Raw genomic sequence first — 56,512 nt, 5'->3', positions numbered from 1 at the left:
GATGTGTTCTGGGGACATCTCGTGCCCAACCTGCGGTGAGGGCTGATGTTCAGCAAAGGCTTTGGCATAAACCTCGGCGAATACAGCGGCCTGCGCCATCAGGCTTCTCTCGGTTTCCCGCGCGAATTGATTGCTGGACAACCGGGCCCCTAGCACGCCGACAATTGGCAAAGCCACGAGGCACAGGCAAACCATCGAAATCACCAAGGCCAGTGATGGGCGCCATTTTCGCGCGACCTTCAGCACTGACAGTTGCCTAGCTTTACCCCAACCCCATGAACGGTCTGGATTAGTTCCGGATAGCCAAGAATGCGTGCTTTTTGACGGATGTTGCGGATGTGGCTGTCTACCGTGCGACCGGAGAGATATGTGTTTCGTCCATAAACCAGCTCAATCAGCTGCGACCGCGAAAAGACCCGGTCAGGGGCTTTTGTCAGGATCGACAACACCGCGAATTCGATACCGGTCAGTTGAACCTCGGCATCTGCAAGGGTGCAACGATGGGCGGTCTCGTCCAGACGCAAATCCTGATAGACCGTTGATGTGTCTTTCGGGGTTGGCAAAACCGCCCGCGCCAGAATGGCTTTGATCCGCAGCACCAGCTCGCGCGGACTGAACGGTTTGGTGACATAGTCATCCCCACCGGTTTGAAAGCCCAGAATGCGGTCAATCTCCTCATCGCGGGCCGTTAGAAACAGGACGGGCACCGACGATGTCCGACGTAATTCCTGACACGTGTCCAGCCCGTCCATATCCGGCATACCGATATCCAGCACAATCAGATCGGCGGGGTGATCTGAAAAACGCTCCAGCGCGTCCAACCCGGTTGCGGCTTCTGTCGTTTGAAACCCCGAGTCCTCCAACGCAAAGCGTACGACATCGCGAATGCGGGCATCGTCATCTACGATAAGGATGTGGTTCGCCATGGGTGTCTGCCGTTGAATTTGCGCTGTTGTGTCGATCACAGATCACACTGCCGTCGGCCCGGTCAAGTGAGACGACGGGCTGATGTTGCTGCCGTGGCACGCGCCAGTTGATGTCACCATCGAGCCACCACGCGTCAGTTTGCAGTTTGTACGGAACCCCTCTCATGCCGGTTTCCTCCGCAGACCGGTCAGGCGCAGGGTCGCAAGGGCCAGAAGGGTCAATATGCCAAACAGTGTTTGCGGCTCGGGGGTCGAGGACCCGCTGAACCCGGTCTTGGGGTAGGCTGCAGCACTAACACCCGCGACCTGAGGCAAAGGCACGGCAGTTTTCTGGGCTGGCAAGCCGCGTTCGTTAACGATGGTTTTCGAGACGGCGACAAAGGATGTGTACCGCGTTTGCAGGTTGAACCGCATCCCCAGATCGGCAATTTGCGTCTTCAATGTGTCCTTGTCACCAGCTTGCACCGCGATAGCGCGCTCCAGATCCGCAATGCGTGACCGGGCCCAGGTTAGCGGGATAGAGGCACCTTTCGACTGATCGTCTTCAGAGTCGGATTCCGCCGGTAACTTCAGCGACAAGGGCATCGCAGCCTTGCGCCCTTGTACCAGACCGTTGATCTGCAAATTTGCCGGTCCGCCGCCGTTGTAACGGGCCAACACACGTACCGATCCGCCATCAAATAGGTCGGGGACGCGCTGCGGGACCACGTCGGTGACTTGCAGTTCTCCCCAGTCGATCGAGATATCCGTCAGAACCGGCGATTTAAGATCGCGGGCCAGGGTTTCGGCCACATCGTCAGCGCGATCTGTCGGATCGACATAGCGCGAATAGCCGCGTCCTTCGTCGGCCATGGCATCAAGCAGATAGCGGTTGACCGCTGTTCCCACACCAAAGGCATAGACGCGGGCGTCGCCGATCTGCCTGCGGATCGTGCGCAACACTGTCGCTTCGTCGCCGATATAGCCGTCGCTCAGGAATACAACGACACGCAAGGTGTTGTCCGGTCGCCGTGTTGCGAATGCGGTGCGGATGGCATTGTCAATCTCGGTCCCACCCGAGGCGCGAAGATTTCGCACAAACCGAAGCCCCGCCTTTGTATTGCGCTCAGTTGCAGGAACCGCATCGGTGGAGAACTCAGATGCGTCCGAGGAAAACCGGATCACGCGGAAGTAGTCCTCGGGCCGAAGCCCCTTGAGGGCGGCTTGCATGAACCGTTTGCTGGCGTCCAGCGGCGCACCGCCCATGGACCCGGATGTATCCAGAACAAAAACAAGCTCGCGCGCGGTGATCTGGTCAGGGTCGGGGATGTTCGGCGGCTCAATCATCAAGGATACAAAGCCGCCACGTGCATCATGATGGGACAGGACGCCGGCGGTCACATCTTCACCACCCAGTTTATAGCGGAGGATCACATCGCGGTTGTCGATGACACGTCCGGACAGAAAGCTTGCCTGAATCGAGTTCTCTGCCTGCTCGGTTTTAAGATCATGGGTGGGGCTGGTCAGGCTAGATACCGGAATGGCGGCTTCAAGGGTTACGTCTAGCGACACGCGGTCCATGTCGATCTCATCCGGGATCGTCAGACCCACAACTGGCGGATAGTCCGGCACTTTGGCGACCTGCCAACCACCATTCGAGACATTTGCATCAATCACCAGGTCGTCGGACCCATAGAACTCTTCGGCGGATGGGGATCCCGGGGTGCTGCCTTCGTAGCGGGGCCCGACGATCAGCGGCAGAACAAGTTCATAAGCGCCATCGATTTTAGGAACCGCCTGAACGTAGCTCAGGGTTACGGTGATGGGCTGTCCGGGCATCAGATTGGCGATGTTCTGCGTGAACATGTTGGGACGGTGCTGGGTCAAAAGCGCTGCGGCCTTACCAGATTCTTCTGCATTTTTGAACGTCTCTTCCGCCTCCGCCTTGTGTTGGATCTGGGCCTCAACCATCTCCTCGCCCACCTGCATCTGCATGGCATAGATCGCGGCTTTTTGGTTCAGTGGAAACAGGTATTCCGCCGACATCGGCGCATCTGACGGGTTGGCAAAAACCTGACGAACCTGAACAGTTGCCAGATCCCCCTGAATGTCCACACTCAGGTCCGATTTCAGCAGGGGCATGTCCATTTGCCCGGAAGCGCTCGTCCCGATGACACGACCAGCAATCTCATCCGGGGTCTGAGCGAGAAGGTGTGATGCCCAAATCCCGGGCAATATGAGAAACGAGAGCGACACAATCTGACGTATCATAAGTCGGTTCCTTTGATGTTTTGAATGTCGAGCGCAGCAAGCGCCGCTGCGTCCAGATCGCGGCGTAGTTTGGCGTCCAAAGCCCATGGCGTGATCCGTTGAATGCTGCTCCAGGTTCCGTTGGATCCGTTCATCCAGCGCCAGATCGCTTCGCCAACGCTGGGTGTGACGTGCCCGGACTGCGCCACATAGCTGACGGCGACCAACCACTGGTCGCCCTCAGGTCCGGTGGCCTGGTAATAGGCGCTGGGAACGCCCTCGTAGCGGGTGCCGAGGAAACGAACCGCGTAGCCCAGACCGCGCAGGCAAAGTTCCGGGGCATGCAGATGCCGCAGCGGTGCGCGGGTGCTGACCACGTTCAGGCCCAAGGGACCGAACTGAACTTTCCGCGCCTGTCCACCATAGGTTTGGAAGTAAGACGTCTCGATACTTGTCAGCGGGACGTCTTCGGCCATAAACCCCCGAACCTGACTGGGAAGGATCGGCGGCGTGACCGATGCCGAAACGTCCACCGGATCAGCTTTTGTCGATATGATACCCAGGCTGCCCGCAAGACAGGCCAGGCAGGCTGACGCTCGGATCCATTTCGGTACAGCCGGTGTTTTGGGCCGTTGCGGTTTGGGGCGGACAGGATTGAAGCTGTAGGGGCGGTAGAACAGGGCAAAAGGCAGAACCGTTAGCCCAAGCGTCAGCAACCCGATGGCCGAATGCATCGGCTCGGACATGACATCCAGATCATGTGCAAGACCAACAGCCAAAAGCGAAATCCGCAAACTGTTGCCAATCGTTGCGCTTACAAGCACGGCAAAAAGGCTGAGGATGCCTACATGCCAACGCGGACGCATCACTGCGTTCTGGGCCACCACAAAGGCCAGCGACAGCAACAAACCTGACGCGCCGGAACATGGAAGGTCCACCAGAATGTCGCGCTGTTCCAACGTGATCCGAACACCATCACAGATCACTTCGGCGAACAGAGGTTTAAGTATTTTGCAGGATAGGTCCGCCGACACCATTTGCAGCGGAAATCCCATCGTGCGCTGCAAAACCATCTCGGTGGGCAAGGAAAACAGAAACAGCGCCGCCATCCAGAAGGGTGACAGTGCAAAGGGTCTCTGGTTTAGCCGCAAAAGGCCAACCAGCGCAAACACATCAACTGCAAGGGCCAGTGCGCTTAGGATGTTGATGGCCAGAACCTGCCCAAGCAACCGGACCAACGCCGCCAGAAACAGAAGCAGTAAAACGGGCGCTTTTGCACCAGCTGCGACGGGCTTGCCACTCAGTAAACTGGCGACGCCAAGACCAAGGATCAAAACGACGTAAACATAGCCGTAAGATCCGTAGGCCGGGCTGACCCAGCTTTGGAAAAGCCATTGCAACGGTTGTGCCGCCAGAATGAGTGATGCTGCGGCTAACGCGGACCAGGCAAGGGTATCAACGCTCAAATATCTCATGTCGTCTGGTGTGACGACCAGATGCGCACTTCCCCGGTCCGAGTTGTGCAGATTTTGATGAGAAACGCGTCGTCGCGCGTGTTTTGAGTTTGCTCACCGACCCCGTGAAATCGGTCGGGCCGCGCGGAAGATGGTGCGTTTGGAGGAGTAAAAGAATACGCCCGCCAAAATGGCGGGCGTACAGATTCTACAAAGCGGGGCTCAGATCTTGTACAATTCGTACAAAACGCGCTTAGCGGCGGATGCCCAGCTTTTTAATCAGGTCCTGATAGCGTGCTTCTTCTTTGCCCTTCAGGTAGTCCAGCAGCTTACGACGCTGGGCAACCATCTTCAGCAGACCGCGACGACCGTGGTTGTCTTTCTTGTGGGTCTTGAAGTGCTCGGTCAGGGTGGTGATGCGCGAGGTCAGGATGGCAACCTGGACTTCTGGCGAACCGGTGTCGCCGTCCTTGGTGCCGAATTCTTTCATAACGCGTGCTTTTTCGTCAGCAGTAATCGACATCGGGGTCTCCTTTAAAGGTTAGCGTGAATGGCGCAGGCCGGGATGTCGTCCAGCACAGGCCCATGGAGAAAACCGCACCGATTCCGATGCGGATGGGCGCGTATAGGCGCTTTTACAGGGAATAGCAAAAGGATTCTGCGGGCTCAGCCGGTCTGTCCGTATTGCGTTAGTTCAGCCTCTGATATCAACTGAATATCAGTGCTTGTTATGCCTTCCGCGCCGTACAGATGCGCCACTTCCTGACCGTTGACTAGGACACGTGTCAAATTGGCATTCTCGTTATCGGTTTCAATCTCGATATCCGGGTCAATCGGATCGTCCCATGTGATCAAAAGCTTGTCCTGACCCGGTTGGAACCCCATGACCGTTACCTCTTCGTCATCCTCATCAGTGTCCAATATGATATTGTCACTGCCCTCGCCACCGGTTGCGACATCGCCGCCTTGGGCCAGAATCGTATCATCGCCAGCGCCACCATTCAGGAAATCGACCTGCGGCGCGCCGTCCGCATCATCGCCGTACAAAACGTCGTTTCCATCACCGCCAAAAACTACATCTGCGCCCGCGCCACCGGCCAAGGTGTCATCGCCGAAACCTCCATGCAGCGCGTCATCCCCCTCAGCGCCAGCCAAACTGTCGTTGCCCTGTCCGCCATAAAGCGCATCTGCGCCTTCGCCGCCGTCCAACTCATCTTCGCCAAGGTGACCATACAGACTGTCATCACCGTCATTGCCGACCAACAGATCATCACCCGCGTCGCCATGCAGGACATCGTCGCCGTGCCCGCCTGACATCAGGTCAGCGCCCTCGCCGCCATGCAATACGTCGTCAGCACAGCCGCCGGAAATGTCGTCATCGCCACCATATCCATTGATCTGATCGTCGCCATCCTGCCCGGTCAGGACATCCACACCATCCGTCCCGGCAATGACAAGAGCGCCTTCAAATTCTGAGATCACGGTGCCAGTTGACGGGTCTTCTGGTTCGGATGTTTCGGGCTCCTCAACGTTCTCACCGGCCTCTAGCAGGTTCCCTTCGGAAAGGTCTGCCGATAAATCATCTTCGGGTGAATCGGCTGCCTCATCCTCGTCGGCGAGAAACATATCGCTCATCGCGTAAGCCGCGCCACCTACAGCGGCCAATCCAAGCAATCCGGCCAGAAACATTTGAACCCTCCGAAAGCGTGCTGCCCCGAGGGTGAAATATCCCATGTCTTCAGGCCTTTGGTCAAAGACTGGCTGCGGTTGTGGTTAACCCTTTGTCACTACCCCCAGGGCTCGGGTTGCTGCGTGTACGCTATATATAAAGGGTGTTTAGGGTGCCCGTCCTTGGTCAGGCCCAGATGAAACAAGGGCTGTTTGGTGCCGCGAAGCAGCTGTTCAACTGATGGGCCGCGCTCAAGATGTGCGCCATGGGTGCCCCAAGCGGCAATGACCTGATCGGCCCAGCGCACACCGTCCAGAATAGCCGTATCATTTTCCGGTCCCACTGGATCGGCTGCGGCGCGCATTTTGCGCGGATCGGTATCGCGCCAAGCAAAGATATTGGTGACCTGAAACGCCCCGAAGCCAAGCGCCCGCGCCCGCCGTTCGCAGCGTTCCACTGTCGGGTCATTCTGCACCTCGGTTGCCGTGGAGGGGTTCAGCATCACGAACAGCGCTTTGCGACCTTGCGGGTCCCAAATTCGGGTCAGGCTATAGCGATATTTCTCGCAATCGGAATAGACAGCGGTTGAGGGCGCATCGCCCTTGGTATGGGTGCGGGTAATCATGAAATTCGCGTAGCACGGCTGTCAGCTGACGAACACCCGGCTGGGATGCAATTCGCCTGATTTGTAGATACCCACCGCCACGGCCTGACCGTCCAGCGAGGCCCAGGCTTCGTCGCCATACTCCACGTCCGATGCCAGAACCCTGCCTGGGTTGCCATTGCGCAGACGGGTGGCGCCCTCGGGCGTGCACTTCAATTCGGGTAGGTCGGTCAGGCCTGTTTCCAGCGGATGAAGATACTCGTCCAGCGCGGTGGTTTTGGCCATCTCGTCGACCTGCTCGATGTTCAGACCATCTTTGGCCTCGAACGGGCCGGACCAGATACGGCGGAGCTCGCGGACGTGGCCGTGGCATCCCAGCGCAGCGCCCAGATCACGGGCGATGGACCGGACGTAACCGCCTTTGCCGCAGGTCATTTCCAGAACGACGTGATCGTCATCAAGGCGGTCGACCAGCACCAGTTCCTCGACCCACAAGGGGCGGGCGGTCAGTTCTACGTCTTCTCCGTCACGGGCCAGTTTATAAGCGCGCTGGCCGTCGATCTTTACGGCGGAGAATTTTGGAGGAACCTGCATGATTTCACCTATGAAAGGCGACAGGGCTTGCTTGATGTCATCATCGGAAGGCCGTGCCGCGCTTTCGGCAATCACCTCGCCCTCGGCATCGTCGGTATTGGTCGCCTGACCCAGACGAACAGTGAATGTGTAGGCTTTCAGGGCATCGGTGATGTAGGGAACGGTTTTTGTGGCCTCGCCCAATGCCACGGCCAGAACGCCAGTTGCTTCAGGATCCAGCGTACCGGCGTGTCCAGCCTTCTTGGCGTCCATCGCCCAACGCACTTTATTGACCACGGCGGTCGAGGTCATGCCCGCAGGCTTGTCCACCACCAGCCAACCGGAAATGTCGCGACCCTTGCGTTTACGTCCCATCTTGTACCTTGAATCTTGCTGAGGCGCGCGACCTATCGGATCACATGGGCCCTGTCAATTTCAGGGCGCGTCTTCGACAACGCCAACAATCGGACCCAGCGAAAACCCAACATCGGAACGGTTCGCAGCGCGGTCGTAAACGCGTGAGATATTGCCGTCAAAGAACAGCGCATTTGGTGTTTCCAGCACGTCTCGAAACAGGCTGCCAAACTCGTGGAAGGTCACGTAGTCTTCTGAAATGGCAAAAACCGCGCGCGTTCCGTCTTTGCTGGTCCCAACGCCATTGCGGATGTAACGAGAGGTCGAATCGAGCAGGAACCGTGGGTGAAGCTCTCCATCGATCACCAGCATCGGGCCGGATTGGCTGGCGAAGCGGCATTCCGGTGCTTGATCGATGAAATCCAGCGTCTCGAACACATCGGCACGGCCCTCTCGGATGCAGAAGACACCGTTGGGCAGCAGGCCGAAATTACCCGGACCGGGATTTGAGATCACGCGCATGACCTCCTGCCCGTCTTCGACATAGTGGCCGACGGGCGAGCGGTCGTCGTGATACATGCCCGCATTCATTGCAAAGGCCAAGCGCTTACCTGTTGGCTCCAGCGTTTCATTCACGGATGAGAAATGCCCTAACAGTTCGTCGTTTTCGTCCTTCAGGAACAGGCGCAAGTCTTCAGTCGCGGCATCCACCTCGCAGATGGTGTACCGCTTATCCTCGTGAGTCAGTTTTTCGCAGGTGACTGCCGAGGCTTGCGCGGCCCAGAGAACAGCGCCCAGAACTACAAGCGTGCGGATCACTCGTCCAGATCGCGGCGCACCGCGTCCTGATCAAACATCCGGCGAGTGTCATCCAGACGGTCGAACGTGTCATCCAACCGGAACCGCAGATCGGGCGAGAATTTCAAACCAACCTTTTTGCCGACCATGCGCCGCAATTCGTGTTTGTTACGGGCCAGCAGCTCGATCACGTCCTCCTGCCCTTTGCCACCCAACGGCAGCACATAGGCGGTTGCAATCTTCAGATCCGGCGAGGTGCGCACTTCACCTACGGTGATCGACATGCGGTTCAGGTCGGGGTCGTGGACATCTCCGCGTGCCAACACTTCGGACAGGGTGCGGCGGATCAGTTCGCCGACACGGAGCTGTCGTTGGGACGGGCCGGGGCCATCGTGGAATTTGTTCTTAGCCATAAACCCCGATCTAAGCGCAAAGCGGGGCTTTGCCAAGCGGCCCCGAACCGGGTAGGAGGCTTTGAGCCGAATTTGACAAGAAGGACCAGCGCAATGACCCATATTCCGGGGATCGTCATCACAGGGGCTTCGGGCCGTATGGGGCAGATGCTGATCAAGACCGTGACTGACAGCGACCGGGCGCGACTGGCCGGAGTGGTCGAGCGCGAGGGTCATGACTGGGTCGGTCAGGATGTGGGCGAAGCCATGGGCGGTCAGGCACTGGGCGTCACTGTGACCGACGATCCGCTTGAGGCTTTCGCACAGGCACAGGCGGTGATCGATTTCACCGCCCCTCAGGCGACACTCGAGTTTGCGGCGCTGGCGGCGCAAGCGCGCTGCGTGCATGTCATCGGCACCACCGGCATGACGGACGAACAGATCGCCGCGCTGGAACCAGCCTCGCGCCATGCTGTGATTGTACGGGCCGGGAATATGAGTCTTGGGGTCAACTTGCTGGTCCAACTGACCAAAAAGGTCGCAGCTGCATTGGATGAAGATTTTGATATCGAAGTGATCGAAGGTCACCACCACCACAAGGTTGATGCACCGTCAGGCACGGCACTGATGCTGGGCGAAGCGGCTGCCGAGGGGCGGGGCGTTAATCTGGCCGATGTGTCGGACCGGGGCCGCGATGGGATGACCGGAGCCCGCAAGCGCGGCGACATCGGGTTTCACGCCATCCGCGGTGGCGACATTGTCGGAGAGCATGATGTTCTGTTTGCCGCACCGGGCGAACGGATCGTGCTGCGCCATCTGGCCACCGACCGCGCCATCTTTGCCCGCGGCGCGCTGAAGGCGGCGCTGTGGGGGCAAGGCAAGGCTCCGGGTCAGTATGACATGGTGGATGTGTTAGGATTGTAGGCTCCGCCTTTAGATGTAGGCTGCGACAAAAGCGTAGGCAATAAACATCGAGACCCAAAACAGCCCCGCAATTACGAGTGAGGCAAACTGCAACAAGAAAAAGCGAAAACTGTTTGCGTTGGGAACGAGACGTATTGCATTTGGCATATGCTGGTCATTGCATTTCTCAACCATGAAAAAGTTGTTCGCCGCCCCATATGCATTCAGCAGAAACCTTCTGTGTGACGGAGGGGCGCCGTGTGCTTTTGTCCAAAACTCGATAAATTCATCTTTGAAATTGAAGATCGAAATAGTCGAAGTAAGCAGAAGCATCGCGATCCATGACGAGGCAATCATGACAACCACGAAGCCAAACATAAACAGAAACAGAGCCAGCAGTTCTATTTGCCTTCTGCCTCGCAAAGGAGTGGTTTTAGCTAGCGAAACGCAGTCAGGCCGGACGGCGCCACGCCGGTCTGCTCGACTTGTATCAACAGCGTGCCCAACCGTTCTTCCCATGTCGGGAACTGACCTGTCATGGCGTAAGTCAGGCGCTCAGCCCCGATGGAGATGCCAAGGGGTGCGACCTCGCCCCCAATGATTATCTCTCCGATCTCGGTCCAGTTGGGTGGTGGCGGATAGGTGGCAGGCGCGGGCTCATCTGTCTCGCCGACGCGATAGTAGACACCCATGGTCACGAGGTAGTCCTCGCCAAAGGGGTCCGGAAAGAAGTATCCCGAAGCATCGCGCGCGGCCAATGCTTCGACATCGTCCCGCAGCAGAACTTTTTCCGGGAAGGGCAGGCCCATTTCGTCCAGAACAGGTCGCATATCGGTGGATTGCGGGACACTGACAAAGGCAATGCGCGCGGGGTCCAGACCAAGGTTATCGGTCAATATGTGCACCATTAGCCGTGTGGCGACCTTACCGTCCGTGCCGCGGGCTGGATGACAGCCGACTTCGTGAAACAGGGGCAGAATGTCTGGGCGATCCTTTTCCGCAACATCCCCGACGCGGGCCAGCGGTTGAACAACAAAGGCCTCGTTTGGCAGGGCAGATTGGTCAAAATCATGCCTCAAGCCGCCATTGTAAGCATCATCCCCGGTGACAATGGACAAAGGCTGGGTTTCAGCAAAACCCAGATCTGAAAACACGTCTTTGAGCCTGGCGAGTGTTCTTTCAAACGCCGCCTCAAAGTCCGGGTTCGGATCGATATTTGCATTAGTAACGCCTGGAAGGACTGCACCAAGCGTGGCTGCGGTGCCCAATTGCACAGCTCTGCGTCTGTTCAATTCCATGTCGCGGCCCTTCTTTTAGTGCATCTACGGTTCCATCTCAGACTATCGCAGAAGATTGGAGCAGATGTTAAGAAATTCTGAAAACCCGTTGGCAGGCCTATGACGCGGTTTTCAGATCAGGTTCTGACCGGGCGCGTTTAGGCCGCACCCAAATGCCGATCGACCATCCGCTGCACTATAGGGGCAAAATGGGGAAAATCGGGGGTCTCCATGTCGGCGCGTTTTCCAGCTTCGTCCAGATACCGCACCTGAATGATCTCTTTCAGGTTCGGATTTGCCTCGAACTCGGTCACCTCCTCGGCACTCATCGGTCCGCCCTGTAACTCCAATGTGTGGACCGATGCCTCGGACAAACGGCTGAAATACTCAGGCTTGGTGGCGCACAGGTAGCGTTTGGCCGCGACATGATAGCGGCAGCAATCGGTGATGACGGTTGGAAAGAACTGCTCTAGCACATCTGCGCCTGCGTCTTCGTGATGGCGGTCTTCGGTATCGTCCGGGTGATAGGTGCCGAACTCGGACGTGAAATGCCCGATGTCGTGCAGCAGGGCACCAACAATGATCTCTTCGGGCATCCCATTCTGCTCGGCAATAGTTGCACCTTGCAGCATGTGTTCGGCCATGGTCACCGGTTCGCCCAGATATTCCTCGCCGCCGCGACGGTCGAAGATATCTGCGATGAAGGCCACGATGTTGGCGCGGGTCAGGGTCGAAAAGTCGGGTTTCATTCCGCCGCCTCCTGCTGCGCCGTTTCCATTGCCGCCAGAGTGGACAGCAACCCGTCCTTATCGGCATAGCATCCCTGCAACCAACGCGTTCCCGAGCCGGAATAGCCCAATCGCGCGTGCAAGACACGGGTGTTGTCAACGATGAAGCTTTCGCCCGGTTCAAGCTTGAACGACACGCCCATGTTTGGGTCGTCGATAATCTCTCCCAACTGGCGATAGGCGGCATAATAAGCCTGCATCTGATCGAAGGGCACATCTACAAACGGTGCGGATGAACGGTTGTTGAACCGGATGCCGATCAGCTCACCGTCGGGCGAAAGCTCGATCATAGGGCGCCGCGAGCGCAGGCAGACACCGCCCGAACCCTTGTATTCGAAACGAGCGGGATAACCTGCGAGCAGGTCAAACCCTTGGGGATTCAGCTCATGCAGGCGCTGGGCGGCGCGAAAGCCATCGACGACAATAGAATCGCCACCTTCCGCCGAGTTTTCAAGGCAGTATAGGATCTGCAGAGTTGGCACCGGATCGCGATAGGGGTTGTCGGTGTGGGCCTGCAACCCAAGGCCGGTATAGGCTAGGTTGGTTGGGTTCACTTCGGTCCGGACTTCGAAATAGGGCCCATAGTTGGTTTCGCGCACATAACCGAACAGATCGGTCATCTGCAGCAGAGACTCCGGATCGGTGGGGCCGCCGGTCAGCTTGGCAAATCCAAACTCTGCAACAGCGGTCAGCCAGTCGCGTTTGGCGGTCGGGTTGGTGTGTACGTCGGACCAGTCGCCGCTGGGCGCCTCAAAACCACGTTGCCACGTGGTCAGATCGGGCGTGAGCCAGCCGTTTTTTTGCACCCTGTACCAGTCATAATTATGCGCGGCCAGCCAATCGGCAGGGAAGGTGACCGTTTTGCCTTCGGGTTGAAACGTGACGCTCAGATCGCCATTGCTGATCGTGGCGGCGCTGACGGAAATGTCGGTTGGGATATCGCCGATTGTGATCAGGCGTTGACCATTTCCGGGTGCGCGGGTTTCAGGGTCAAGCGCGTTGTCGCGCAGCCAGATGGCGTGGAAACGAGCCTGGGTATCGGTGTCGAACTCAACAGTCACGACCGAGGCATCGAAAGTAGCGGAGCGCAGCATTGGGAATCTCCTGTTCAGCGCGGGCTTTGCTTGAGCACATACGCCCCTTGTGGCATTACGGCAATTAATCCTTCTTTCTGCTGAGGCATGGAAAATCTAATGGCTGGGAAAAAGATCGGACTGCCTCCGCTGGACTGGCTGCGCGTGTTCGAGGCGGCCGGTCGGCTAGGTGGATTCTCCGCAGCGGCGCGAGAGTTCGGTCTGACGCAAGCGGCAGTCAGCCAGCGGATCGGCAATCTTGAGGCATGGTTGGGTCGGTCCCTATTCGTGCGCGAGGCACGCGGCGTGTCGCTGACCGTTGAAGGCGAAAGCTATCTGCCGTTGGTGCAAGACAGCCTGCAGGCCTTGGAGCGCAATACTGAAGAGTTGTTCGGAAAATCGCCTCGCGCGTTACGGGTGGCGGCGCTGTCGTCACATATTCACGCTCTGGTATTGCCCTGTCTCGCGCGATTTCAGGAAACGCGCCCCAACGTGCGGGTGATGACCGACTCGGTGGCGCGACGGTCGTCGCTGGACGAAGAACGCACGTGGCTTCAAATCCGCTACGGGCGCGGTGCTTGGCCCGGCCGGGATGCAGTATTGATCGCGGATGAAGTGTTGGTGCCGATTGCCGCCGAGGGGGTGTGCTGGGGTGCCCCGCTGATTGACGTACGGGGGGAAAGGCCGGGGTGGCAGGACTGGTCCGTTAAGGCCGATCAGCCGGAGCTGCCGCAATCAAGCGTCAGTTTCGATTCGATGGAACATGCATTGACGGCGGCGCGGCTGGGGATGGGTGTGGCTCTGGGGTCCGTCCCGTTGGCCTCGGATGGCTTACAGGCTGGGCGCTTGCATAGGCTGGACTTGCCGGACTTAGAAACCAAGGATGGCTATTGGCTGACCTGGCCTGAGGAACGGGCAAAATCCAAAAAGCAGCGCGCACTGATTGATGATTTTCTGCAAGCCTTGCGCGGTTGACCGATCAGAAGTCGATCGCCAGCCCTTTTTTCTCCCAGTCGCCATAGCGGGCAGGGTCCGGGCCATCACGTCCGCCCAGTTCATTGGGCAGTTCCTTGGCCTGGGCTTTGGCTTTGCGGCGACGCTCTTCAGCCTCGGCCAAGGCGCGCTGAGCGGCGGCGGGCAAGTCTTTGGGGTCGTCACTCATGACATCGGGTTCCTTTCCGTCCACCGCCTTGATATACGCCCCCGTCCGCCAAAGGCAATGCGGATCCAGGTCACATGAAGGCGGTACCATGTCTAACAGCGCAACAGCAGCGCGGCGCAGCGCAATCCACCTGCTGGATCAGATTCTGGGTGAGGGTCGGTTGCTGTCTGAATGTCTGGCAGCGGGTACGCTCGATCGTTTGCCCCCGGAAGACCGCGCCCGGGCGCAGCGGCTGGCGCTCGAGACCCTGCGGGGTATAGAGCGTGCCGACCGTCTGCTGGAAAATCACCTGAACCGTGCTCCCGCTTTGACTGTGCACAACGCCTTGCGACTTGGTGCGGTTGAGCTTTGCAACGGTGAGGCAGCGCATGGCGTGGTGAATTCGATGGTCGAGATCATCGGGCGGTCGCGCAAGCACGGGCGGTTGAAGGGGCTGGTGAACGCGGTATTGCGTAAAGTTGCCGCTGAAGGGCCGGAAGCCTGGCCAAAAATGCGGGTGCCGCGCCTACCAGAGTGGCTGCGCGACCCACTGGTTGCAGCTTGGGGGCCTGAGGCTGTTGGAGGCATGGAGCAAGCGCACTTCGCGGGTGCGCCACTGGATCTGACCTTGAAACCGGGCCGTGATGCTCCGGCTGGTGAGACGCTGCCAACCGGATCGGTGCGATTAATCAATGCAGGGCAAGTCTCGGCCCTGCCGGGATACACTGCCGGAGATTGGTGGGTTCAGGATGCGGCGGCGGCTTTGCCGGTTCAGATCCTGGCCCCGAAGGTTGGCGAAAGGGTGCTGGACTTATGTGCCGCGCCGGGAGGCAAGACACTGCAGCTGGCGGCTGCTGGCGCCGAGGTCACGGCGCTGGATATCTCAGAGGCGCGGATTGAGCGCGTGCGAGAAAACCTTGCTCGGACCGGGTTGAGCGCTCAGGTGGTTGCAGGCGATGCGCTGGGTCATGCTGGACAGTATGATGCGATTTTGCTGGATGCGCCCTGTTCTGCCACGGGTACGATCCGGCGTCATCCCGATTTGCCGTTCGCCAAGGATGGTTCGGAATTCGGCGATTTGATCGATCTACAATCCCGGATGTTGGCACATGCCTGGACGTTGCTCAAACCCGGCGGGCGGCTGGTCTATTGCACATGCTCCCTGCTGCCTGACGAAGGCGAAGTTCAAATCGAAGAGGCGCTGCCGCAGTATTCGGACATGAGCGTGGATCGCACGACGCTGAACATACCCGGTATCGAAAAAGACTGGATCACCGAAGAAGGCGGTCTGCGGTTGCGACCGGACTATTGGCTGGATCGCGGCGGGATGGATGGGTTCTACATCGCCTGCCTGAACAAATCCGCCTGAGCGCACGCTTTTCGATGACTTGACGACCGGCGCGGTCTATCGTTGGTTCAAGCGCCAGCAGAGCGCAAGGGGCAGAGTAACAAGCGTCATGTCAAATTCGGATACCATGACCAGTCGATGGATGCGGTTTCAGAACCGTTTCTATGCACGCCTGAGCCAACGGCAAAAGGCTGTGACGGGCTTTGTGGCACAGCCGGAACCGCGCAGTGTTGGCGCCTTTGCGCGGGGACGGCAGCTTGTTGCCGGTAACCTTCTGTTCGCCGGATATCTGGTCGAAGCGCAAGACACAGGGTTGTGGGACGTCGCAGCCCCAAGCGCTGGATTTGATGAAGAACGCCACGGTTTTGCATGGCTGGATGATCTGGCCGCTGTTGGAGACATGCGGGCAAGGGAAAAGGCGCAACGCTGGGTCTGGGGCTGGATCGAGGCGCATGGTCGCGGTCACGGGCCCGGCTGGGAGCCTGATCTGACCGGACGGCGAGTGATGCGTTGGATCAACCACGCAATCTTCCTGCTGCGCGGTGTTGACGAAAAACAAAGCAATCAATTCTTCGGAGCGCTTGCACAACAAACCTGGTTTTTGTCGAAACGCTGGCATGCCGCGACACCGGGGCTGCCCCGGTTCGAAGCCTTGGCGGGTCTGGTACAGGCAGGTCTTGCGTTGGAAGGGCTTGAGCAGATGGCGGATCCGGCCCTGCGTGCGCTGGCGCGTGAATGCGACAGGCAGGTAGACAAGCACGGCGGCATTCCAACGCGCAACCCGGAAGAACTGCTCGAAGTGTTCACGCTGCTCAGCTGGACTTCGTCCGCGTTGAATGAGTTGGGACGCGGTACGCCCGCAGCGCAAGCCAATGCCATCAAGCGGATCGCGCCGACCTTGCGCAGTTTGCGTCATGCAGACGGGGCGCTTGCACGATTCCACGGTGGCGGGCGCGGGGTTGAAGGCCGGTTGGAACAGGCTCTGGCCGAAAGCGGTGTGAAGTTCAAGGCCGCGACCGAACTGCCGCTGGGCTACGCCCGCCTCGCTGCTGCGCGAACAACAGTCATCGTCGATGCCAGCACACCACCTTCCGGCGCAGCGTCGCTGAATGCCCACGCCTCGACACTGGCATTCGAACTGACATCCGGACGTCGTCCATTGATCGTGAACTGCGGATCAGGTGCGAGTTTTGGTGTGGAGTGGCGTCGTGCCGGGCGGGCGACCCCCTCGCATTCCACGCTATGCCTGGATGGCTATTCCAGTGCCCGGCTGGCCAATCCCGTTGCAAGCAGCGAGCATCAGGCGCTGATGGATGCGCCGGAGGACGTTCCGGTCGAATTCGCCGACGCGTTCGAAGGGATCGGGTTCATGGCCGGGCATGATGGGTATGCAAAGGTTTTTGGCCTTACACATGCCAGAACATTCGAGCTACGATTTGACGGGCGCAAACTGGTCGGCGAAGATATCTTGGTGACGGCGACAGACAAAGCAAAGCGGCAGTTCGACAAAGCCATAGACGCGTCTGGCCTGTCAGGCCTTGCCTTTGATATTCGGTTTCATCTGCATCCTGACGTGGATGCGGCGGTCGATCTGGGCGGGGCGGCGGTGTCAATGGCACTGAAAAGTGGCGAGATCTGGGTATTTCGCCATGATGGCGTTGGAAAGTTGTCTGTTGAACCAAGCGTTTATCTTGAAAAAGGACGTTTAAAGCCACGCGCGACAAAACAGATCGTTCTATCCGGGCGCGCGATGGAGTATGCGACGCGCATCGGGTGGACGCTGAGCAAGGCACAGGATACAGCCTATGCCGTGCGCGATCTGCACCGGGACGAGCCCGAATTCGACTGACGCCAAAAGGACCCTTGGACCCATGACCGACTTTCACCCCGTGCGCCGCGCGTTGCTTTCCGTTTCCGACAAGACCGGATTGATCGAGCTGGGAAAGGCGCTGGCCGAGCGCGGGATCGAGCTGCTGTCGACTGGCGGGACCGCTAAGGCGCTGCGCGATGCAGGGCTAGAGGTTAAGGATGTCAGCGAAATCACCGGCTTCCCCGAGATGATGGATGGCCGGGTCAAGACGCTGCATCCCATGGTACATGGCGGCCTGCTGGCGCTGCGGGACAATGATACGCATGTCGCTGCGATGAATGAATACGGTATCGGTGCAATCGACCTTCTGGTGGTGAACCTCTACCCGTTCGAGGCGACCGTCGCCAAAGGTGCAGACTACGATGAATGCATCGAAAACATCGACATTGGCGGCCCGGCAATGATCCGCGCAGCGTCCAAGAACCATGCATTTGTGAACGTGGTGGTGGATGTCGAAGATTATTCCTCTCTGCTGGATCAGTTGGAAGAGAATTACGGCAAGACCTCGCTGGGGTTCCGTCAGTGGCTTGCCCAAAAGGCCTATGCCCGCACTGCAGCTTATGACAGTTCTGTATCGAACTGGATGGCCGACGCTCTGCGGCTTGAGGCACCCAAACGCCGCGCTTTTGCGGGTGAGTTGAAACAGACCCTTCGTTATGGCGAGAACAGCCATCAGCAGGCTGCGTTCTACACCGATGGGACCAATCGCCCCGGCGTGGCCACTGCCGTGCAACACCAGGGCAAGGAACTGAGTTATAATAACATCAACGACACCGATGCGGCTTTTGAACTGGTTGCCGAGTTCGACCCCGCTCAGGGTGCGGCTTGTGCAATCATCAAACACGCCAACCCATGTGGTGTGGCCAAGGGCGCGACGCTGATTGAGGCTTACAAGGCTGCGTTCGACTGTGACCGCACCTCGGCCTTTGGTGGGATTGTGGCGCTGAACCAGCCACTAGACGCCGAAACTGCACAGGAAATCACAGGCATTTTCACCGAGGTTGTGATCGCCCCGGGCGCATCGGATGAGGCAAAAGCGATCTTTGCGGCTAAGAAGAACTTACGACTGCTGACGACCGAAGCACTGCCGGATGTAACTGCGGCCGGCAAGACGGTGCGTCAGGTGGCTGGTGGCCTTTTGGTGCAAGACAAGGACAATGGCTTTGTTGGCCTGGACGACCTGAAGGTTGTCACCAAGAAAGCCCCGTCAGATGAGCAGATGAGCGACCTGTTGTTTGCCTGGAAAGTGGCCAAACACGTCAAGTCCAATGCCATTGTCTATGTCAAAGACGGCGCAACTGTGGGCGTCGGCGCGGGTCAAATGAGCCGCGTCGATTCGGCCCTGATTGCTGCTAAAAAAGCCGAACGTATGGCCGACGTACTTAACTTGCCGCAGCCGTTGACAATCGGGTCCGCCGTGGCTTCGGATGCGTTTTTCCCTTTCCCCGACGGGTTGATGGAGGCCGCCGAGGCCGGCGCGACCTGTGTGATTCAGCCGGGCGGCTCGATGCGGGATGACGAAGTGATCGCCGCCGCTGACGAGGCCGGATTAGCGATGGTCTTCACCGGCATGAGGCATTTCCGGCACTGATGGGTTATCGGCTGTTGATCTGGGCCGGATTGGCCGCGTTTGTGATCGACCAGGTCAGTAAGTATCTGGTCGTTCATGTGATGCGCGTGGCTGATCAACTGGGAGGCATCGATGTGCTGCCGCCCCTTCTGGTGTTCAAGTACGGCGAGAATCGCGGGATCAATTTCGGCTTGTTTCAGGGCGACAGTGACGCGTCCCGCTGGGTATTGATTGGTGTTTCCATCGCCATCTGCTTCGCTGTCGTGATCTGGTTGCGGCGTTCGACAGCGACAAACTTCATGCTGATATGTGGCGGTCTGTTGATTGGCGGCGCGTTGGGGAATGTGATTGATCGCATCTTATACGGCTTTGTTCTGGATTTTCTGAACATGTCCTGCTGTGGAATCAACAATCCGTTTGTGTTCAATCTGGCCGATGTGTTCATATTTGCCGGAGCAATTGGTCTGGTTTTGTTCGATGGCAAAAAGCCCTCGTGACGCGCCGGTTGATATGCGATAAAAGCTGACAAAACAGGCTGGAGACGATAATGCGGATGCCGCGTGCGATACTTGCTTTGACTGTTGCAGCCGCCGTTGTGGGATGCTCCAACCCTGGCTTGCGCGATCTCGAGCCTCCGGGTCAGGGACCGGATGAGTTTTCGGTGCTGCCGGTCAAACCGCTGACGGAACCTCAGGATTATGCTTTCCTGCCCGCGCCGACGCCGGGTGGCGGGAACCTGACGGATCCCAACCCCAATGCCGATGCAGTTGCCGCATTGGGTGGAAACCCTGCAGCGTTGAACCCGAACACCTCTGTTCCATCTTCTGATGCAGCGCTGGTTACGGCGTCCAGCCGCTATGGTGTGCCCGCCAACACGCGGCAGGTTGTTCAGGAAGAGGATGATGCGTTCCGCAAGCGACGTGGTCGCTGGACCGGCCTGCGCTTGTTCCCGGTTGATCGCTATGCCCAGGTTTATGAACGTCAATCCATTGATCCATTTCAGGAAACCGAGGCAGCCCGCGGCGTTGGCCTAGAAACACCATCGTCGCCCCCTGCGAATGAATAATTCTTAACTTTCCGTCATCTCCCTTGAACCTGCGCCGCACCACCGTAGTTTGAAACCCAGAAACGAAACGGAGGATGCCCCATGGTTCGGGCCCTGACACTGTCGGCCGCCCTGATTGCCGCCACCCCGGTTTTTGCCGAGGATGGACAAGAGGCGGTCACAACATTTACGCTGGACAACGGCATGGACGTTGTGGTGGTCGAAGATCACCGCGCGCCAGTCGTTCAGCATATGGTCTGGTATCGGGCTGGTTCGGCTGATGAACCTGTCGGATCATCCGGCGTGGCACATTTTCTGGAACATTTGTTGTTCAAAGGCACCGATACGCTGGCGCCCGGTGAATTTTCGGCCACCGTTGCGGCAAACGGTGGCAATGACAACGCATTTACCTCATACGATTACACCGCCTATTTTCAGCGCGTCGCTGCAGATCGTCTGGAACTGATGATGCGGATGGAGGCGGACCGGATGCGTAACATCCGCCTGTCCGAAAACGACATCCTCACCGAACGCGATGTGATTTTAGAAGAACGCAACCAGCGCACTGAAAACAATCCGCGCGCCTTGTTTGGTGAGCAGATGAGCGCGGCGCAATATCTTAACCATCGGTATGGCGTGCCAATCATCGGCTGGAAGCACGAGATGGAAACGCTGGATATGGATGATGCCCTGTCCTTCTACCAAACCCATTACGCGCCTAATAACGCCATTCTGGTCGTGACCGGAGACGTCGACCCGGACGAGGTTCGCGCCTTGGCCGACCAGTATTACGGTGTGATCCCTGCCAACGCGGATTTGCCTGAACGCGTGCGCTCTCAGGAACCGCCGCAAACCACCGAACGTCGGTTGACTTACAAGGACCCGCGCGTTTCGCAACCTTATGTGCAGCGCAGCTATCTTGCGCCTGAACGCGACCCGGGTGCGCAGGAAAAAGCCGCTGCTTTGTATCTGCTGGCTGAGCTTTTGGGGGGCGGAACGACCTCTTACCTGAATGAGAAACTTCAGTTCGGAGATCAGAAGGTTGTTTATGCTGGCGCGTTTTATCGCGGCGTATCTCTGGATGACACGACGTTTGATCTTTTGGTCGTACCTGCCGAAGGCGTTTCACTGCAAGAGGCTGAAGATGCCATGGATCAGACCGTTGCCGATTTCATTGCCGAAGGTGTGAACGAAGAGGATCTGGAGCGTATCAAAATGCAATTGCGTGCTGCTCAGACCTATGCGCGCGACAATGTGGATGGGATTGGCAACCGCTATGGCCGGGCATTGACCAGTGGTCTGACCGTCGAAGATGTTCAGGCTTGGCCGGACATCCTGCAGGCCGTCACCGGTGATGAGATCATCGCGGCTGCCCGCGACGTGCTGCAACCCGAGGCATCCGTCACCGGTTGGCTGATGCGCGACGACGAGGTGACGCAATGAAGGCCTTTGTCACAACTCTGATTGTCCTTGTTTTTGCGCTGCCCGCCTGGGCCGAGATCGAGATCAAAGAGGTCACCTCGCCCGGCGGCATCACCGCTTGGCTGGTCGAAGACCATTCGATCCCGTTCACCGCTCTGGAATTGCGGTTCCGGGGCGGAACATCGCTGGATGATCCGGACAAACGCGGCGCGGTTTACCTCATGAGCGGGTTGATCGAAGAAGGGGCTGGCGACATGGATGCCCGTTCTTATGCTCGGGAGCTTGAGTCTCTGGCCGCTTCATTCGGCTACAATGCCAGCGACGATACGGTGTCCATTTCCGCGCAGTTTCTGACCGAAAACCGGGACGAGGTTGTGGGATTGTTGCAAACCACCCTTCACCAGCCTCGGTTTGATCAGGATGCGGTGGATCGGGTGCGGGCGCAGATCCTGTCGGGCCTCAGATCGGATCAGACTGACCCGAACGACATTGCCGGGCGCAGTTTCGCCAAAATGGCGTACGGAGAGCACCCTTACGGGTCCGAAGGCAAAGGAAATCTGGACAGCGTTGCGGGCCTGACACGCGAAGACGTGGTGGCAGCTTATGACAATGTGTTTGCCAAGGACCGCCTGTTTGTCGGTGCCGTAGGCGATATCACGGCAGAAGAATTGGGCGTATTGCTCGACCAGCTTCTTGCGGATTTGCCGGAGACGGGCAAGCCGATCCCGGGTAAGGCCGAGGTTTCAATCTCAGGCGGTGTCAGCGTTATCGACTTTGATACGCCGCAATCGGTCGCCCTGTTCGGCCAGAAAGGGATCGACCGTGATGATCCGGATTTCTTCGCCGCCTACATCCTGAACCATATCCTGGGCGGTGGCGGTTTCGAAAGTCGCCTGATGCAGGAGGTTCGGGAAAAACGCGGCCTGACTTACGGTGTGGGGACGTATCTGGTGCCCAAGGATTTGGCTTCGGTTTATCTAGGCTCGGTATCTTCGGCCAATGACCGGATCGCTGAGGCAGTCGAAGTTATCCGGGCCGAATGGGCCCGCGCTGCTGAAGACGGCGTCACGCAGAAAGAGCTGGATGATGCCAAGACCTATCTGACTGGCGCCTATCCGCTGCGGTTCGATGGCAACGCGCAGATCGCGGGGATAATGGTTGGCATGCAGATGGAAGGTCTGCCGATCGACTATATCGCCACACGTAACGACAAGGTGAACGCGGTAACGCTGGAAGAAGTGAACCGTGTCGCGTCTGAATTGCTCGACCCAGACGGGCTGCATTTCACTGTTGTTGGCAAGCCGGTTGGTTTGGAAACCACCAATTGAATGATGGGGGTTGAGCGATGCTCAACCCTTTTTCATGCCACGCAGCATCTGACCCATCATTTGGCCGAACTTACCTGAGCCTCGCTGATACAACGCACCATCAACGGCGAGAACTGTGCCGCTGATATAGCTGGCCATGTCCGAGCTGAGGAACAGGCAGGCATTGGCAACGTCTTGCGGTTGCCCCCAACGGCCCAATGGGACGTCCTTGCGCAATGCTTCTCCGGCATCGGGTGTCGGTGCCAGACGTTTGGCGCCTTCAGTGCCTTCGATGAAACCGGGCACAACCGAGTTCACGCGGATGCCCTCGACGCCCCATTCCATCGACAAAGTACGCGTGATCTGGTCCACGCCCGCTTTGGCGGCGCAGACATGGGCCTGGCCTTCATAAGGCAGATAAGACTGCGGGGCCGAGATGTTGATGATGCTGGCACCGGGGCGTTTCAGATAAGGATAGGCCCCTTTCAACACATGGATAGTACCCATCAGATCAATGTCTATCACCGTCTTGAACGCGTTGACCGACATCTCGGCAGCGAGTGCCGGGAAGTTGCCGGCCGCGCCGGACACCAGCACGTCAAAGTCGCCCAAAGCCTCATGGAATTGTCTAAGACCTGCAGCCACCGCGTCAGAGTCGCGAACATCAAAGGCGGTACCGATCGCCTCAGCCGCGCCGGCCGCTTTCAGGGCCGCGACCGTATCGTCCACTTTCTCCTGCGATCGACTGGCGACGGCCAGTTTGGCACCGGAGGCTGCAAAAGCCTCAGCAATGCCACGGTTGATACCACTTGTGCCGCCGATCACGATGACGGTTTTTCCTGCAAAGTCCATGTAGACCTCCCAAACTGCGAGAGCCTTACTCGCCGTAGGGCACCCAGATGTTCTTGATTTCAGTGGCAGCCTGAAGGAAGCGACGCGAATGGTCCATGCTCCAGTCAATTGCCGTCGCGTTATTGACCCAGGTCCGCTTGAGGTTCCCGGCGGATACGACCTCGATTTCCTTCGACAGGTCGGTGGACGAGAATGACCAGACCGCATCCACGTTCAGATGCGAGGCCAGCGGTTTCGCCAGTTCTGCGTGGCTGCCCGTCAGGATGTTGACCACACCTGCAGGGACGTCGGAGGTTTCGAGAATCTGATAGAAATCGGTGGCCGCCAACGGATGGGGCTCGGACGCAGCCAGAACCACGCGGTTGCCCATCGCAATCGCTGGGGCCATAGCCGAGACAAGACCCAGCAGCGGAGCTTCGTCGGCACAAAGGGCACCTATGACACCGACCGGTTCTTTCATGGCAATGGCGACGCCCCGGATTGGAACGCCATGCACCTGACCGTCATACTTGTCGGCCCAGGCGGCGGCGGTGAACAGGCGCTGGATCGAGGCTTCGACCTCTTTCGTACCGTCCTTCTTGCCGGTCATGGTGTCAATGCGGGCAGCGAATTCATCGGCTCGGGCCGAGAGGTTCTCGCCGATATAATACAGGATCTGTGCCCGCAGATGGCCGGTGGTTTTGGACCAGCCTTTGGCGCCTGCTGCGGCCTCAACCGCGTTGCGAATGTCTTTGCGGTTGGCAAGGCCCACATGACCCAATAGGCCGGACTTGCCCCAGATCGGCTTCGAATAACCAGAATCGGGTCGCGCTTGTTTGCCGCCAACATACATTTTGGCGGTACGGTCAATCGGATCGATGGGAGCGCCTTCGCCGGTCGCCGTTTCAACCTTTATCAGCGACTTGGTCTTGCCTTTGGGTTTGGTGTAAGCCGCCAGACCCTCCCAGCCGCCTTCACGGCCGAAGCCGCTTTCACGCACACCGCCGAACCCGGCAGCCGCATCGAACAGGTTGGTGGCATTCACCCAGACCACCCCCGCTACCAGCTTTGGCGCGATGTCCAGCGCAAGGTTCACATTCTCGGTCCAGACAGTCGCGGCCAGCCCGTAGCGGGTGTTGTTGGCAAGCTCTACGGCTTCTTCCGGCGTGCGGAAGGTTGAAGATACCAGAACTGGACCAAAGATTTCTTCCTGCATCAGCGGGTCGGACGTTTCGAGTCCCGAGATCAGCGTCGGCGGATAATAGCAGCCATTCGCGGGCAGCTCGCAGGCTGCCTGATGCACGTGACCAGCGGTGTTGCTTTCGACCAGACCCTTGATGGTCTGCAGCTGGACCGGGTCCACAACCGCGCCCACGTCGATGCATTTATCCAGCGGATCACCAATTCGCAGCGTGTCCATCCGCGCGCGCAGCTTGTCGTGGAAGCGGTCCGCGATACCTTCCTGCACCAGCAGGCGAGACCCTGCACAGCAGACCTGGCCCTGATTGAACCAGATCGCGTCGACCAACCCTTCGATTGCTGAATCGATATCGGCGTCGTCAAAGACGACATAGGCGGACTTGCCGCCTAGCTCTAACGTCAGTTCCTTGCCCGAGCCACCAGTCGCTTCCCGAATGCGGCGGCCCACAACGGTCGAGCCGGTAAAGGCGATCTTGTCCACGTCCGAGGCCACGATCATCTCACCCACCGCGCCGTCACCGGTGACAATGTTGACCACGCCCTTGGGCAGCCCGGCCTGTGTGCAGATATCGGCAAACAGAAGCGCGGTTAGCGAAGTATATTCGGCAGGTTTCAGAACCACCGTGTTGCCCATTGCCAGAGCGGGGGCGATCTTCCACGCCAGCATCAGCAGCGGGAAGTTCCAGGGGATGATCTGACCACAAACCCCCAGCGCTTCTGCATCGGACAGTTCGCTTTCCATCAACTGCGCCATGCCCGCGTGGTAGTAGAAATGACGCTGCGCCAGTGGGATATCGATGTCACGCGATTCACGGATCGGTTTGCCGTTGTCCAGACTCTCCAGCACCGCAAACAGACGGGAATGCTTCTGCAACAGGCGCGCAATGGCATAAAGGTACCGTGCACGACCCGCACCGCCCAGCTTCTCCCATTTCGGTTGCGCCTTGCGGGCGGCGGCTACGGCTGCGTCCACATCGGCCTGCTTGGCTTGGCTCAATTTGGCCAAAACTTCTCCGGTCGCTGGGTTGCGGCTTTCGAACCCTTTGCCCGGTTTGGTGAACGCACCATCAATATAGTGACCGAACTTGTCGCCCTGATCGACCAGCCAGGCCAGCGCCTCGGCAGCGCTTTCGGGGGCAGGGCCGTAATCCATGGTTTCGAAAATCTCTTTGACTGTCATCGCTTCATCTTTTCCCAAATACTCATCGCCCAGACGTCACCAACGGGCTCACCCCATCGAATGCCTGTATCCGGCCGAGTAGGCTCCAGTCACATAGTGTTCCAACTGCCGCTCAATATCGCCCAATAAGGAAGACGCGCCAAAACGGAACAGGTCGGGTTCCAACCAGCGAACGCCCAATTCGTCCTTGATCAGAGACAGGTAGACCAATGCGTCCTTGGCTTTCGAGATACCGCCTGCAGGTTTGTAACCCACGCGATACCCGGTGCGGTCATAGTAATCTCGGATCGCGCGGATCATCACCAGCGACACGGGCAGCGTGGCATTGACGCTTTCTTTGCCGGTCGAGGTTTTGATGAAGTCCGCCCCGGCCATCATGCAGACCAGCGAGGCGCGCGCCACGTTACGCAAGGATCCAAGTTCGCCCGTTGCAAGGATGGCTTTGACATGTGCGTCGCCGCAGGCCAAGCGAAAGGCCTTCATCTCTTCATACAAGGCTTGCCAGTCACCCGACAGGACGTGGCGGCGTGAGATCACGATGTCGATCTCCTCTGCTCCGGCCTTCACGCTTTCCTCGATTTCGGCTACGCGCAGATGGAAGGGCGACAGACCTGCGGGGAAGCCGGTCGAGACGGCTGCAACAGGAATCCCGGTTCCTTCTAATGCGCTTACCGCGGTTTCAATCATGTCGTGATAGACGCAGACCGCCCCGGTTGTGATTGGTGGCATGTCCAATGCTTGCAGTGTCGAAGGAGCCACCGGCTGCCGCGCCTTGGCACATAGCCGCCGGACACGACCCACGGTGTCATCGCCGGACAGGGTGGTCAGATCGATCATCGTGATCGCCTTAAGCAACCATGCTGCCTGATACTCTTTCTTGACCGACCGTCGACCGGGCAGGGTGGCGGCGCGGCGCTCAATGGCCGAGGTATTGGCCTGCACGGCGCGCACCCAATCCAGATCGAGATCCATGCCCGGATTGCGGGGTTCAGTCACTTGCGGCAGATGCGCGGTGCGCACGGGGCTTTCTGAGCTCTGCGTTTCCATCTTCACGTCCTTTGGGAGGTTTGCGTCAAAATCGCACGGCATGCGACCAAATGGAAGGCATACAAGCCGATTGGCAGGAGATTATTTGACCATTTGGACAAAATATGGGGATTTAGTTGCGAATAATTCGCATTAGCGTTGACTTAGTTGCGAATGGTTCTCATATTCAGTCGCAAGAGAGCACCTTGAAAGGCACGCACATGATTCGTCGCAGTTTTCTTGCAGCTTTGGCACTTGCCGCTGCTTTGCCCATCGCAACCTGGGCTGACGCGCCACTGAAAGTGGTTGCGACGACAGGCATGATTGCAGATGCGGCGCGTCAGGTCGGTGGCGATCAGGTCGAGGTTAAGGGCTTGATGGGACCAGGCGTTGACCCGCATGCCTATCGCCAGACCCGCAGTGACATTGTGGCGATGACTCGTGCAGATCTGGTGCTTTGGCATGGTCTGTATCTTGAAGCGCAGATGGAAGGCTTCTTTCAGGATCTCGCGCGTAAACGGACGGTTATCGCGGTTGCGGATGGAATTGATAAGTCCAAACTGCGCGCCCATGACGACTATGCCGACAAATACGACCCACATGTGTGGATGACGCCCGAGCTGTGGCGTGATGTTGTCATCGAAGTGCAGGCCGCGTTGACGGAAGTACGCCCCGAAGCGGCCGAGATCTTTGCGACCAACGCGCAGGCCCATCTGGCTGATGTCGACCGTCTGACCGCCTATGCACAGGACACGCTTGGGACTGTGCCGGACAACAACAAGGTTTTGGTCACGGCGCATGACGCCTTTGGCTATTTCGGTGAAAGCTTCGGGTTCGAGGTGCTGGGAATTCAGGGCATCTCGACCCAGTCTGAAGCCGGGTTGAACCGGATTGGCGAGTTGGTTGATTTGCTGGTTGATCGTCAGATTACGGCCGTTTTTGTCGAAAGCTCAGTCTCGGATCGTTCGATGCGGGCGCTGATCGAAGGTGCTGCCGCGAAAGGGCACAAGGTTAAGGTTGGTGGTGAGCTGTTCTCGGACGCCATGGGCGATGACGGGACCTACGAAGGCACTTATGTTGGCATGCTGGATCACAACATAACGGTGATTGCCGGGGCATTGGACGGTGACGTGCCCGGTTGCGGCATGGACGGAAGACTGTCGGCGGGGTTCTGAGAAATGCTGGATCTGGTAGCGGATCAAGGTGTCAAAGTGGCGGACCAAGGGTTGGTGGCAAGCCCCCTGGCCATCCGGGGTCTGACCGTGTCCTACGGCCAAAAACCGGCCGTGTTTTCGGTAGACATGACCGTGCAGCCCGGCGCCATGACAGCGATCATTGGTCCGAACGGGGCCGGGAAATCGACCTTGCTGAAAGCGGCGCTAGGGATTGTCTCACCTTTATCTGGTCAGGTGAGCGTGTTTGGCAGGCCGTTGGAAAAACAGCGCGCACGTATCGCGTATGTCCCGCAACGTGCCAGTGTAGATTGGGACTTTCCCACCCGTGTGATCGATGTGATTCTGATGGGGCTGTCGCGCGAATTGGGCTTGCTGAGGCGTGTTCGTGCCCGCCATGTGTCTTACGCCAAGGAATGCTTGAAACGAGTTGGCATGCAGGATTTTGCAGACCGACAGATCGGACAATTGTCTGGCGGTCAGCAGCAGCGGGTCTTTCTGGCACGCGCCCTTGCTCAGGATGCAGATCTGTATCTACTGGATGAACCCTTTGCCGGGGTCGATGCGGCCACCGAAAAAGCGATTATTGAGGTGCTGAAATCGCTTAAAGAGGCCGGCAAGACCGTAGTGGTCGTGCATCACGACCTGGCGACGGTCACGGACTACTTTGACCATGTCTTCCTGATCAACACACGCAAAGTGGCTGAGGGAACAGTGGCAGAAGCCTTTACCGCTGAGACCCTGCAATCTGCGTATGGCGGTCGGTTGGCAACTGCGCAGATCGACCAGATCTCACGCGCACTGGGATAAATCATGCTTTGGGATGCTCTGAGTTTGCAGCTTGGCTACAACGCCACGCTTGTCGCCATTGGTGCAACCTTGCTGGGTGTGTCTGCTGGGGTGACAGGTACATTCCTGTTCCTGCGCAAGCGCGCGCTGGTCAGTGACGCCATCAGCCACGCGACCCTGCCGGGCGTGTGTCTGGCCTTTATGGTTCTGGTCGCGCTGGGTGGGGATGGACGCAACCTGCCGGGACTGCTCGCAGGCTCTGCTATCTCGGCTTGGGTGGGCCTGCTTTGCATGAACTGGCTGACCCGTCACACACGATTGGCCGAAGACGCCGCGATTGGCGCGGTACTGTCTGTATTCTTCGGGTTCGGAATTGTCTTGCTGACGGTCATCCAGACCATGGGTGTTGGCCGTCAGGCCGGGTTGGAAGGATTCCTGTTAGGCTCGACCGCCAGAATGCTTTGGGCTGATGCGCTGATCATCGCCATAGGAGGAGCTGCAACGTTACTTTTGGTCGTGTTGATCCGGCGGCCAATGACAATGGTTGCGTTTGACCCGGACTATGCCGCGGCACGCGGGCTACCGGTGCACCGGATTGACCTTGCCATGATGGGGCTGGTGATGGCTGTGACCGTGGTCGGCCTGAAAATCGTCGGCCTTATCCTGATTGTTGCCTTGCTGATCATCCCGCCGGTGACAGCCCGGTTTTGGTCCGAACGTTCGGATCGGGTGGTTCTGCTGGCGGGTCTTGCGGGTGGATTGGCGGGCTATGTCGGGGCGGCCTTCTCGGCATCAGCCCCAAACTTGCCGACTGGCCCAATCATCGTTCTGGTCAGTTTTGTGTTTTTCGCCCTGTCATTGTTTTTTGCCCCGGTCCGAGGTGTTCTGGCCGCCGTATTGCGGCATCTTCAATTCCAGCGACGCGTGCATATTCGGCAGGGCCTGTTGGCACTGGCGCAGGATCAGAAGATTTACGAACCTCTGACGCTGCGCCTTTTGCGGCGCGCCGGTTTGGTTCGCGCGGATGGTGTCGCGACGGACCCCGGCAAAGCCCGCGCGGCCAAAGCATTGCGCGACGAAAAACGATGGGAGGTTGTGCGCTCGGATCAAGCGCACGAGGCGACGGCGGCGCTTTACGATGGTCTGCGCGACATAGACACGGTTCTGACCCAGGACCAGATCGCCGAGATTGATCGCCGCATTGGCGGCCCACAGGAGGTCCCGTCATGAGTGGTGAAGAATTTGTCCCCCTGTCGCTGACGCCCCTTTTGATTGGCACGTTTGCAGCCATTGCCTGCGCCTTGCCTGGCAACTTTCTGGTCTTGCGCAAACAAGCTTTGATTGGGGATGCGATCAGTCATGTTGTTCTGCCCGGCATCGTTGTGGCGTTTTTGCTGACCGGTGCGATTTCAACCTGGCCGATGATGCTGGGGGCCGCAGGTGCCGCCATTGTGGCGGTGGTTCTGATTGAGGCAATTCGTCGTCTGGGGCAGATCGAACCCGGTGCTGCAATGGGCGTTGTTTTTACGACAATGTTTGCGGCAGGTGTTCTGTTGCTTGAGCAAACTGATACGTCGACCGTGCATCTGGATGTTGAACACGCGCTGTATGGCAATCTGGAAAGCCTGATCTGGCTGGATGCGACCGGCTGGTCCTCGCTTTGGGACCTCGAAGCACTGGCGGGGCTACCGTCTGAGCTGTCGCGTATTGCGCTGACCCTGATTGGGGTGATCCTGTTTACCTGGTTTTTCTGGCGTCCGTTGAAGATATCCACCTTCGACGAAGGGTTTGCCCGCACCATCGGCATTCGCACGGGTGCATTGGGCATGGCCTTGGTCATCACGGCGGCTATCGCTGCAGTGGCGGCCTTTGATGCCGTGGGGTCTATCATCGTGATTGCCATGTTCATCTGCCCGCCTGCAGCCGCTCGGATGATGACCAATCGGCTGGAAACGCAGATTATCTGGAGCGTTGTCTTCGCCATCACTTCGGCGGTCGCCGGCTATGTGCTGGCGGGGTATGGGCCATTGTGGCTAGGGGGCGCGGATGCAGTCAGCGCGGCGGGAATGATCGCTACGATATCGGGTCTGATTCTTGCCCTGACGGCCATGTTTGGCCCGTGTCGCGCCCGTGTCGGTGTGCAAAACTCTTCGTGAATTGGCGCTTTATCGCCAGCGTCGATCGCATGTCATCGGCCAATCTCTGCCCAGAAATTTGCGACATGAGTCTTAACAAGATTTTTAGAAAATCGCGTGTTAGGTCGATTGATATTAGGAGCTATCACATCACCACTCACTTCGGCTCGTCCGGACGGTCGTGATCAACGCTGGCCGCATTTTGGTGGCTGGTAACGATTGTCCGGACGCCTGCTGAAACAGCAATCAATGACATTCAAACCAGTGGCAGAATCGCGCTTGGTTGTGCTAGGTCTAGCGGTATGGCGCAACCAAACCCCAATATCCGCGAAAATCGCCCATTGATTCGGCAACTCGATGATGCTGCGATAAACCGGATCGCGGCGGGTGAAGTCGTCGAACGTCCTGCCTCGGTCGTCAAGGAGCTGGTTGAAAACGCCATTGATGCAGGTGCCACCCGGATCGCCATCGATATAGCCGACGGGGGCAAGACACTTATCCGGGTCACTGACGATGGGTGTGGGATCGCGTCGCATGATCTGCCGCTGGCCTTGTCGCGCCATGCGACGTCCAAGATTGATGGGTCTGACCTGCTGAACATCCATACTTTCGGCTTTCGTGGGGAAGCACTGCCTTCGCTGGGAGCTGTCGGTCGATTGACCATCACGAGCCGCGTGCCAGAGGGTGAGGCCGCCTTGATCCGGGTATCGGGTGGGAAAACCGAGGCTGTGAAACCTGCGGCCTTGCGCTCCGGAACTGTGGTTGAATTGCGGGATTTGTTTTTTGCCACACCCGCACGGCTGAAGTTCATGCGTACAGACCGGGCCGAGGCGCAGGCAATCTCGGATACGGTGAAACGCCTCGCTATGGCGGAACCTGCGGTGACCTTCACTTTGCGTGACGTATCGGGTGGCGGTGAAGGCCGCGTGACCTTCCGCGCTGATCGTGAGAACGGTGATCTGTTCGACGCTTTATATGCCAGACTGGCCCGCGTGATCGGCCGCGAGTTTGCCGAAAATGCTTTGCAGATTGATGCGACGCGTGAGGGGATCAGGCTGTATGGTTACGCCGCATTGCCCACATATTCGCGTGGTGCGGCTGTGGCACAATATCTGTTCGTCAATGGTCGACCAGTGCGTGACAAGATGCTGACCGGCGCCCTACGCGCCGCCTATTTTGATTTTCTCAGCCGCGACCGCCACCCGGCGGCGGCGCTGTTTGTCGACTGCGAACCAACTCTGGTGGACGTGAACGTGCACCCTGCGAAATCCGAAGTGCGGTTCCGTGATCCAGGCATCGCGCGCGGGTTGATTGTTTCAAGCCTGCGCCACGCTCTGGCCGAGGCCGGGCATCGGGCGTCATCGACGGTATCCAATGCAACCCTGGGCGCGATGCGGCCTGAACAGGCGGCACCCGGTCCGGCACGCGTCTATCAGATGGATCGGCCATCCCCTGCCGCGCGACAAGCGGCTTATCGGGCGCAATCGCCGGGCTTTGCTGAGCTGGCCAATGACTACAGTGGAAGCGTCGTTGACGCGAATCCCGCCGAGCGTGCGGGTGCTGCAGAGGTTGAACAATCTGCACAGGACCTTCCGTTGGGGGCAGCGCGCGGGCAGGTTCATGAAAACTACATCATCGCTCAAACCGCCGATGGTATGGTGATCGTCGATCAGCACGCCGCTCATGAGCGGTTGGTTTACGAAAAACTGAAAACCCAGATGGCTGAGAATGGCGTGGCCGCGCAGGCGCTGTTGATTCCGGAAATCGTAGAACTGTCCGATGGGGATTGTGCGCGTCTGATGGCCGTCGCCGAGGATTTGTCGCGTCTCGGTCTGGCCATCGAACCATTTGGTGGCGGTGCGGTTGCGGTGCGGGAAACTCCGGCCATTCTAGGAGAAGTCAACGCCCGCGCCATGATCCTCGACATACTGGATGAGCTGGCAGACCAGGGCGAAAGCCAGACGGTGCAGGCGCGGATCGAGGCGATACTGAGCCGGGTGGCTTGTCACGGGTCCGTAAGATCGGGCCGCCGGATGCGGGCAGAAGAGATGAACGCCCTGCTACGCGAAATGGAGGCGACGCCGCATTCCGGTCAGTGCAATCATGGGCGCCCAACATACGTTGAGCTCAAGCTGAGCGATATCGAACGGCTGTTCGGACGCAGTTGATCCGACGCGTGGAACCGTTTACAAGAATAGAAACAAAACAAGAACATACTGACTAAGATGATAGAGATTGCAGGCATACAGTATTCGTTGACCGACCCAATGGTTCTGACCGTTTTGGCGGGCGTCGGGGTGGTCCTGTTGATTCTGGTCCTGCTGTTTTTGTCGTTACGTGCGGCCAGTCGATCAGCCAGGATGGCGGAACCTCTGGCACGGCAAATGGCGCATTTGGGTCAACATGTGCAGCAACTGGGCCAAGGGCAGGATCAATTGCGGGGTGGGTTACAGCACGTCTCGGACACGCAGGCCAACGCGCAGGTGCAGGTGATCCAGACGGTCGAGTCGCGGCTGTCTTCGGTTCAGCAGCAGATGAATGATCGTTTGGCCGACAACGCCATGAAATCCGCCCGTGCACTTGCTGATATGCAAGAGCGGATGAAGGAATCCTTACACGGATCATCGAAACAAACCGCGACGTCGCTGACGCAATTGCAGGAACGTCTGGCGGCGATTGACAAGGCGCAGGACAACATCACCAAGCTCTCGGGTGACGTGTTGTCCTTGCAGGATATCCTGTCGAACAAGCAAACGCGCGGTGCCTTTGGTGAGATTCAGCTGAACGATATTGTGTCCAAGGCTTTGCCCTCTGACAGTTTTAAGCTGCAGGCGACCCTGTCAAATGGCCGTCGCGCTGATTGTCTTATTCACCTGCCGAACCCGCCCGGACCTATTGTCATCGACAGTAAGTTCCCGCTGGAAGCCTATGAGGCTTTGATCAATTCGAGCACCGATTTGGAGCTGAAAGCGGCGGTACAGATGTTTCGAAGCACGGTGCGCAAGCACATCACGGACATCTCAGAGAAATACATACTGGACGGCGAAACTGCCGACGGTGCGCTGATGTTCCTGCCCTCTGAGGCTGTTTATGCCGAGCTGCACGCCAAGTTCCCGGAACTGGTTCAAGAGAGCTTTTCCAAGCGCGTCTGGATCGTCTCACCCACCACGTGCATGGCGACCTTGAACACGATGCGCGCCATCCTCAAAGATGCGCGGATGCGGGAACAAACAGGCGCGATCCGCAAGGAATTAGGGTTACTCCACAAGGACGTCGACCGTCTGGGCGACCGGGTGACCAACCTGGATCGGCATTTTGGGCAGGCGGCAAAAGATATCTCGGAAATCAAGATCAGTGCCGAAAAGGCAGGCCGTCGGGCGCAACGGCTGGACAATTTTGATTTCGAAGAACTGGCCCCGGATGAAACACCGGGAGTTGTTCCGTTGACCCGACAGGAAGGGTGATCCCAAGCGAACGCACCGGTAGACAGGCAGCGTGGGGCTCATACAGCAAAATGAACACAACCAGTCAGTCGCCGAATACTTCCGAGCTGCTCGAACAGGCCGAACAGGACGCAGAACGGATTGTCGGATTGCTGCGTATGCTGGTCGCAGCTGGCCTGGCCCTGTTCTTTTTGTTTACGGTTCAGCCGGTGGTCAATTCAGGGCACGCCGTTCTGGAGCGGCAATGGGTTTTTGCCCTGAGTACGATGCTGGCCTATTTCGTTCTGGGATTGGCAACGTGGTGGACCGCACGACGCGGTCATTTTTCAGCCTGGGTTGCCTGGCCTGTCTCAGCGGCGGATTCCTTGTTTCTTGTCGCGAATGTCTGGGTCGGAATGCGTAATGTGGGTCTGTCCGGGGATGCGATCTTTGTGCTGCCAGCGGTTTGGTTGGTCCCGATTGTGCTCGCGTTCGGTGTCTTGCGTGGAAACCCAAAGATCATGGCACTGCAGGTAGGGTTACTTGTACTGGGGTTGTTGATTTTGGTTGGCGTTGACGCAGGGTCGACGCGTGGATTGGAAGACAACCCGATCTGGTTGTTCTTGTCACTGCCGCCAAATCTTATCCGACTGTTCATGATTGCACTTGCAGGCATCGTGCTTATCGTCGCGGCACGCCGCGTCCATGCCTTGCTTTTCCGCTCGATTACAGAAGCACAACGCCGGGCCAACCTGACGCGGTACTTACCGTCTCAGGTGGTTGAAGATCTTGGCGACAGTGGCTTGGCCGCTCTCAAAACTGGGCGACGTCAGATGGCAGGCTTGATTTTCATCGACTTGCGGGGGTTCACAACAGTGTCGCAACAGCTTCGCCCCGAGCAAGTGTCCGAACTGGTTTCGGATTACCGCAGCCGCGTTTCAGCGGTCGTTCGGGCCCAGAACGGGATCATCGACAAGTTTATCGGCGATGCGGTGATGATTGTCTTCGAAGGGGATCAAGCTGCCAGCCGTTGTCTCGATTGCGGTATGGGGCTGTGGAAAGAAATGCAGGAGTGGAGCACCGAACGTAGACAGGCAGGGCGGCCAGCTTTGGACACAGGGATCGGGCTGCACTGGGGAGAGGTCTTTATCGGCGTGATTGGCGATCAGGAGCGGTTGGAATTTTCGGTGTTCGGGGACACCGTCAACATCGCGGCCCGGCTGGAAAACCTGACGCGATCACACGAAATGGGCATAATCCTGTCGGCTGATCTAATCAGTGCTGCCGGTGAGGCGGGCCAGAATGCAAATCTGGTGCCGCTGCCCCCGATCGAAGTCAGAGGTCGCAGAGGTACCTTGGAATTGCTTGGGATACCTCAAGAACACTACACGCGCAGAAGTTAGTCCGACTGACGCCTGGGTCAGATTCGCAGGAAGGGCTGGAACAGGCGCGGCACGAGCTTGCTGAATTTCAGCGGCGCGTCAGTGACCGCAAGGCAGATGCAATCTTCGCCGATATCTGCAACAGGTGTGTGTTCCAGATCTTCGTCGGCAATCTCGACATCGCCACGGGCGAAGCGATCAACCTCATCGGAAAACGCACCCTGAAGCACCATTGTCAGTTCCACGCCGTTGTGGCCGTGATCGGGCACGGCGGCACCTGCGGGAATGAACAGCAGCCTTGCAGTGGCATCCTTCCCAGTTGGCAGGATTGCCTGTTTGACGCCCATGCCGATGGACCGCCATCGAATATCAGCAACACTACCGCCAACATAATCCTGCAGCGGGGCAGGTAAAACGGCGCAACCCGGTCGAGCGGGTTTGGGGGTCGGTGCGCCCTGAGCGATCAAAGCCATCGTGGCAGCTAGGGATTCATCGCTCATGCTGACGGGTTGGCCTTGCTGTTCCAGAACATGTCCACCCACAGCATCAAAGCTTTCAGCCCGCGCGCGGCAATCGTCGCACAGGGACAGATGCGTGGCGACCATCAGGTCGAACGCCTCGGGCAAGCTTCCGGCCGCATAAGCCATCAGCAAATCGTCCGTCAGATGATGTTTAATCGTTTTGCTCATCTCATTCATCTCAGTTCATCGCATGGCGCAGGCGATCCAGCGCCAGCCGTATCCGTGATTTGATCGTGCCAAGGGGCAGCCCGGTCTGAGAGGCGATTTCTCGATGGCTCAGATCTCCGAAGTACGCCTTCTCGATCAGCTGTCTCTGCGCGTCTGGCAAAGCCGATAGGGCGGTACGCAATTGCGCGGTTTCTTGTTGCAGAACGATGACATCGTCCTGTTCGGGTTCCGCTTCGGGGCCCCAACCCAGTTCTTCGGGTTCGGGGCGGCGTTGTTTGCGCAGAACATCAATTCGTTTGTTCCGGGCGATTGTGAACACCCATGTCGCCACGGTTGCCCGTGTTGGATCAAACAGACGAGCCTTGTGCCACAGGGTCGCCATCACCTCTTGTGCGCACTCCTCGGCCATTGCAGGGTCAGATCCTGAGCGGATCAGGAAGGCCTTAATACGAGGTGCGAAGTGTTGGAACAGTTCGGCAAATGCCGCCTGATCCTGCGTGTCCCGGATGCGTTTGACATGGTCCACCCACTCGGCCCTGGTGTCGCAACTTTCTTTGGTTCCGTTCACCGGCTTGCCCTTGATGTGTTTCTTTGCACGCCATGACCGAGACACGACCGTCTCGGTCGGGGGCTCGTCGATGGTTGCGGTATTCATCTCGGTAAACATAACCACATTACGTGGCGCGGCCCAAGCCGGATCACTTTACGGGGTCATTTTAATCCAAACTGCGCTAGCTTTCGTATTCAGGTAAACAGGCTTTCGGGGAAAAGAACGCCTTTTGAACAGTTTACAGGCAGAACAGAAAACAACGAATGACACAAATAGTCGATCATATTGCCGGTCATACCTATCATGGGCGCAAAGGCGCGATTGAAAACGCGTTTCGCTATTCGATAGACTACATTTTGCTCGACCCGGAAGCAGAACTGAAAACGCCAGCGCTGTTCTCAATTGACCGCGTGAACATCACAAATTGGCGGACCCGAGATCATGGTGGTGAGCAGGGGCAAGGCACAGGTGCCGCTTGGTTGCGTGCGCAATTTGACGTGAAAGATGTGTCGCAACCCGCGCGGATCATGTTGTTGACGCAACCTCGTGTGCTGGGCCACGTATTCAACCCCGTCAGTTTCTGGTTCTGCTTTGACAAGGAAGAAACGCTTTATGCGGTGGTGGCTGAGGTCACCAATACCTTTGGCACGCGTCATAGCTATCTGTGTCACAAACCCGAATTTTCGCAGATCGAACCCGGGGATCGGGTCGTTGCGGACAAGTTGATGCATGTCTCGCCCTTCCAAAAGATCGAAGGGTCATACACGTTCCGCTTTGACTATCGCCCGGATCGGGTTGGCGTTTGGATCGACTATGGGCGCGACGGCGGTGGTATGATTGCCACGCTGACCGGACCGCGGCGGCCGCTGACCAATCGCGTGATTTTGTGGTCGCTGCTAAGGCGCCCATTCGGTGCGCGGCGAACGTTCACGCTGATCGTTTGGCAGGCCTTTAAGCTCTTGTTCAAAAAAGCAACCTTTCGTCCGTTTCGCACTGCCCCGGTTCCAGATCGGCCCATGTCCCGCGTACGCCGATAACCTTTTCAGTTTGCGTGAGATCAAAGACTCCGGCTTGGTTGAATGGTTGTCATGGGCAAGAACCGCGAACACGAGGAGCTGAAGGATGTTGGAAATCTCGGCAAGAAAAGTCGCCCAGGTTGCGATGATGGGCCGCGAGCTGAACCGGGCCGAGGGCGAACTACGCGCCTTTGTCGATCACATGAGCGAAGATGAGCAGGCCGAACTGGTTGCTATCATGTGGGTCGGTCGGGAGAGTTTTTTCGCCGAGGATCTGGCCGAAGCCATTGCGACAGCCAAAGCCGAAGCTTCGACCCCCTGCGCCGACTACTTGATCGGTACACCGCATATGTCTGACCATCTGGAAAACGGGTTGGACGCGCTTGGAATATCAGCCGAGGATGTTGAGAACGACCTGATGTAGCTGTCTTTATCGACCAAATGCTCTTGGTGGCAGTTCGAGTGTCTTCAGACGTTTACCGTGAATTGAAGATCCGTGTTGAGACACGGGTTGTAGCGTGGTCTCAGCGGATCAGACCCGCCGAAGCGTTGCTGCCAACGAGTCTAAAAGAACCTTAATGACCCGCTTTGGCAACGTTAAGGAAGCAGTCCCAGATATGAAGCTGTGAAGACAACGCAACTAAAGTTTAGGAGGAGAAAGACATGGCACATACACAGACTGTAGACGCCCGGAGCGGCCCTCTTGACGGCCTGTTTGCAAAATACGCAGATGCAAAGGTTGAGCACTTTCGCCGCCGGATTTACTCGAAAACCGTGCGGGATATGGAAAGGCTCGAAGATCATCAGCTGGCCGATATCGGTGTCCAGCGGGACCAGATCAAGCGATGCGCGTATGAAAGTGTGTATCACAACAAGCCCTACCGGCAGTGACGACGCACTCAGCGTGAACTGATCCCAATCCCCATGACCATGCTTGTGAGGTAACCAGTATGTTTGACGTTATCCAGCAAACCGATCAACCGGCCCCGGCTGCCAGCGCATTGTTGTTGTTCGACCGTGCTATGCGGATCCGGGCGATCAGCCCTGACATCGTCTGCGCTGCTCAGCAATTGAACGCTATGACCGATCACCAGTTGTCAGAGCTTGGCATCAACCGAAGCGATGTCGAAGACACGATAGAGCGGTATATCTGAAGGCCCAGTAAGATAAATTCAGACGATTACTACACACCCAAAGAAGAGCAATGAAAGCCATTCTAGAAAGTCTGGGATGGCTTTTTTGTTTCAGTCAGGTCAGATGATCCACGATTTGCAAATGCTGCGCCAACGTGTCGATTTGGCTCATCCATGCAGAGACCAGCTTCGGATCGCTGGGCGCTGCATGCACGCCGACCGGGATCGCGCGGTTCAGAACGGCTTCGACGGCGAGCGATACCGGGACTGATACCAGCCGTGCCATTGCGGTGCCTCGTGCATCACCCCAGGCATCCATAACATAGGTTTTATGCCAGACCGCGACGCCGTCTTTTTCGGCCTTCAAGCCAACGCACAGCACGACGCGATCGGGTTCGCCGTCGTCATAGGCGTTTTCGTCCCAGAACTGATCCGACATTTCCTTCAGGCGTGCGTCGCCTTCCGGGCCGGTCAGGGTTTCGATTTCGCTAAAAACGCCTGACCATGCATCTGCCCAGCCATTCAGGCGCAACGTGCCACGGACGAACTCTTTGACCGTCCAATGCTCCTCAAAATGGTACTGCCGCATGAAGGGCAGCGAGTCGCGGTTTGGATAGACCTCAAAGCTCTCTGGCGTGGGCAAAGGGGCCGTGTAACTGCTGATCGCGTCCCAGGGGCGGGACACATCCAGCGGCGCGTAATCTCGGATCGAGCGGGAAGGCGACCGCAACGCTTTGAGCACACCCAGCGGCGACCAGCTGAACTTGTACCGGAACGGGTTTGGGTTCTTGGGGATGCCGCCGCAATAGGAAATGAAGCTCAGGTGGGTTTCCGGATCGAACACGCCCGAGGCACGGTAGTCGTCCAATAGCGCATGCGCCATCAGGTGATCGATGCCCGGATCAAGTCCAACTTCGTTGACAAGAACCACACCGGCTTCGCGGGCTTTGTCATCCAACGCGCGCATTTCCGGCGCGATGTATGAGGACGAGACAAAATTTGCCTTCCTTGCGATTGCAAGTTCGGCCAAAGGAACGTGCCAGTCGCCCGGCAGCATCGAGACGATGACGTCCCCGGGTTCCAGAACAGCTGTGAGCGCGTCAATGTCAAAGGCGCGGATGTTGTCGGTCAGATCTCCGATCTCGGCCCTGGCCTTTTCGACGGTTCGGTTCCACACAGTAACACTGTGCCCGCTTTCGATCAGTCGACGCAGGCCGGGAATGGCCGATAGGCCGGTGCCACACCAATGGATGGTCATCGCTCAGATCCCTTCGATATGAGAATGGTAAGTTGCTGCTGCCCGGCCCCAAACTCCACTTTCTAGGTCTGGCAGGGTCAGCAGGGATGGCAACAATTGCGCCGCGTAATCTTCCGAACTTTCGACCGGCAGCATCGACGGAAGATTGTCGATGGCGATCACGTCCAGAACCGGGTTGGTGGCCACGCGCAAGGCGGGGCGTTCCCACGTGGTGGCCTGATCATAGACAGGCACAGGGTTATAGTCGCTGTCCGGATCGCAGGCGACATCGCCAATGGCTGTCAGGGTACGCCTGGCATTCAAAGCCTCTGGTGGGACAAAAACAGGGGTTCCGGGCCGAGCAAAGATGCAGTTCAGGAACAGGTCATGTTCAAGGATCTCGGGGAATGGACCGCCGCTGGCGGTTTCGGCCATATCCCATTTGGTGACCTGTACACCCATCGCCTCGCACAGATCAGCGGCGCCGGTTCCGACACGACCTAACGCGCCGATGACAATGGCCCGAGGGCGGGGGCACTCGGTGGCATCCACCTCGGCCAGCAGTTCTGAATTCAGCGCGTCTTTACTGGAATAGACGCCGACCGCAGGGCATTCTTCGCCGCGTTGCTGCGAGGCCCAGGTTTTGAGCGTCACCGCGGCCCCGGCATAACCGGCCCAATAGCCAAAAGCGGCGACACGGCGGCCGTCTTCTTGCACCAGATATTCCAGATCATACAGTGTTCCGCCCCCGGCCTTGAAGCGTTCCAGCAACGCGCGGCCGGAGTGTTGTCCCTTGTAAGCATGGCCAAACATGATGTGCCGATGAGGCAGGGGTGAACCATCTTCGGGCAGCTCCTTGAGGCCAAAGATGATCGCATCTGCAGGCGCCTTGGGCCAGGAATTCTCGGCAGCGATTTCGCATCCGACTTCTGTGTATCCATCTATCGGGATCGCCCGGACCGAGCTTTCCTCGACTGTCACGCGGATGCCCGCAGCGATCAGGTCTGCGGCCCCCTGGGGCGTCAGGCCGACCCGTTCTTCGTTGGGGCGCTGTTCTGCCCTGACCCAGAGATGTGTCATTTGCTATCCTATGTTCAGAGCATTCCGGCGGCCCTGACCGCCTGAACCGACGCGCGCGCCTCCATGGCGTCGCGAAATGCGACGATCTTTGGGAAGGCGGCAACGTCTACACCGTCGCCTTCAAGCCAACTGCACACAATATAAAGATAGGCATCTGCAAGGCTGAACCGGTCGCCCAACACGAAAGGGCCTCGCAGACCATTTGATACAATGTAGTCGCAGGATGCGGTCATCGTCTCGGCCACTTTGGCACTCATGTCGTCCCAGCTGGATTTCTTGTCCGCCCAGCGGTGCCCCCGCAACTTGTGAGCGTGGTTCACATGCATTGTGGTCGCAAGGTAATACATCACTTCGCGCATTCGGCCCGCCATAACGGGTTCATCGGGCACCAGTCCGGCCTCTGGGGCTTGGGCCGCGACATATTCCAGTAGTGCTCCGGTTTCGGTCAGAATTCCGCCATCCACCGCCAGCGCTGGAACCCGGCCTTTGGGATTGATTTGTTGATAGGCCGGTTTGGTTTGTTCACCTGCGGCGAAGTCTAAACGGATCGCTTCATACTCCAACCCGGATTCTTCTAGAGCGATGGCAACAGCGACCGAAATGGTCCGTGGGGCATAATAAAGCTGCATCGCGTGTTCTCCGTTGCGATCGTATTATAAGTGCGTTTGGGCAAACTGCCGGTCTGGTGCTTCCAGGTGCGGAACAGCATTGAACAGAACTGGGCTAAGTTGTGGGCCAATCGGGTGCAGACGATGCATCGACGTGTTCATGATGGCAAGAGCGACGCGCGCCATCGATGAAACGTCCAACCCCATGACCTGTCGAACCACCATCGAGATCAGACCACCCGAGGTCACGACGATTGCAGGGCCCCCTTCGGTTCCGATGTCATGCAGCGCGCCGGACACGCGGGATTCGAATTCGGCAAAAGTTTCTGGGGCGTCGCTTATTTGGCCACTTGCCCACGCGGCGAAGGTTTTGGGCAGATGTTCCACAAACCCTTCGCGATCCGTTGGAACGACCTCACCATGCTGTTCTTCGAACAGTTTCGCGATGTTGAAATACTCGATCTCATTAAGCCGAGGATCCTGAATTGGATCTGACAGCCCCATGCTGGCTGCGGTTTCGATATGCCGAACAAGCGTACCGCAATAAACGCGCGGGTGATGCGCGCGTGTGTCGCGCAAATGCGCGCCCAGCCATCGCGCTTGCTGATGGCCAAGCTCACTTAGCTTGTCATAGTTCTTTTCATCACGTGCGGCGGTATTGGCCTGGCCGTGACGAACCAGTGTGATGTGTGACATGGCGGTCCCTCTTGGCCGAAGTCTTAGGGCAGGATCCGTGCAGGGACCAGAGGGGTTTGCCAGCCACGCAATAAAAACACCGTGCAATTCATGCGATCGGCTTGCACGACGACGCGCCGGGCGTATGTTTGGGCCATCGTGGGAGGGGAGCGGTACATGGCCATTGACGAAAATCGGTTTCTGGCTGACCTGCACGCGCTGCGAGCGTTCGGTGCTGCGGGCGTCGGTAAGGGTGTGACACGACCCGCCTATTCACAGGCAGATATTGCTGCGCGCCGTTGGCTGGCCACGCGCATGCAAGAGGCTGGACTGCAACCGCATTTCGATCCGGTCGGCAATCTGTTTGGTCTTGCCCAGGAACCATCCCTTTTGATGGGATCGCATTCAGACAGTCAGCCAGAAGGCGGCTGGTTGGACGGTGCGCTGGGTGTGATTGCAGCCCTTGAGGTGGCGCGCGCCTCAGACCGGCCCATTTCGGTCGTGAGCTTCCAGGACGAAGAAGGTCGGTTTGGTGTGACAACCGGATCAGCAATCTGGTCCGGAGGGTTGAACCTGTCACAGGCGGACAGTCTGACCGATCACGCCGGCGTAACCCTTGGGGCTGCACGTGCGTCCATGCGGGATTTGGCGCGGGGTTTTGTCGATCCCGGTCAGTTTACCGGGTTCATCGAAATGCATATCGAACAGGGCCCGTCGCTGGATGAAAGCGGCGATCTGATCGGCGTTGTGACGGATATTGTGGGCATCCGGGACATGGTGATCAGCTTCGAAGGTCAACAGAACCATGCCGGAACCACTCCGATGCATCTGCGTCGCGATGCGTTTCAGGCTTTGTCGCTGTTCAACGCGGAAATCAACACGCGGTTCCGGAACGTTGTAACGCCACAAACGGTTTGGACGATCGGGCATGTGGAGGTGCATCCCAATGCATCCTCAATCGTTCCGGGCCGCGCCCGGTTTTCGATGCAGTGGCGCGATAGTGATCCAGACCGTCTGCTGCGAATGGAGGAGATCATTCGAAAGACCGCGCAGGACATTGCCGATCGCTTGGAAATGGGTTTAGCCTTTGGCCCGATGTTGGGGCTGGAGCCGGTCTCGATGGACAGGGCATTGCAGGCGAAACTGGAAGTTGGAGCACAGCGTGTTGCACCCGGAAAGTGGCGGAACATGCCGTCGGGTGCGTTGCATGACGCGACCAACGTCGCAAAGCTGATGCCAGCGGCGATGTTGTTCGTGCCTTCGATCAAGGGAATCAGTCACGATTTTGCCGAGGACACTTTGGAAAAAGACCTGATTGCAGGCCTTCATGCGCTGGCTCTTGCCGTTAACGGGTGACCGAGCAGCAAGATCGCGTCATTTAACTATTTGATGTATTTGTGAATATTCTAGAAACGCCTGAAAGTCACCTGCGAAGCTCATGCGATCACATCGCCTAAGGTTGGTTGTTGCCGAATGGAAAAAAGTTTCCTATAGGAGACAAAACGCGGTGTATCACCGTATACAGTTCGTCATTTGATCAAGCATCGGGGCAGTCATGATGGCCAGTGAATGGATACGGCAAAGACCAATATCAGGGTGTTTCTCCGATGGCTTTTTGGACCGGTGCAACGTGTTTGGTCGCAAGATCATTCGACGCAACTGCCCCAAAAACAAACATTGAAAAACCGGTCATGTTCTTCGACCATACCACCACCCGATCTCATGCCGCGACAAGAGAAGGAAGCTTACAATGACTGACCCAAAACGCACTCCGCTTTATGATCTGCATGTTGAGCTGGGTGGTAAGATGGTCGATTTTGCCGGGTGGGAGATGCCCGTTCAATATCCTCTGGGGATTATGGGCGAACACAAGCAGTGCCGCGAAAAGGCAGCGGTGTTTGACGTGAGCCATATGGGCCAAGTGATCCTGCGCGGCGAGAATGTGGGTGAGAAGCTGGAAGCTTTGTGCCCGCAGGCTTATGCGACACTGAAGGAAGGCAAGGCGCGGTATGGGTTTTTCACCAATGCGGACGGCGGGATCATGGATGACCTGATCGTGTCGAACGCGGGCGATCACTACTTTGTGGTGGTGAACGCGGCGCTGCGTCATCAGGACATTCCGCATATGCAGGCCAATCTGGACGGCGTTGAGGTGACCGAGATCTTCGACCGGGCGCTGGTGGCGGTTCAGGGTCCTGCCGCAGAAAACGTCGTGGGCGACCTCTGCCCTGCGGCTCGCGACCTGAAATTCATGGAAACCACCGTGTCCGATATCAACGGCGTCGAATGCCGCATCTCGCGGTTGGGCTATACCGGCGAGGACGGGTACGAGATCTCGATCCCCGAAGAAAAGGCCGTGGAGGTGACCCGCGCCTTTCTGGCGCATGAAGATTGTGAAGCTGCCGGTCTCGGCGCGCGAGACAGCCTGAGGCTGGAGGCAGGTCTTTGCCTATATGGCAACGACATTGACCAGAGCACCTCACCGATCGAAGCATCCTTAGGCTGGGCGATCCAGAAGCGCCGCAAGGAAGAAGGCGGTTTCCCGGGCGCGGACCGGGTGCAAAAGGAACTGGCCGATGGGGCCTCGCGCAAGCTGGTCGGCATCAGGCCAGAAGGCCGCGCACCGGCGCGCCACGGCGTGGAGATCCAATCTTCCCAAGGAAACACGATTGGTCAGATCACGTCGGGCGGGTTCGGCCCCACAGTTGGTGGCCCGGTGGCGATGGGCTATGTCGCAGCCGGACATGGTGAGCCGGGTGAGGTGGTGAACCTGATCATTCGGGGCAAGCCACAACCGGCGCAGATGGTGGCGCTGCCCTTTGTCACACAGAATTACAAGCGTTGAAGTCAGGAGAGAGACAACATGGCAACCTATTATTCCGATGAGCATGAATGGCTGACCGTCGAAGGCGACACGGCCACGCTGGGGATCACCAAACACGCGGCCGAGCAATTGGGCGATGTGGTGTTCGTGGAACAGCAGGAAGCAGGTGACGAGTTTGAGAAAGGCGGCGAGATCGGTGTGATCGAATCTGTCAAGGCAGCCTCGGAGCTGTACGCGCCGGTTGATGGCGAGATCGTCGAGGTGAACGAGGCGCTGGCCGACAACCCCGGTTCGCTGAACGACGATCCCGAAGGTGAAGCCTGGATCTACAAGATCAAGATTGCGGATGCATCGCAGTTGGAAGATCTGATGGATCTGGACGGCTACAAAGCCCTGATCGGCTGATCCTTGGTTGGGTCCCCACGCGGACCCACCGCTTCATCTTTTTCCAAATACTCCCGCCGGAGGCTCCTGCCAGAGCGGCTTGGAGAGACATTGCTTGAGGAGCGCACAAATGGCCTTCAAACTCACTGACTACGAAGCCTATGACTTCGCCAACCGACGCCATATCGGACCAAGCCCGACCGAGATGCGCGATATGCTCAAGGTGATCGGCTTCAAGACACTGGACCAGCTGATTGACGCCACGGTTCCGCCTGCGATCCGGCAGAAAGAACCCCTGGACTGGGGTCCGGCGATGACGGAACGCGATGCGCTGTTCTACATGAAAGAGGTAGCGAGCAAGAACAAGGTTCTGACCTCGCTGATCGGTCAGGGCTATTACGGCACCACCACACCGGCGCCGATCCTGCGCAATATCCTGGAAAACCCGGCTTGGTACACCGCCTACACCCCCTATCAGCCCGAGATCAGCCAGGGCCGTCTTGAGGCGCTGCTGAACTTCCAGACCATGGTCAGCGACCTGACGGGGCTGGACGTGGCCAACGCGTCCTTGCTGGACGAAGCCACAGCCGCAGCGGAAGCCATGGCGATGGCCAAACGCGGCGGGCGGTCCAAGGCCAACAACGCGGCCTTTTTCGTGGACAAGAACTGCCACCCGCAGACTATTGCGGTGATCAAAACCCGGGCTGAGCCTCTGGGCATCGACGTGCAGGTCGCCGATCCAGACACGCTGGATGCAGGGTCGGTGTTTGGTGCGATCTTCCAGTATCCCGGCACCCATGGCCATGTGCGCGACTTCACCTCGGAAATCGCCGCGTTGCATGAGCACAAGGCCATCGCCATTGTCGCCGCCGACATCCTGTCGCTGGCGCTGCTGAAATCCCCCGGTGAGATGGGCGCGGATATCGCCATCGGCTCGACCCAGCGCTTTGGCGTGCCGATGGGCTATGGCGGCCCGCACGCCGCCTATATGGCGACCACCGATAAGCTGAAACGCTCGATGCCGGGCCGGATCATCGGCGTCAGCATCGACAGCCGCGGCAACAAGGCCTACCGCCTGTCGCTGCAGACCCGTGAACAACACATTCGCCGCGAAAAAGCCAACTCGAACGTTTGCACCGCGCAGGCGCTGCTGGCGGTGATTGCTTCGATGTATGCCGTCTATCACGGCCCCGATGGCATCAAGGCCATCGCACAATCGGTGCACCGCAAGACCTCGCGCTTGGCGGCCGGTCTGGAAGAGGCAGGCTTTGCCGTGGAACCGGAGGTGTTCTTCGACACCATCACGGTCGAGGTTGGTCATCTGCAGAATGTCGTGATGGAGGCCGCCGTGGCCCGCGGCGTCAACCTGCGCAAGGTCGGCGACACTAAGGTAGGCATCAGCCTTGACGAACAGACCCGGCCTGAGACCATCGAGGCCGTCTGGGGTGCCTTCGGTATCGACCGCAAGGATGACAGCTCAAACAAGCAATACCGTCTGCCGGACTATGCCCTGCGTGAAAGCGCGTATCTGACCCACCCGATCTTCCACAAGAACCGAGCCGAGGCCGAGATCACGCGCTATATGCGCCGTCTGGCCGACCGCGATCTGGCGCTGGATCGGGCGATGATCCCGTTGGGGTCGTGCACTATGAAGCTGAACGCCACGATCGAGATGATCCCGGTCACCTGGCCCGAGTTCGGCAACCTGCACCCGTTCTGCCCTGAAGATCAGGCGCAGGGCTACATGCAGATGATCGACGATCTGAACGACAAGCTGTGCCAGATCACCGGCTATGACGCGATCTCCCAGCAGCCCAATTCGGGCGCGCAGGGGGAATATGCGGGGCTGCTGACCATCCGCAACTACCACTTCGCCCGCGGCGAAGGGCAGCGCAATGTCTGCCTGATCCCAACCTCGGCGCATGGCACCAACCCGGCCTCGGCCCAGATGGTGGGATGGCAAGTTGTGCCTGTGCAGGCCGATGAGAACGGCAATATCGATCTGAATGACTTCCGCGCCAAAGCGGAAAAGCACGGCGACCATCTGGCTGGCTGCATGATCACCTACCCCTCGACCCATGGCGTGTTCGAGACCACCGTGCAGGAGGTCTGCCAGATCACCCATGACCATGGGGGTCAGGTCTATATCGATGGTGCCAACATGAACGCGATGGTCGGCCTGTCGCGTCCCGGTGACATTGGCGGTGACGTCAGCCACCTGAACCTGCACAAGACGTTCTGCATACCGCATGGCGGCGGCGGCCCCGGCATGGGCCCGATCGGCGTCAAGGCGCACCTGACCGAGCATCTGCCGGGCCACCCGGAATACGGCACCGCAGTGGGTCCGGTCTCGGCGGCGCCCTTTGGCTCACCGTCGATCCTGCCGGTCAGCTGGGCTTATGTGTTGCTGATGGGTGGCGCGGGTCTGACGCAGGCCACTAAGGTGGCGATCCTGAACGCCAACTACATCGCGGCACGCCTGCAGGATGCCTACCCGATCCTCTACACCTCGGAAACGGGCCGCGTGGCGCATGAATGCATCCTTGACACCCGCCCGCTGGACGAGGCCGCGCATGTGACCGTGGATGACGTGGCCAAGCGTCTGGTCGATTCAGGTTTCCATGCCCCGACGATGAGCTGGCCGGTGGCCGGCACCTTGATGGTTGAGCCCACGGAATCGGAACCCAAGGACGAGTTGGACCGCTTCTGCGACGCCATGCTTTCGATCCGGGCCGAGGCGCAAGACATCATAGACGGCAAGATTGACGCGGAAAACAACCCGCTGAAAAACGCGCCCCACACGGTGCGCGATCTGGTTGGTGATTGGGATCGCCCCTACACCCGTGAGCAAGCTTGCTTCCCTCCGGGTTCGATGGGCGTCGACAAGTATTGGTCACCCGTCAACCGCGTCGACAACGCATATGGCGATCGAAACCTCGTCTGCACGTGCCCGCCGATGTCGGAATACGAAGAAGCCGCCGAGTGAAAAAGAAAACCCCCGCCAGCGCTGGCGGGGGTTTTCTTAGGGTATAAACCCGGCGGGTACGCCAAACGGCAACGTGTCTACGCTGGTTCCGGTTAACGCATTCAGGAAGGCGACGAGATTGTCGATTTCCGCGTCTGACAATTCCACTGGGGCAATGTCGATCCTGTTGCGTTGGCGTTCCATTTCGAAACGATCATCCCAAACCACAAAATCTGCCTTTTGCAGCCACGGCACCTGTGGCAAGGCAGCCATTGCACGCTCCCATCGTGACAGGCTGCTTTCAGGGTTCAGATGGTGGCGGATCATGCTTTCCAGATCGGGAAACGCCCCGTTGTGACCATAGGGCGCCGTCAGCGCAACGTTGCGCAGCATTGGGGTGCGGAACCGATAGGCGTCTTCCAATCGGTTGCTTTCGCCCATGCGTCCCACATCCCGGACAAAAGGATCCCACTGTCGGGTCCTGCCCGGCCCGAAGGGCGGCAGACCCAAAGCGTGAAACTTTTGGTCAGACATCAACGGACCGGAATGGCAGGTTGCGCATCGCGCTTTGCCATAGAACAGGTCCATGCCGTTTTTTTGTATGGCAGAAAGCGCGGCGGTGTCCCCGGCCAAGTATTGGTCGAACGGGCTGTCTGTGCTGCGCCACTCGATCGCCATGAAGGCCGCAAGCGCATTTGCGATTTGGGTGATTGTTATGTCTTTGGCCGTTTCAACGTCGTCGAACGCGTTGACCATGGCTGACCCATATCGCCGATCTGTGCGGACACGTTTGGCAAGGATGGGCCAGCCCATGTCGATCCGGTCATGTACCGCTCCGGTGACCTGATTTTCGGCCACATTCCCGGCCATTTCGAACTGCGCGGTTAACGGGAACAGCGCCTGTGCGGCCAGTAACGAGTTTAGTCCCTCGGGCAGCCATTCCTGCGCCGGAGAATTGAAGCCGTTGTCATAGATATCGGATTTGCTGAGACGTCCATCGTGAAACAGCGTGTGTATGTCTTTGGCCCCAAGGTTCCACAAGCCGGGTGCATTGCGTGGGATGCGCTTGCGAATTCTATCCGCCCCGGTTCCGGGCGTGCGGTCTGGCCCCAGTCCAACGCCACCTTCCCCGATGCCCAAGGACAGTCCGTCAGACGTACCAAAATCCGGATGGTGGCAATGGGCACAGGTAATGTTCCGATTGCCCGACAGGATCGGATCGTAAAAGAGTTGATGACCGATGGCGGCCTGTTCCATATCAAAGGGCAGGAAATCATCATCGGTCAGCGGGCGCGGCAAATCCTGTGCCGCAGCAGCGCCAGCCCACAGGAGTACAGCACCCATATGCGCCAGTTTGTAATTGCCCTTTGCCTGATTGCTACACCGGCGCTGGCCGAACTGGAACAAGCCCGCGATCTGATGGAGGCCGGAGAATTCGAGGCTGCCCGCGAAGAACTGTTGCCAGCCGCGCGGTCCGGCAATGCCGAGGCCGAGGAACTGATTGGCGTGATGTACGGGTTGGGCCTTGGGGTCGAACAGGACTATCAGCGGGCGTTTGATTGGTATCTGCGCGCCTCGATGAAGGGGCATCCGGGGGCGCAGTCCGGGGTGGGGTGGTATTATGAGTTGGGTCTTGGCATGCCCGCGCCTGATCTGGTGCGCGCTTATATGTGGTACACGCTCAGCGCGATTGGTGGTGATCCCGATGCCGCGATCAGCCTGGAAGAAGTGGTCAAGAAAATGACGCCGGAGCAGATCGAAAAGGCTCATGTCCTGGTGAACGATTACAAAGTGTGGATGTATCCGTTTCGGTAGATGGGCCGGGCTGAAAAAACCCGGCCCATATCGCTTAGTTCAGGTCCGCGTCGCGTGACGCATTGATATCCGCCTCAGCCGCTGCCACGGCATCTGTCAGCGCGGTGAAGACCTGATCGCCACGGGTTACGTTGGTTTGGAACCACTCATAAACCGGAGTTGCGGCCTCTTTGAACGCGGCCTTTTGCTCGGGTGTGGGCACATAGAGGTCACCGCCACCGGCGACGAAATCCTCATAAGCCTGAATCGACTTGCGTTTGGGCGAAGCAAAGGTTGCCTGCTGCAAAGCATAGAACCCGTCGACAACCACACGACGCATGTCTTCAGGCATTTCCTGAAACTTGGCGTTGTTCATCCACCACAGCGCGCCCATATAGGCGTGACCATCCAGCGTGACATATTGCAGGCCTGCATCAGGGAATTTCATACCCATGATGTCTGTGATGCCGTTCTTGGATCCCTCAACCACGCCTGTCTGAAAGCTGGTGAACAGTTCCGGCCACGGGATCGGGGTAGGCGAGGCACCCAGTGCCTTGACCAGTTCCTGCGGCAGATCCGCAACCACGGTGCGGATTTTCAACCCTTCCATATCGGCGGGCTCGGCCACGCGGCGTTGAGTGTTGGCAAAGTTGCGCCAGCCGCCGGTATTGCCGATGGTCATCAGGCGGATCGCGCCGCCAGAATCCTCAAGCGCCATGTCGCGCACCTGGCGGGTGAAATCACCGGACAGAACATGCTCGGCCACGCGGTCATCCGCCATCAGGTAGGGGAGATCCAGAACCTGCACGTAGGGGAAGATGCCAGATGCACCGCCTGAGGTCGAAATGTAGATATCGATGGTGCCATCGGCGACACCCTGCAGGCATTCGGCGCCGTTGGAACACAGCTGCGTACCGATGAACAACTCAACCTCAATTGCTCCGTTGGATGCGTTCTCGACGAAGTTCTTGAAGACGATCAGGCCGTCATAGTCTTCGTCGTTTTCATTCGAGTTGGCCGTGGCGCGCAGCGTGTAGTCGGCCGCTGTGGCTGCGATGGCGGATGCTGCCACCAGCGATGTGGCCACCGCCGCGGTTTTGATGAATCTTCTGAGCATGCGTTTCCTCCCTGTGATACTCAGTTAGTTTGCAAATCCCGTTATTCTCGGGATCGTCATTGATAGTGCCGGGATATAGGTGATCAGGAAGATCACTATGATTTCGACTGCCAGGAACGGCAGTATGGCCTTGGCGATGGTCTCAACCCGTTCACGCGAGACTGCCGCGGCCACAAACAAGACCAGCCCCATTGGTGGCGTGGCCAGACCGACGGTCAGGTTGACGCTCATGATGATGGCGAAATGGATGGGGTCGACGCCAAGGCTGGTGAAGATCGGACCCAGGATCGGGCCAAGGATGATGATCGCTGGCCCAGCGTCCAGGAACATGCCGACAACAAATAGCAGCAGGTTGATCAGGAACAAAAGGATCAGCGGGTTTTCCGACAGGCTGAGGATCAGCGACGCCAATTGTTCTGGAGCGTGGCTGAGGCTGACCACGGTCTTGAACGCCATTGCGGCGCCAACCAGCAGCAGGACAACCGCCGAGGTCATACCAGCGTTGCTGAGAACCTCGGGCACTTCTTTCCACGACAACGTGCGCAACACAAAAAATCCGATGAGGAAGGCATAGCCCACGGCGACCGCCGCCGCCTCGGTCGGGGTAAAGATACCGCCGAGGATTCCCCCCAGAATGATGACGGGCGTCAGCAAAGGGAAGAATGCCTTGAGGCTGGCTTGCCTGCGTTCGCCCCAGGTGTATTTTCGGCTGGCAACCGGGAAGTCGTAGCGATCTGCCATGAGTTTGATCATCAGCATCAGGCCTACGCCAACCATGACCCCGGGCACGATCCCGGCCAGAAACAGCGCCGCGACGCTTTCACCCATGACATATGCATAGATGATCATGATGCCCGAGGGTGGGATGATCGGACCAATGACCGAACTGGCTGCGGTAATGGCGGCGGCGAACTTCCGAGTATAGCCCTGTTTCTCCATCGCCGGGATCAGCATGGATCCCAGGGCCGAGGTGTCGGCTACTGCAGAACCCGAAAGGCCCGCAAACAGGATCGAGCTGAGAACGTTTACATGCGCCAGACCGCCGCGCAAATGACCCATCAGGGCCTGACTGAATTCGACAAGGCGGATGGTTATGCCACCTCGGTTCATCAACTCTCCGGCCAGCATGAAGAACGGGATCGCCATCAAGGGGAAACTGTCCATGCCATTGTAGACATTGCGGTAGAGCAGGGTGATGTCGTTGGTCTGACCGTTCAGCCACAGCAGAATACCGGGCGCGGCCAACAGTGCGAAGAACACGGGCAAGCCGATCAACAGGAAGATCAGGAAAGTGGGCAGGAACCATATCAGCATTTATTCAGCCCCCACTGCTGCATCAGGAATTTCTGGCAATAGGTGACCGCCGCCCAACATGGTGATGAATGACCGGAGGATCAGTTCGATGTTGACTGAAATAAGCAGAACGATCCCCACAAGTAACGAGGCCATCATCCAACTGCGGGGAATGCGGTACCATTCATCAAACCCGAAGGATGTTGGAAGGTAAAGCGCAGCGGTAGCGAACTTGCCGCCAAAGCCCGTCACCTCGGACCAGCCGATTGTGACCGCGACCAGCAAAACCGCCAATGAGACCAGAAGGAGAAAAATGTTCAGTGTTTGTCCGACAACGCGCGGCAGGAACCGTTGCAGCATGTCGATGGCGACGAAACCACCGCGTCGGAATGCGGTCGGAGCCATCAGACCGGTCATCCATAACATGCAGAACCGCGCTGCCTCATCCGGCCAGGGCAGGGCGTTGCCCAGAACATACCGGAAGAACACCTGAATTAGGATCGCGATCACCATCAATGCAATCGCAACGACACCAACCGCGCGGCCCAGACGCAGCGCGGCTTCGTTCACGAATGCAATCGGCGCCAGCACCGATGCCAGTCCGCCCATGCGGTTCCTCCCTATGTCAGCTGCGAGTCTTTCCGCAGCGGTCTTCTCGCGCTTATTGGTGCGCGAATTGGCCGAGTTTCCCGGCATAAAAGGTCAGCGCGTCTCCATCCGCCATGCTGGCCTTCAAAACTTTACCCACGACAATAACGTGATCACCTGCGTTGTGATACGCATGTTGTTCGCATTCGAACCGCGCCAGACAATCCGGCAGCAGCGGCGTTCCGTTTTCACAGCGCTCATGTTCGATATCCCGCAGGGCATGGGCGTTCTTGGAACACCCAAAGCACAGCTCGGCCTGTTCGGCTGACAAAACGTGAACGCTGAAGTGGCGCGCCTTCTGAAAATAGGGGAAGCGGCGAGAGTTTCTGTCGCCAGCCCACATCACCAAAGGCGGATCCAGTGACAGGGACGAAAAGCTGTTGGCTGTGATGCAGATCGGCCCGTCATCGCTGTGGCAGGTCACGATCGTCACCCCGGTGGCAAAACGGCCAAAAGCATCCCTAAGGGTTCGGGTGTCGTCTTTATGCGGGACGAATGTGCGGCTCATGTCCTTTGAGATTGCGTTCATCATGGTACCTCATGTCCCAGCGCCGCCTCATAAAGGCGATACCAGGTTTCGCGATCCAGATTGACTTTCAGGGCGTCGGAAATCCGTTTGATACGGTCCAGATTGTTGGTGCCTAGCACCGGAAGGATACCTGCCGGATGAGCCAGCAGGAATGCAATCGCAACAGCAGCACGGTCGACACCGAACTCCTCGGCAATTTCGTCAGCAACCAATCCGACCGGGGGATTCCCGGCCATCAGCATCCCGCCGCCCAAGGGGGACCACGCCATCACGGCGTGGCCGTGCTGCTGGTGGAACGCCAAATCGCCATTGGTGAACGGGCCAATCTCGCCCAGAGAAATTTCGATCTGATTGGTGACCAGCTGCGTTTTCATGGCCGATTGCAACAGCTGCCAATCCCACGGACGGAAGTTGGATACACCAACGGCCCCCACTTTGCCGCTGGCGGCCACCTCATCCAGCACCGCACCAGTCTCGTGGTGATCCATGAACGGATCGGGGCGGTGAATCAGCAGTAGATCGATGTGATCAATCGCCATTTCCTGCAGTGAAGTTTCGACGGACTTCAGGATGTGCGCACGCGACGTGTCATAGTATTTGGCCTTGGCATCGGCATACCGGCCGCAGGGCGCAACGATGTCACATTTGGTGACAATCTCCATCTTTTGACGCAGGCCGGGATTGGCACGCAAGGCGTTTCCCAGAACGGCTTCGGCGCCATAGTCGCCATAGATATCTGCCTGATCGAAGGTGGTGATGCCCTGATCCAGGCAAGCTTGAATCTTGGCATCGACATGACCAGCCGAGGTGTCGCTGTCATCGCCCAGCCGCCACATGCCGTAAACCAGACGGCTCAATTTCAGCGTTTCAGATAGTTTGACACGTTGCATCAACGACGCACTCCGTTGCCCAGCGGCGTCGCTGGGATGTTGTTGGGAACCCGTCCGTAAGCTTCGGGAAGGGAGCAGGTTTTTAGGTTGGGCATCACGCGGGTGCCGAAATGGCGTGCTTCGTCCATGTGTGGATAGCCCGAGAAGATGAAGGCGCGGATGCCCATCTTCTGGTATTCTTCAATCTTCGACATGACCTGATCGGTCGAGCCGACCAATGCCGCACCGCAACCCGACCGGGCGCGGCCAACGCCTGTCCAAAGGCCCGGCTCGATATACCCATATTCATCGGCCAGATCGCGGTTTTTGGATTGATGTGCGACGCCCAGAGATGTGGAGTCCAAGGCGCGCTCTCGTATGGCGCGGCCATATTCATCGTCCAGCTTGGACACGATGTAGTCGGCGTATTCCTGTGCCTCAGCCTCGGTATCGCGGACAATCATGTGAACCCGCAGACCATAATCCAGTGTGCGACCGCATTCGTCGGCGACTGCATGAACGGCTTTCATCCGTTCTGCCAATTGATCCTTTGTTTCCGGCCACATCAGGTAGACGTCACAATGTTCGCCGCACAACTGCAAGGCGGATGGGGAATAGCCACCGAAATACAGCAGTGGGCCGCCGGTTTGATACGGTTTTGCGGGATCAGTGGTCAGACCGCCGAAATTGTAGACCTCGCCAGCATAGTTGATCTCATCCTGTGTCCAAGCCTGTTTCAGGATCTCGACCACTTCGCGCGAGCGTTGGTAGCGATAGGCGCTGTCAGCTTTTTCGCCGGGAAAATCGGATGAGATGATGTTGACGGTTAACCGTCCCTTCAACATGTGATCAAGCGTGGCTATGGTTCGGGCCAGCATAATGGGCTGCATCTCGCCGCAGCGCACCGCAGCCAGCATGTTGATCTTTTCGGTGATCGGTGCGCAGCCCGCGACAAAGCTGAGCGTGTCCTGACCGACTTGATATGAAGATGGGCACAGGATGTTGCGAAACCCCTGCGCCTCGGCTTCTTTAACAATGCCTGAGCAATGATCCCAGCTGGATCGCAGGTCACCATCCGGCACGCCAAGAAACTGATAATCATCCGAGCAAAGCGCTGCAAACCACGAAACCTCAGCCGCATCCAGATCGGGTGACGTGATGGGGACAATTGTCATCTGTTGCGCGCTCCGCATTGATTTTGCTTTTTCTCTTGCGTAGCAA

The 56,512-nt window shown here is 58.2% G+C and carries 55 protein-coding genes (1 of these 55 running past the window's edge); 25 read left to right on the top strand and 30 right to left on the bottom strand.

From position 1 onward, the window contains the following. From ACR0BU_RS09860 to rbfA, 10 genes are all read right to left on the bottom strand, one after another. Positions 1-246 carry the beginning of an ATP-binding protein gene (locus ACR0BU_RS09860; protein ID WP_480737077.1) on the bottom strand. It extends 1,311 nt beyond the left edge of the window, so only the first 246 of its 1,557 coding nucleotides appear in the window; its start codon is at positions 244-246; its stop codon lies beyond the left edge, outside the window. Then, positions 240-926 carry a response regulator transcription factor gene (locus ACR0BU_RS09855; protein WP_480737076.1) on the bottom strand — a complete coding sequence of 229 codons (687 nt, stop codon included), beginning with the start codon at positions 924-926 and terminating at the stop codon, positions 240-242. Before ACR0BU_RS09855 ends, ACR0BU_RS09860 begins: the two co-directional genes overlap by 7 nt. Before the next feature lie 162 nt (positions 927-1,088). Then, positions 1,089-3,176 (bottom strand): VIT and vWA domain-containing protein, encoded by a 2,088-nt coding sequence (locus ACR0BU_RS09850; RefSeq protein ID WP_298934445.1) that lies wholly within the window; start codon positions 3,174-3,176, stop codon positions 1,089-1,091. Further along, positions 3,173-4,630 carry an exosortase T gene (gene xrtT, locus ACR0BU_RS09845; protein WP_298934446.1) on the bottom strand — a complete coding sequence of 486 codons (1,458 nt, stop codon included), beginning with the start codon at positions 4,628-4,630 and terminating at the stop codon, positions 3,173-3,175. The genes ACR0BU_RS09850 and xrtT overlap by 4 nt, the downstream gene beginning before the upstream one ends. Before the next feature lie 232 nt (positions 4,631-4,862). After that, positions 4,863-5,132, bottom strand: coding sequence for a 30S ribosomal protein S15 (gene rpsO / locus ACR0BU_RS09840; RefSeq protein WP_120634641.1), 270 nt, complete (start codon positions 5,130-5,132; stop codon positions 4,863-4,865). Positions 5,133-5,275: 143 nt separating this feature from the next. Beyond that, on the bottom strand, positions 5,276-6,298 hold the full coding sequence (locus ACR0BU_RS09835) for a calcium-binding protein (protein WP_480737073.1): 1,023 nt from the start codon (positions 6,296-6,298) through the stop codon (positions 5,276-5,278). A 98-nt stretch (positions 6,299-6,396) separates the two neighbouring features. Continuing rightward, a complete protein-coding gene (locus ACR0BU_RS09830; protein WP_480737072.1) occupies positions 6,397-6,903 on the bottom strand; it encodes a DUF1643 domain-containing protein in 507 nt (168 codons plus the stop codon). A gap of 21 nt (positions 6,904-6,924) precedes the next feature. Continuing rightward, on the bottom strand, positions 6,925-7,830 hold the full coding sequence (truB, locus tag ACR0BU_RS09825) for a tRNA pseudouridine(55) synthase TruB (RefSeq protein WP_480737070.1): 906 nt from the start codon (positions 7,828-7,830) through the stop codon (positions 6,925-6,927). 60 nt (positions 7,831-7,890) lie between these two features. Next, positions 7,891-8,628, bottom strand: a complete 738-nt coding sequence (locus tag ACR0BU_RS09820; protein WP_480737069.1) for a phosphodiester glycosidase family protein — start codon at positions 8,626-8,628, stop codon at positions 7,891-7,893. Continuing rightward, positions 8,625-9,020 (bottom strand): 30S ribosome-binding factor RbfA, encoded by a 396-nt coding sequence (gene rbfA, locus ACR0BU_RS09815; RefSeq protein WP_085822706.1) that lies wholly within the window; start codon positions 9,018-9,020, stop codon positions 8,625-8,627. Before rbfA ends, ACR0BU_RS09820 begins: the two co-directional genes overlap by 4 nt. A 93-nt stretch (positions 9,021-9,113) precedes the next feature. On the opposite strand from rbfA, the gene dapB reads away from it, so the two are divergent. Next, positions 9,114-9,923 carry a 4-hydroxy-tetrahydrodipicolinate reductase gene (dapB, locus tag ACR0BU_RS09810; RefSeq protein ID WP_480737067.1) on the top strand — a complete coding sequence of 270 codons (810 nt, stop codon included), beginning with the start codon at positions 9,114-9,116 and terminating at the stop codon, positions 9,921-9,923. A gap of 416 nt (positions 9,924-10,339) precedes the next feature. Here the strand turns inward: dapB and ACR0BU_RS09805 are convergent, their stop codons facing one another. The 3 genes from ACR0BU_RS09805 to tmpA form a co-directional block, all read right to left on the bottom strand. After that, positions 10,340-11,200: a hypothetical protein gene (locus ACR0BU_RS09805; protein ID WP_480737065.1), complete on the bottom strand. Its 861-nt coding sequence runs from the start codon at positions 11,198-11,200 to the stop codon at positions 10,340-10,342. A gap of 137 nt (positions 11,201-11,337) precedes the next feature. Then, positions 11,338-11,928 carry a (R)-1-hydroxy-2-trimethylaminoethylphosphonate oxygenase gene (tmpB, locus tag ACR0BU_RS09800; RefSeq protein WP_480737063.1) on the bottom strand — a complete coding sequence of 197 codons (591 nt, stop codon included), beginning with the start codon at positions 11,926-11,928 and terminating at the stop codon, positions 11,338-11,340. Further along, positions 11,925-13,061 carry a 2-trimethylaminoethylphosphonate dioxygenase gene (gene tmpA, locus ACR0BU_RS09795; protein ID WP_480737062.1) on the bottom strand — a complete coding sequence of 379 codons (1,137 nt, stop codon included), beginning with the start codon at positions 13,059-13,061 and terminating at the stop codon, positions 11,925-11,927. The genes tmpB and tmpA overlap by 4 nt, the downstream gene beginning before the upstream one ends. A 99-nt stretch (positions 13,062-13,160) precedes the next feature. Here tmpA and ACR0BU_RS09790 point away from each other — a divergent pair, with 99 nt between their 5' ends. Next, positions 13,161-14,015, top strand: coding sequence for a LysR family transcriptional regulator (locus ACR0BU_RS09790; RefSeq protein ID WP_480737061.1), 855 nt, complete (start codon positions 13,161-13,163; stop codon positions 14,013-14,015). 4 nt (positions 14,016-14,019) lie between these two features. Here ACR0BU_RS09790 and ACR0BU_RS09785 read toward each other — a convergent pair whose 3' ends face one another. Next, positions 14,020-14,202, bottom strand: a complete 183-nt coding sequence (locus ACR0BU_RS09785) for a DUF1674 domain-containing protein (protein ID WP_480737059.1) — start codon at positions 14,200-14,202, stop codon at positions 14,020-14,022. A gap of 88 nt (positions 14,203-14,290) precedes the next feature. On the opposite strand from ACR0BU_RS09785, the gene ACR0BU_RS09780 reads away from it, so the two are divergent. From ACR0BU_RS09780 to ACR0BU_RS09750, 7 genes are all read left to right on the top strand, one after another. Then, positions 14,291-15,550 (top strand): RsmB/NOP family class I SAM-dependent RNA methyltransferase, encoded by a 1,260-nt coding sequence (locus ACR0BU_RS09780; RefSeq protein ID WP_480737057.1) that lies wholly within the window; start codon positions 14,291-14,293, stop codon positions 15,548-15,550. Positions 15,551-15,638: 88 nt separating this feature from the next. Continuing rightward, a complete protein-coding gene (locus ACR0BU_RS09775; RefSeq protein WP_480737055.1) occupies positions 15,639-17,378 on the top strand; it encodes a heparinase II/III family protein in 1,740 nt (579 codons plus the stop codon). A gap of 22 nt (positions 17,379-17,400) precedes the next feature. Further along, on the top strand, positions 17,401-18,990 hold the full coding sequence (gene purH, locus ACR0BU_RS09770) for a bifunctional phosphoribosylaminoimidazolecarboxamide formyltransferase/IMP cyclohydrolase (RefSeq protein ID WP_480737054.1): 1,590 nt from the start codon (positions 17,401-17,403) through the stop codon (positions 18,988-18,990). Then, entirely contained in the window at positions 18,990-19,466 is a 477-nt protein-coding gene (lspA, locus tag ACR0BU_RS09765) for a signal peptidase II (protein WP_298934460.1), read from the top strand. Before purH ends, lspA begins: the two co-directional genes overlap by 1 nt. A gap of 50 nt (positions 19,467-19,516) precedes the next feature. Continuing rightward, the gene (locus tag ACR0BU_RS09760) at positions 19,517-20,035 is read left to right on the top strand and encodes a DUF3035 domain-containing protein (RefSeq protein WP_480737052.1); all 519 of its coding nucleotides are present in this window, start codon (positions 19,517-19,519) and stop codon (positions 20,033-20,035) included. Positions 20,036-20,116: 81 nt separating this feature from the next. Further along, entirely contained in the window at positions 20,117-21,457 is a 1,341-nt protein-coding gene (locus ACR0BU_RS09755) for a M16 family metallopeptidase (protein WP_480737050.1), read from the top strand. Next, positions 21,454-22,764 carry a M16 family metallopeptidase gene (locus ACR0BU_RS09750; protein WP_480737049.1) on the top strand — a complete coding sequence of 437 codons (1,311 nt, stop codon included), beginning with the start codon at positions 21,454-21,456 and terminating at the stop codon, positions 22,762-22,764. The genes ACR0BU_RS09755 and ACR0BU_RS09750 overlap by 4 nt, the downstream gene beginning before the upstream one ends. 21 nt (positions 22,765-22,785) lie before the next feature. Here ACR0BU_RS09750 and ACR0BU_RS09745 read toward each other — a convergent pair whose 3' ends face one another. From ACR0BU_RS09745 to deoC, 3 genes are read right to left on the bottom strand one after another with little or no spacing between them, the layout of a single operon-like run. Beyond that, the gene (locus ACR0BU_RS09745; protein ID WP_480737048.1) at positions 22,786-23,595 is read right to left on the bottom strand and encodes an SDR family oxidoreductase; all 810 of its coding nucleotides are present in this window, start codon (positions 23,593-23,595) and stop codon (positions 22,786-22,788) included. Positions 23,596-23,620: 25 nt separating this feature from the next. Further along, complete coding sequence (locus ACR0BU_RS09740) at positions 23,621-25,954, bottom strand: aldehyde dehydrogenase family protein (RefSeq protein ID WP_480737046.1); 2,334 nt, start codon at positions 25,952-25,954, stop codon at positions 23,621-23,623. Positions 25,955-26,002: 48 nt separating this feature from the next. Further along, entirely contained in the window at positions 26,003-27,001 is a 999-nt protein-coding gene (gene deoC / locus ACR0BU_RS09735; protein WP_480737045.1) for a deoxyribose-phosphate aldolase, read from the bottom strand. 200 nt (positions 27,002-27,201) lie between these two features. Here deoC and ACR0BU_RS09730 point away from each other — a divergent pair, with 200 nt between their 5' ends. The 7 genes from ACR0BU_RS09730 to ACR0BU_RS09700 all read left to right on the top strand — a co-directional run bounded on the left by ACR0BU_RS09730 (position 27,202) and on the right by ACR0BU_RS09700 (position 35,901). Continuing rightward, positions 27,202-28,155 carry a metal ABC transporter solute-binding protein, Zn/Mn family gene (locus ACR0BU_RS09730; protein ID WP_480737044.1) on the top strand — a complete coding sequence of 318 codons (954 nt, stop codon included), beginning with the start codon at positions 27,202-27,204 and terminating at the stop codon, positions 28,153-28,155. Between the two features lie 3 nt (positions 28,156-28,158). Then, positions 28,159-28,962, top strand: coding sequence for a metal ABC transporter ATP-binding protein (locus ACR0BU_RS09725; protein ID WP_299078986.1), 804 nt, complete (start codon positions 28,159-28,161; stop codon positions 28,960-28,962). Positions 28,963-28,965: 3 nt separating this feature from the next. After that, on the top strand, positions 28,966-30,171 hold the full coding sequence (locus ACR0BU_RS09720; RefSeq protein WP_480737041.1) for a metal ABC transporter permease: 1,206 nt from the start codon (positions 28,966-28,968) through the stop codon (positions 30,169-30,171). Beyond that, complete coding sequence (locus ACR0BU_RS09715; protein WP_480737039.1) at positions 30,168-31,097, top strand: metal ABC transporter permease; 930 nt, start codon at positions 30,168-30,170, stop codon at positions 31,095-31,097. The genes ACR0BU_RS09720 and ACR0BU_RS09715 overlap by 4 nt, the downstream gene beginning before the upstream one ends. Before the next feature lie 281 nt (positions 31,098-31,378). Next, a complete protein-coding gene (mutL, locus tag ACR0BU_RS09710) occupies positions 31,379-33,244 on the top strand; it encodes a DNA mismatch repair endonuclease MutL (RefSeq protein WP_480737038.1) in 1,866 nt (621 codons plus the stop codon). A gap of 57 nt (positions 33,245-33,301) precedes the next feature. Beyond that, positions 33,302-34,540, top strand: coding sequence for a DNA recombination protein RmuC (locus tag ACR0BU_RS09705; protein ID WP_300069359.1), 1,239 nt, complete (start codon positions 33,302-33,304; stop codon positions 34,538-34,540). Between the two features lie 50 nt (positions 34,541-34,590). Beyond that, the gene (locus ACR0BU_RS09700) at positions 34,591-35,901 is read left to right on the top strand and encodes an adenylate/guanylate cyclase domain-containing protein (RefSeq protein WP_298934473.1); all 1,311 of its coding nucleotides are present in this window, start codon (positions 34,591-34,593) and stop codon (positions 35,899-35,901) included. A gap of 17 nt (positions 35,902-35,918) precedes the next feature. On the opposite strand, the gene ACR0BU_RS09695 is transcribed toward ACR0BU_RS09700, so the two are convergent. Then, the gene (locus ACR0BU_RS09695; protein WP_298934474.1) at positions 35,919-36,569 is read right to left on the bottom strand and encodes a ChrR family anti-sigma-E factor; all 651 of its coding nucleotides are present in this window, start codon (positions 36,567-36,569) and stop codon (positions 35,919-35,921) included. Positions 36,570-36,579: 10 nt separating this feature from the next. Then, a complete protein-coding gene (locus ACR0BU_RS09690; protein WP_298934475.1) occupies positions 36,580-37,236 on the bottom strand; it encodes a sigma-70 family RNA polymerase sigma factor in 657 nt (218 codons plus the stop codon). Positions 37,237-37,382: 146 nt separating this feature from the next. Between ACR0BU_RS09690 and ACR0BU_RS09685 the strand changes: the two genes are divergently transcribed. From ACR0BU_RS09685 to ACR0BU_RS09670, 4 genes are all read left to right on the top strand, one after another. Next, positions 37,383-38,156 (top strand): DUF1365 domain-containing protein, encoded by a 774-nt coding sequence (locus ACR0BU_RS09685; RefSeq protein ID WP_480737036.1) that lies wholly within the window; start codon positions 37,383-37,385, stop codon positions 38,154-38,156. Between the two features lie 85 nt (positions 38,157-38,241). Then, positions 38,242-38,559, top strand: a complete 318-nt coding sequence (locus tag ACR0BU_RS09680) for a DUF3775 domain-containing protein (RefSeq protein WP_298934477.1) — start codon at positions 38,242-38,244, stop codon at positions 38,557-38,559. A gap of 239 nt (positions 38,560-38,798) precedes the next feature. Further along, entirely contained in the window at positions 38,799-39,026 is a 228-nt protein-coding gene (locus ACR0BU_RS09675; RefSeq protein WP_298934478.1) for a YjiS-like domain-containing protein, read from the top strand. A gap of 59 nt (positions 39,027-39,085) precedes the next feature. Then, the gene (locus ACR0BU_RS09670) at positions 39,086-39,289 is read left to right on the top strand and encodes a hypothetical protein (protein WP_298934479.1); all 204 of its coding nucleotides are present in this window, start codon (positions 39,086-39,088) and stop codon (positions 39,287-39,289) included. Positions 39,290-39,383: 94 nt separating this feature from the next. Here the strand turns inward: ACR0BU_RS09670 and ACR0BU_RS09665 are convergent, their stop codons facing one another. Genes ACR0BU_RS09665 through ACR0BU_RS09650 form a run of 4 tightly spaced genes read right to left on the bottom strand, consistent with a single transcriptional unit; the run spans position 39,384 to position 42,889 of the window. Next, the gene (locus ACR0BU_RS09665; RefSeq protein ID WP_480737034.1) at positions 39,384-40,526 is read right to left on the bottom strand and encodes a saccharopine dehydrogenase family protein; all 1,143 of its coding nucleotides are present in this window, start codon (positions 40,524-40,526) and stop codon (positions 39,384-39,386) included. Positions 40,527-40,529: 3 nt separating this feature from the next. Then, entirely contained in the window at positions 40,530-41,585 is a 1,056-nt protein-coding gene (locus tag ACR0BU_RS09660) for a saccharopine dehydrogenase (protein WP_480737032.1), read from the bottom strand. Positions 41,586-41,599: 14 nt separating this feature from the next. Further along, complete coding sequence (locus ACR0BU_RS09655) at positions 41,600-42,214, bottom strand: glutathione S-transferase family protein (RefSeq protein ID WP_480737030.1); 615 nt, start codon at positions 42,212-42,214, stop codon at positions 41,600-41,602. 24 nt (positions 42,215-42,238) lie between these two features. After that, positions 42,239-42,889: a histidine phosphatase family protein gene (locus ACR0BU_RS09650; protein ID WP_480737029.1), complete on the bottom strand. Its 651-nt coding sequence runs from the start codon at positions 42,887-42,889 to the stop codon at positions 42,239-42,241. Positions 42,890-43,045: 156 nt separating this feature from the next. On the opposite strand from ACR0BU_RS09650, the gene ACR0BU_RS09645 reads away from it, so the two are divergent. From ACR0BU_RS09645 to gcvP, 4 genes are all read left to right on the top strand, one after another. After that, entirely contained in the window at positions 43,046-44,224 is a 1,179-nt protein-coding gene (locus ACR0BU_RS09645; RefSeq protein WP_480737028.1) for a Zn-dependent hydrolase, read from the top strand. A 394-nt stretch (positions 44,225-44,618) separates the two neighbouring features. Further along, positions 44,619-45,713, top strand: a complete 1,095-nt coding sequence (gene gcvT / locus ACR0BU_RS09640) for a glycine cleavage system aminomethyltransferase GcvT (RefSeq protein ID WP_480737027.1) — start codon at positions 44,619-44,621, stop codon at positions 45,711-45,713. Positions 45,714-45,731: 18 nt separating this feature from the next. Continuing rightward, positions 45,732-46,097, top strand: coding sequence for a glycine cleavage system protein GcvH (gcvH, locus tag ACR0BU_RS09635; protein ID WP_298934486.1), 366 nt, complete (start codon positions 45,732-45,734; stop codon positions 46,095-46,097). A 109-nt stretch (positions 46,098-46,206) separates the two neighbouring features. Next, positions 46,207-49,062, top strand: coding sequence for an aminomethyl-transferring glycine dehydrogenase (gcvP, locus tag ACR0BU_RS09630; protein WP_299078951.1), 2,856 nt, complete (start codon positions 46,207-46,209; stop codon positions 49,060-49,062). A 36-nt stretch (positions 49,063-49,098) separates the two neighbouring features. Here gcvP and ACR0BU_RS09625 read toward each other — a convergent pair whose 3' ends face one another. After that, the gene (locus ACR0BU_RS09625; RefSeq protein ID WP_480737025.1) at positions 49,099-50,385 is read right to left on the bottom strand and encodes a cytochrome-c peroxidase; all 1,287 of its coding nucleotides are present in this window, start codon (positions 50,383-50,385) and stop codon (positions 49,099-49,101) included. Here ACR0BU_RS09625 and ACR0BU_RS09620 point away from each other — a divergent pair, their 5' ends adjacent. Next, positions 50,386-50,856, top strand: a complete 471-nt coding sequence (locus ACR0BU_RS09620; RefSeq protein ID WP_298934490.1) for a tetratricopeptide repeat protein — start codon at positions 50,386-50,388, stop codon at positions 50,854-50,856. It abuts the gene before it with no gap. Positions 50,857-50,890: 34 nt separating this feature from the next. Here ACR0BU_RS09620 and ACR0BU_RS09615 read toward each other — a convergent pair whose 3' ends face one another. The 6 genes from ACR0BU_RS09615 to ACR0BU_RS09590 are packed head-to-tail and all read right to left on the bottom strand — an operon-like array spanning position 50,891 to position 56,466. Next, a complete protein-coding gene (locus tag ACR0BU_RS09615) occupies positions 50,891-51,952 on the bottom strand; it encodes a TRAP transporter substrate-binding protein (RefSeq protein WP_299889626.1) in 1,062 nt (353 codons plus the stop codon). Between the two features lie 24 nt (positions 51,953-51,976). Continuing rightward, positions 51,977-53,266 (bottom strand): TRAP transporter large permease, encoded by a 1,290-nt coding sequence (locus tag ACR0BU_RS09610; RefSeq protein ID WP_120634119.1) that lies wholly within the window; start codon positions 53,264-53,266, stop codon positions 51,977-51,979. Continuing rightward, complete coding sequence (locus ACR0BU_RS09605) at positions 53,267-53,854, bottom strand: TRAP transporter small permease (RefSeq protein WP_299889629.1); 588 nt, start codon at positions 53,852-53,854, stop codon at positions 53,267-53,269. 52 nt (positions 53,855-53,906) lie between these two features. Then, positions 53,907-54,422, bottom strand: a complete 516-nt coding sequence (locus ACR0BU_RS09600) for a flavin reductase family protein (RefSeq protein ID WP_298934493.1) — start codon at positions 54,420-54,422, stop codon at positions 53,907-53,909. Further along, the gene (locus tag ACR0BU_RS09595) at positions 54,422-55,312 is read right to left on the bottom strand and encodes an aldo/keto reductase (protein WP_480737023.1); all 891 of its coding nucleotides are present in this window, start codon (positions 55,310-55,312) and stop codon (positions 54,422-54,424) included. Before ACR0BU_RS09595 ends, ACR0BU_RS09600 begins: the two co-directional genes overlap by 1 nt. Next, complete coding sequence (locus ACR0BU_RS09590; RefSeq protein WP_480737021.1) at positions 55,312-56,466, bottom strand: LLM class flavin-dependent oxidoreductase; 1,155 nt, start codon at positions 56,464-56,466, stop codon at positions 55,312-55,314. Before ACR0BU_RS09590 ends, ACR0BU_RS09595 begins: the two co-directional genes overlap by 1 nt. Positions 56,467-56,512 lie beyond the last annotated feature (46 nt).

The organism is Ruegeria sp. CK2 (assembly GCF_056536585.1).
The sequence above is the reverse complement of the archived record's forward strand: the minus strand, read 5'-3'. Positions and strand labels throughout refer to the sequence as shown.

Coding starts and splice junctions, on each gene's coding strand:
- ACR0BU_RS09855 (WP_480737076.1), bottom strand. CDS start 926: ATGGCGAACCACATCCTTATCGTAGATGACGATGCCCGCATTCGCGAT.
- ACR0BU_RS09850 (WP_298934445.1), bottom strand. CDS start 3,176: ATGATACGTCAGATTGTGTCGCTCTCGTTTCTCATATTGCCCGGGATT.
- xrtT (WP_298934446.1), bottom strand. CDS start 4,630: ATGAGATATTTGAGCGTTGATACCCTTGCCTGGTCCGCGTTAGCCGCA.
- rpsO (WP_120634641.1), bottom strand. CDS start 5,132: ATGTCGATTACTGCTGACGAAAAAGCACGCGTTATGAAAGAATTCGGC.
- ACR0BU_RS09835 (WP_480737073.1), bottom strand. CDS start 6,298: ATGTTTCTGGCCGGATTGCTTGGATTGGCCGCTGTAGGTGGCGCGGCT.
- ACR0BU_RS09830 (WP_480737072.1), bottom strand. CDS start 6,903: ATGATTACCCGCACCCATACCAAGGGCGATGCGCCCTCAACCGCTGTC.
- truB (WP_480737070.1), bottom strand. CDS start 7,830: ATGGGACGTAAACGCAAGGGTCGCGACATTTCCGGTTGGCTGGTGGTG.
- rbfA (WP_085822706.1), bottom strand. CDS start 9,020: ATGGCTAAGAACAAATTCCACGATGGCCCCGGCCCGTCCCAACGACAG.
- dapB (WP_480737067.1), top strand. CDS start 9,114: ATGACCCATATTCCGGGGATCGTCATCACAGGGGCTTCGGGCCGTATG.
- ACR0BU_RS09805 (WP_480737065.1), bottom strand. CDS start 11,200: ATGGAATTGAACAGACGCAGAGCTGTGCAATTGGGCACCGCAGCCACG.
- tmpB (WP_480737063.1), bottom strand. CDS start 11,928: ATGAAACCCGACTTTTCGACCCTGACCCGCGCCAACATCGTGGCCTTC.
- tmpA (WP_480737062.1), bottom strand. CDS start 13,061: ATGCTGCGCTCCGCTACTTTCGATGCCTCGGTCGTGACTGTTGAGTTC.
- ACR0BU_RS09790 (WP_480737061.1), top strand. CDS start 13,161: ATGGCTGGGAAAAAGATCGGACTGCCTCCGCTGGACTGGCTGCGCGTG.
- ACR0BU_RS09785 (WP_480737059.1), bottom strand. CDS start 14,202: ATGAGTGACGACCCCAAAGACTTGCCCGCCGCCGCTCAGCGCGCCTTG.
- ACR0BU_RS09780 (WP_480737057.1), top strand. CDS start 14,291: ATGTCTAACAGCGCAACAGCAGCGCGGCGCAGCGCAATCCACCTGCTG.
- ACR0BU_RS09775 (WP_480737055.1), top strand. CDS start 15,639: ATGTCAAATTCGGATACCATGACCAGTCGATGGATGCGGTTTCAGAAC.
- purH (WP_480737054.1), top strand. CDS start 17,401: ATGACCGACTTTCACCCCGTGCGCCGCGCGTTGCTTTCCGTTTCCGAC.
- lspA (WP_298934460.1), top strand. CDS start 18,990: ATGGGTTATCGGCTGTTGATCTGGGCCGGATTGGCCGCGTTTGTGATC.
- ACR0BU_RS09760 (WP_480737052.1), top strand. CDS start 19,517: ATGCGGATGCCGCGTGCGATACTTGCTTTGACTGTTGCAGCCGCCGTT.
- ACR0BU_RS09755 (WP_480737050.1), top strand. CDS start 20,117: ATGGTTCGGGCCCTGACACTGTCGGCCGCCCTGATTGCCGCCACCCCG.
- ACR0BU_RS09750 (WP_480737049.1), top strand. CDS start 21,454: ATGAAGGCCTTTGTCACAACTCTGATTGTCCTTGTTTTTGCGCTGCCC.
- ACR0BU_RS09745 (WP_480737048.1), bottom strand. CDS start 23,595: ATGGACTTTGCAGGAAAAACCGTCATCGTGATCGGCGGCACAAGTGGT.
- ACR0BU_RS09740 (WP_480737046.1), bottom strand. CDS start 25,954: ATGACAGTCAAAGAGATTTTCGAAACCATGGATTACGGCCCTGCCCCC.
- deoC (WP_480737045.1), bottom strand. CDS start 27,001: ATGGAAACGCAGAGCTCAGAAAGCCCCGTGCGCACCGCGCATCTGCCG.
- ACR0BU_RS09730 (WP_480737044.1), top strand. CDS start 27,202: ATGATTCGTCGCAGTTTTCTTGCAGCTTTGGCACTTGCCGCTGCTTTG.
- ACR0BU_RS09725 (WP_299078986.1), top strand. CDS start 28,159: ATGCTGGATCTGGTAGCGGATCAAGGTGTCAAAGTGGCGGACCAAGGG.
- ACR0BU_RS09720 (WP_480737041.1), top strand. CDS start 28,966: ATGCTTTGGGATGCTCTGAGTTTGCAGCTTGGCTACAACGCCACGCTT.
- ACR0BU_RS09715 (WP_480737039.1), top strand. CDS start 30,168: ATGAGTGGTGAAGAATTTGTCCCCCTGTCGCTGACGCCCCTTTTGATT.
- mutL (WP_480737038.1), top strand. CDS start 31,379: ATGGCGCAACCAAACCCCAATATCCGCGAAAATCGCCCATTGATTCGG.
- ACR0BU_RS09705 (WP_300069359.1), top strand. CDS start 33,302: ATGATAGAGATTGCAGGCATACAGTATTCGTTGACCGACCCAATGGTT.
- ACR0BU_RS09700 (WP_298934473.1), top strand. CDS start 34,591: ATGAACACAACCAGTCAGTCGCCGAATACTTCCGAGCTGCTCGAACAG.
- ACR0BU_RS09695 (WP_298934474.1), bottom strand. CDS start 36,569: ATGAGCAAAACGATTAAACATCATCTGACGGACGATTTGCTGATGGCT.
- ACR0BU_RS09690 (WP_298934475.1), bottom strand. CDS start 37,236: ATGTTTACCGAGATGAATACCGCAACCATCGACGAGCCCCCGACCGAG.
- ACR0BU_RS09685 (WP_480737036.1), top strand. CDS start 37,383: ATGACACAAATAGTCGATCATATTGCCGGTCATACCTATCATGGGCGC.
- ACR0BU_RS09680 (WP_298934477.1), top strand. CDS start 38,242: ATGTTGGAAATCTCGGCAAGAAAAGTCGCCCAGGTTGCGATGATGGGC.
- ACR0BU_RS09675 (WP_298934478.1), top strand. CDS start 38,799: ATGGCACATACACAGACTGTAGACGCCCGGAGCGGCCCTCTTGACGGC.
- ACR0BU_RS09670 (WP_298934479.1), top strand. CDS start 39,086: ATGTTTGACGTTATCCAGCAAACCGATCAACCGGCCCCGGCTGCCAGC.
- ACR0BU_RS09665 (WP_480737034.1), bottom strand. CDS start 40,526: ATGACCATCCATTGGTGTGGCACCGGCCTATCGGCCATTCCCGGCCTG.
- ACR0BU_RS09660 (WP_480737032.1), bottom strand. CDS start 41,585: ATGACACATCTCTGGGTCAGGGCAGAACAGCGCCCCAACGAAGAACGG.
- ACR0BU_RS09655 (WP_480737030.1), bottom strand. CDS start 42,214: ATGCAGCTTTATTATGCCCCACGGACCATTTCGGTCGCTGTTGCCATC.
- ACR0BU_RS09650 (WP_480737029.1), bottom strand. CDS start 42,889: ATGTCACACATCACACTGGTTCGTCACGGCCAGGCCAATACCGCCGCA.
- ACR0BU_RS09645 (WP_480737028.1), top strand. CDS start 43,046: ATGGCCATTGACGAAAATCGGTTTCTGGCTGACCTGCACGCGCTGCGA.
- gcvT (WP_480737027.1), top strand. CDS start 44,619: ATGACTGACCCAAAACGCACTCCGCTTTATGATCTGCATGTTGAGCTG.
- gcvH (WP_298934486.1), top strand. CDS start 45,732: ATGGCAACCTATTATTCCGATGAGCATGAATGGCTGACCGTCGAAGGC.
- gcvP (WP_299078951.1), top strand. CDS start 46,207: ATGGCCTTCAAACTCACTGACTACGAAGCCTATGACTTCGCCAACCGA.
- ACR0BU_RS09625 (WP_480737025.1), bottom strand. CDS start 50,385: ATGGGTGCTGTACTCCTGTGGGCTGGCGCTGCTGCGGCACAGGATTTG.
- ACR0BU_RS09620 (WP_298934490.1), top strand. CDS start 50,386: ATGCGCCAGTTTGTAATTGCCCTTTGCCTGATTGCTACACCGGCGCTG.
- ACR0BU_RS09615 (WP_299889626.1), bottom strand. CDS start 51,952: ATGCTCAGAAGATTCATCAAAACCGCGGCGGTGGCCACATCGCTGGTG.
- ACR0BU_RS09610 (WP_120634119.1), bottom strand. CDS start 53,266: ATGCTGATATGGTTCCTGCCCACTTTCCTGATCTTCCTGTTGATCGGC.
- ACR0BU_RS09605 (WP_299889629.1), bottom strand. CDS start 53,854: ATGGGCGGACTGGCATCGGTGCTGGCGCCGATTGCATTCGTGAACGAA.
- ACR0BU_RS09600 (WP_298934493.1), bottom strand. CDS start 54,422: ATGAACGCAATCTCAAAGGACATGAGCCGCACATTCGTCCCGCATAAA.
- ACR0BU_RS09595 (WP_480737023.1), bottom strand. CDS start 55,312: ATGCAACGTGTCAAACTATCTGAAACGCTGAAATTGAGCCGTCTGGTT.
- ACR0BU_RS09590 (WP_480737021.1), bottom strand. CDS start 56,466: ATGACAATTGTCCCCATCACGTCACCCGATCTGGATGCGGCTGAGGTT.